The organism is Arenimonas sp., from assembly GCF_044353605.1.
Classification (GTDB): Bacteria; Pseudomonadota; Gammaproteobacteria; order Xanthomonadales; family Xanthomonadaceae; genus Arenimonas.
The window spans coordinates 1-54051 of the sequence record NZ_JBILBO010000012.1 but is presented as its reverse complement, the minus strand read 5'-3'; the positions used below and the strand labels follow the sequence as shown (position 1 = coordinate 54051).

The window sequence follows — 54051 nt, the reverse complement described above, 5'->3', positions numbered from 1 at the left end:
ATTTCCACGGCTGGCTGGCCGCCGATCGGCTGGGTGCCGACTACACGTTCTGCCCGCTCGAGCAGCGCATGCCGGCCAAGGATCGGGCGGCGCTGCACGCCGGCCATCCCGGTCTGGAGCGTTCGCTCTGGCTCTGGCAGCTGGGCGAAGCCAATTACGCCATCTGGGAATGGAATGCCGCGTTTAAACAGCTCAACGCCGAGCAGCAACGTGAAGCCGTGGCGATGGCGCAGGCGATCGGCTGGTATGACCGCGCCGTTTTCTCGCTGGAAGCCAACGATCTCAACCAGCGTTATTACGGACTGCGTTTCGCCACACCCTATTCGGCCGAGTTCAGCGCCGCCAGCGCCCGCTTTCGACTCGACCGGGCCTGGCTGACCGCGCATGCGCGCGCCGAAAGCATCTTCATGCCGGATGTCACCTCCAGCGCCAATGCCCGCGGCCTGCTGCAGTTGCTGCCTTCGACGGCGGAAGCCATCGCCGCGCGTAATGGCATGGCCTGGCAGGGTGCTGAATCGCTTTACCGGCCCGAGGTCAACATCGTGCTGGGGGCCGGCGCATTGCGTGATGTCATCGACACCTACAACGGCAAAGCCTATCAGGCCATCGGCGCTTACAATGCCGGGTCGACGGCGGTGAACCGTTGGCTGGCTGCACGTGGCAGCCTGGATGCCGACTTCTGGATCGAAACCGTTCCCTTCAAGGAAACACGGGAATACATTCCACGCGTGCTGTCATTCAGCGTCATCTACGATTGGCGCCTGAAACAGCCGGTCATGCCGATCAGCCGTCGTTTGAGCGGCGATTTCAGCGCCGGCTTCAAACCGGTACCGCTGCGTTGCCCGGCACCGGCAACGCCCGCTGTCCCGGCACAGAAAAAAAAGAAGTCCCGGTGAAAACCTACCTGGTCGGCGGCGCGGTACGCGATGCTCTGCTCGGAATTGTTCCGGGCGACCGCGACTGGGTGGTGGTGGGTGAAAGTCCGGAATCGATGGCGGCGGCAGGTTTCCGTCCGGTCGGTGCCGATTTTCCGGTATTCCTGCATCCGCGCACCGGCGAGGAATATGCCTTGGCGCGGACCGAACGCAAAAACGCGCCGGGCTACAAGGGCTTTGTTTTTCATGCTGATCCGGGCGTGACCTTGGAACAGGATCTGGCCCGGCGGGATTTCACCGTCAATGCCATCGCCCGAGATGCCGACGGCACGCTCATCGATCCCTTCAACGGCCAAGCCGACCTGAAAGCGCGCGTGCTCCGGCATGTCTCGCCGGCCTTCGCCGAGGATCCGGTCCGCGTTCTGCGTGCTGCCCGCTTCATGGCGCGTTTCGCCCCTCTCGGCTTTTCGATGGCGGAGGAAACCCTGGTGCTGATGCGGAGCATGGTCGTCGCCGGCGAAGTCGACCATCTGGTTCCGGAGCGGATCTGGCAGGAAGTGCGTGCCGGCCTGGCAAGCCCAAGGCCTTCAGCATTCCTGCAGACGCTGCGCGCCTGCGGGGCGCTGGCCGTGCTGCTTCCGGAAGTGGACGTGCTGTACGGCATTCCGCAGCGTCCGGAATATCACCCCGAAATCGATACCGGCCGGCACATCGAAATGGTCTGCGACATGGCCGCACATCTGGCGCCGGGCGATGCATTGATCGGTTTCGCCGCGCTACTGCACGATCTGGGCAAAGGCCTGACACCGACCGACCAATGGCCGAAACACATCGCGCACGAACATCACGGGCTTGCGCCGGTGCAGGCGGTCTGCGCGCGCTGGAAAGTGCCCAGCGAATATGCCGCCATGGCCGCGCACACCTGCCGCGAACACCTGAATGTGCACCGGCTGCAGGAATTGCGCCCGGAAACCGTGCATGACCTGCTGGCACGGATCGATGCCTTCCGCCGTCCCGAGCGGGTTGCGCAGCTGGCCCTGATATGCGAGTCTGACAAAAGGGGTCGTCTAGGCATGACAGAAGACAGCTACACTCAGGGAAGTTTGCTGCAGCGCTGTTTCCAGGCCGCTTTGGCGGTGCGGGCGGCAGACCTACCCGGCAATCCCGCTGGGCCGGCCGTCGGTGAAGCCTTACGCAAAGCACGCATTGAAGCCATTGCCGCGGCCAAGGAGCTCTGAGTGGTCAAGCAGATACTGAACAATCCGGTCGTGCGCGGGCTCTGGATTGCCGCACTACTGATTCTGAGCTTGGCCACGATATTCGGTTTGTATTCCAATTCGGAACACGAGGTCGACAACGCCAATGACCGACTGATCAAATCCAACGAACTGGCTAACGAGCTACTGAATGCCTCGGAAACCACCACACGGCTGGCACGCACCTATGCCATCACCGGTAACAAGAGTTTTCTTTCCGCTTACCATCAGGTGTCTGATTCGGAAAACGGACGGTTGGCAGTACCGCTTGAGGCCAGCCTGTATTACTGGAACCCCAGTCTGGGATTACGGGCCCGCCTTGCCACTAAAAAGGTGCCGCTGAAACAGCGTATGCAGATGCTTGCGTTGAGGCCGGAAGACCTTGATTTCCTGGGCCGCGCGAAAACTCTGGGGGATGGACTTGCGGAAAAGGAAAAAGAGGTCTTTGCCCTGATTGAAAAGATTCCGCATGATTTCAACATATCCCACCATCCCTCCATTGACCTGCTTTTTGATGCCGAATACCGCAGGTAAAAGTCCTTGGTGCTGTGGAATATCCAAGAGTTCAATCAGCGCATCAAGGCCCATGAACTTGATAATGTAAGGGAGGCAAAGCTAAGAGCGGACCGGCTTCGCGCGATCTTCATTTTCATCGCGATTATTTTTCTGTTGAATATCTGGCGCATCAACCGCAGCCTGCACAACATCATGGGTGGCTCGATTGTTCAGGTGTTCGATGCCATCGCCCACCTGACCGATGAAAAAGTCGATCCCGGGCTTTACCGCCATACCCAAGGCAGTGATGGCATCCTGCCGAAACTGGCGAAGGCGCACCAGCAACTGGTTGACGGGCGACAAGCGCGCATACACCTCAACGATGAACTCCAAGCGACCTTGGATGATTTCCGTCGGGCCCAGAGCGTGGGCCGGATCGGCAACTGGTCGATAGATATTGCCAACAGCAAAATTCGGTGGAGCGAAGAAATCTATCATATCTTCGGGATCGACCCGACGACTGAATTGACGATACCAATTTTCTTTAAGGCCGTTCACCCGGACGACCGGGCGGCCTTGGAAAATACCTGGAAGGCCGGGCTCAAGGGCGGCGATGCCTACGACATCAAGTACCGTCTGCTTATATCAGATGAAGTACGCTGGGTCCGGGCACGCACGGAATTCGAACGCGATGCCACGGGTACCGTGATCCGTGCGTTCGGCACCTGTCAGTTGATTGCCCGCCAGGTCATCGCCGAGCAGCAGCTGCAGCTGTTCGCCAGCGTATTCACCAGCGCACACGAAGGCATCATCATCACCGATCTGAATGCCCGCATCATCGAAACCAATGCCGCCTTCAGCAAAATCACCGGCTACAGCCGCGAGGAAGTGCTCGGCAAAACCCCGGGGTATTTCAGCTCCGGCCGGCATGGCCGTGAGTTTTACGAGGCGATGTGGGTAAAACTCAAAACCGAACATTACTGGACCGGTGAAATCTGGAACCGGAAGAAGTCCGGCGAAGTCTATCCGGAAATGCTGGCCATCAGCACGGTGTTCGATGCCCAGGGAACCCCGAGCAACTTCATCGGTTTGTTCACCGACATCAGCTTACAGAAAGAACAGCAGCGGCAACTGGAATACAACGCCTATTACGACAGCCTGACCGGACTGCCCAACCGTGTGCTGCTGGCCGATCGCCTGCAGCTGGAACTGTCAAAGAGCCAGCGCGACAGCAAGAAACTGGCCATCGCCTTCATCGATCTCGACGGCTTCAAGGAAGTGAACGATGACTACGGTCACGAAGCCGGCGACCACGTATTGATCACCATCGCCGAACGCATCACCAGCTGTATGCGTGCCCACGAAACCGTGGCCCGGCTCGGCGGCGATGAATTCGTGGCCGTCATCACCGGGTTGAGCGCCGAACAGGAATCACTCTCGGTGATCAACCGCATCCTGGTCAGCATCGCCAGCCCCATACCCTACGGTGATTTTTCGCTCTCGGTCAGCGCCAGTATCGGCATCACCTTCTATCCGCAAATGCTGGAATACAACGCCGAGCAATTGATGCGGCAGGCCGACCAGGCCATGTATCACGCCAAGCAGGCCGGCCGTAACCGCTTCCAGATTTTCGATGAGGCCTATGACCATGATCTGCGCATGCACAATGAAAATCTGGAGCGCGCCAAATCGGGCTTGGCGGCTGGCGAATTCGAGCTGTACTACCAGCCCAAGGTCAACATGGCCACCGGCCAGGTCATCGGCATAGAGGCCCTGGCGCGCTGGAACCACCCCGAGCGCGGCCTGTTGCCGCCAGGCGCTTTCCTGCCGGACATCCAGGATACGGTTCTTGAAATTCCCTTCGGCGAATGGGTCATCGCTCAGGCCTTGGTCGACTGCGGGCGTCTGCGCCTGCATGATCTGGCACTGACCATCAGTGTCAATATTTCGGCGCGGCATCTTGAAAATACGGATTTCGTCGAACATATGCGCGCACGCTTGGGCAGCTGCAGCTGCAAGCAACCTTGCCAGCTTGAACTTGAAATTCTGGAAACCAGCGCACTGGATGATCTTGACCGCGTATTCGAAATCATCCGTGAGTGTACGGAATTCGGCGTCAGCTTCTCGCTGGACGATTTCGGAACGGGATACTCCTCACTGACCTATTTACGCAAGTTGCCGGTGCAGAGCCTGAAGATCGATCAGAGCTTTGTGCGTGGCATTACCGAGCGTCCCGAAGACATCATCCTGCTCAAGGGCATTCTGGATATGGCCCGTGGCCTCGACCGAAAAGTCATCGCCGAGGGCGTGGAAACGCTCGAACATGGCCGCATCCTGCTGGAAATCGGGTGCATGCATGGCCAAGGTTACGCCATCGCCCGTCCAATGCCATTTCCGGCATTGCTGGAATGGATGGGAACCTGGCATCCCGATCCGTCCTGGGAAAACCGTTCGGCCTGGCGCTGAAGGCTATTTCCGTAGCCGCTTTTCGATGTATTGCAGGACATTCCTGCGCCGGAACAGCAAGACCGCCGCCATGATTCCGCAGGTATTCGCCAGAAGATCCCACGGATCGGCCAGCCGGTTGATGGCCCAAGCCCCCTGCGCCAGTTCGATCAGGCCGCCGAACACCAGTAACCAGAGCACTGCCGCAGTGCGCATGAGTCCGGGCGCGAACAAGCCACAGGCCAGCACGGCCAGAACCCCGTAGCTCAGGGCATGAATGAGTTTATCGACGTGCGGAATGACGGGTTCACGCAGAACGCCGGCGCGCAGCGACAGGTAGGCGCCGATTGCCATGCCGGCAAGCCAGAGCGCCAACCACAGGCGCGGCCAGCGTAAGGAGTTCACAGACGGTAACTCAGATCGCCCTGGGTGAATGCCATGCTGAAATCGACACCTCTGGCGAAACCCATGAACTGGAAGCGCTCGCCCATTTCGCCGGGCAGAACCAACTTCTTGACCATCTGGCTTTCGCGATAACGCGCGATTTCATCCATGCCGTTTTCATACCCGGCGATGTATTCGGCCAGTCCGTTGGCCAACAGGAAACTGGCTTGGGAGCAGTAACCGGCAAGCTGGAATCCGGCGCTGGTGCCGGCCTCGGCCAAGGCGGTGAAATCCACCGAGGCGGTCAGATCCTGCAGCCCCGGCCAGACGAAATAATCGCTATGCGCGCGGTGCCGGTAATGGCAGATCAGGGTGCCGTCGTCGCGCTCGGGCAGATAAAATTCCGAGCGCGGGTAACCGTAGTCGATGAACAGCATGCCACCGCGGCGCATGGTGCCGGCCACGGCCTGGATCCAATACGGCAGTTGCGGCAGCACTTCCGAACAATAACCTTCCTCGAATTCCCGCTGCAGGTAACGCTCGAGATGGCGCACCGCGCCACTGACCAGTGCATCGGCCGGGCGCATCACCCGCGCGAACTGCTGCTTGGCATCCAGCGCCACGCATTCTTCGTAGACCTCGCCCTCTTCCTTGATGAAGCGGGTGGCCGGCAGTGCGTCAATGACTTCGTTGGCCACCAGCACACCCTGCCAGGGCTGTTCCGGCGGTGCGTCCAGCCAGACGCAGTGGGCGAACAATTCGGGCGGCAGACTGGCCTGCAAATGGCTGTGTTGCCGCTCACGAAGATCCGCGCTCGGCTCGAGGATCCAATAGTGGGCGGGGAGGCGGTCCAATTGCTGCAGACATTTCAGGGTCTTTTCGGCAAGAGCGCCGGTGCCGGCACCGATTTCGAACCAGATCCCGTCACCCTCAAGCTGGGCCAGAATGCCGGCGCCAGCCTGGGCCACGGCATAGGCAAAACCGCCACCGAGTTCGGGGGCGGTCACGAAATCGCCATCAGCGCCGAATTTACGGGCACCCGCGCTGTAATAGCCCAGGCCCGGCGCGTACAAGGCCAGCTCCATGAAGCGCGCGAATGGAATCGCGCCCTTCTCGAGCGCGATGGCCTGGTGGATGATGTCGGTCAGGCGTGCGCTGTGGGCGAGCGCCTCCTCGGAGGGGCGGGGCAATTCCATGCGGGCTTTCACTGGTCATTGATGCCCGTTCAGGATACCTTGTCTATGTCCTGATTTGAACCGAGATCCGATGATGCCGAATGATTCCGCCGTGGTCCTGATTACCGGTGCCGGCCGCCGCATCGGCGCGGCACTGGCTATCGACCTGCATCGCCGCGGCTACCGCATCGCCCTGCACTATCAGAACTCCGCCCTTGAGGCCACGGCACTGTGCGCGGACTTCAACCAATCCCGACCGGACAGCGCCATCGCCCTGCAGGCCGATCTGGGCAATCCGGTGCAGCGTGACACGCTGATACCGGCTGTCGTAGCGCATTTTGGCCGGTTGGATGTGCTGATCAATAACGCCAGCAGTTTTTTTCCCACACCGATCGGCAGCAGCAGCGATGCCGACTGGGATGCCCTGTTCGATGCCAATGCACGCGCCCCTTTTTTCCTGAGCCAGGCGGCGACTCCATATCTAGCTCAGCAATCCGGCTGTATCGTCAACCTGCTGGATATCTTTGCCGAGCGCCCGAAACCCGGACATACCATGTATGGCATGGCCAAGGCGGCGCAACGCATGCTGACCCAATCCCTGGCACTGGAACTGGCCCCGACGGTGCGCGTGAATGCCATCGCGCCGGGCGCCATTCTCTGGCCGGAATCCGGAAAATCCGACGCCCAGAAGCAGGCTATCCTCGATGCCACACCGCTGGCCCGCATCGGCGATGTCGCCGACATCTGCAAAGCGGTCCGGTTCCTGATCGAAGATGCGACCTACTGCACCGGGCAGATTTTGGCCGTGGATGGCGGGCGTTTGTTGCGTTGAATCAAATCGGTCAGCCTGAGATGCCTTAAAATGACTCATCCAACTGATGGGGTTCCGCCATGCCTTTTCGTTTCCTGAGTTCATCACTGCTCGTACTGGGTCTGATTGCCGGCGCGCAGGCTGCCGATTCCCTGACTTTCAGCAATGCCTGGGTCCGAGCCACTCCGCCGAATGCAAAAGTCGCCGGCGGTTTCGTGGAGATCCGCAATGCCGGAAAAAGTGTCGATCGCCTGGTTTCGGCAAGCAGCGATGTCGCCGATCGCGTTGAAATCCACGAAATGAAGATGGCCGGCGAGGTCATGCAGATGCGCCATCTGACGGAAGGCCTGGTGATTTCCGCCGGCCAGAGCGTACAACTCAAACCGGGCAGCTATCACCTGATGTTGATGGCACCGAAAAAGCCGATTGCCGAGGGCCAGAAAGTCACTATTACTCTGGTTTTCGAAAAAGCCGGCAAGCGGGCTGTTGAATTCACCGCCGCCAAGCAGCCCCCCATGGCAGCCCCCGATTCCGCGCATAAGCACTAAAACACGCAGCATTCCCCGCCGGTATTCACACCGGGTTAACCCGGGCTATCCGACACTGAGGACAACTCAACGACGGATGCATGACCATGACCTCACAGGAACAACACGCCCTGCTCGTCATCAGCCTGCATGCCGCCTTCGCCGACGGCAGCAAGGATGCGCGGGAACGCGAACAGATCAAACAGATCGCAGAAAGTCTGGTGCCAGACGGCAATATCAACATGGCCGGGCTCTACCAAGACGTGCTGCTGAAGCGGCGCACCTTGGAACACAGCGCTGCCCTTCTGGAAAGCCATGAAAGCCGTCAGCTGGCCTATGAAATGGCGGTGTGCGTCTGTGATGCCGACGGTGTGCGCAGTGCGGCCGAGAACGATTTTCTTGAAACGCTGCGCGTTCTGCTGAAAATTGATGCCGCGCAGGCACAATCCTTCGCCAACGAGGCTGACGCCCTGGCCGAGGCCCCCTTGGTTGCCGTGCCCCTGGAATCCGGTCCGTCCGTTGATAACGCAGTCCTGGATAAGTCGGTGCTGAATTATTCCATTCTCAACGGCGCCTTGGAATTACTGCCACAATCCCTGGCCTCAATGGCCATTCTGCCCTTGCAGATGAAGATGGTGTATAGCATCGGCAAGGCCCACGGTTATGAACTCGACCGTGAGCACATCAAGGATTTCGCCGCCACGCTCGGCGTCGGCATGACCGGCCAGTATGTCGAGCAGATGGGACGAAAACTGCTCGGCGGCCTGCTCGGCAAAGTCGGCGGCGGAATGCTCGGCAGTCTGGGCAGTGCGGCCACCGGCGCAGCGTTTTCCTTCGCCACCACCTACGCCCTGGGCAAGGTCGCCCAGCAGTATTACGGCAACGGCCGCAGCATCGATGCCGCCCAGCTGAAACAGGTGTTCGCGCAGATGTTCTCGCAGGGCAAACAGATGCAGGGCCAATACCGCGCACAGATCGAACAGAAGGCCCAGACCATCGATGTCACGCAATTGCTGGCGATGGTCAGACGCGGCTGATTCAGGCGCCGCCGGCTTGGCAACACTCAGCGCTTGGCTGCCGCCAAGGTCGCCGACAGCGTGAGTCCGGTTTCCGGATTGACGAAACCCGGCGCGATCTGCGCCAGCGGTTCCAGCACGAAGGCATGTTTGAGTTCGGGTCGCGGAATCTGCAGATTGCCCGGACCGGTGAGAATCAGATCATCGAAAAAAATGATGTCGATGTCGAGCGTGCGGCTGGAAAAGCGCGGCACATCCCGCCGACGGCCGTGCGCGTCCTCCAGCGCATGCAGCCATTGATCCAGCGCGTAGACATCCCAGTCGGTTTCGATGATGGCGGCGCCGTTGATGAAATCCGGGCCGACGAAGCCGACGGCTTTGGTTCGCATCCAATCCGAGAGTACGATCGTGCCGAAAGTTTCCCGCAGGGCCTGCACGGCAGCGGCCAAATGCGTTTCCGGCTCCTGGTTGGAGCCCAGACTTAAATACGCTTTAGGCATCCGCGCGCGAACGCTCGATTTTCACACCGACGGCTTTGGCGCCACGCACCGCACCGATTTTGCTGAGCTTGAGTGAGACCTGACTGACCTTGAATTCGGTCAGAATAATCTCGCAACAACGCTCGGCCAGGGTTTCCACCAGTCCGAAACTGGATTCCGAGACGAACTGAATGAGGCGTTTGCTGACCGCCTTGTAATCGAGGGTATGGGTGATGTCATCGCTGGCGGCCGGAATGCGGTTGTCGAACGCCATCTCGATGTCGAGCACGATCGGCTGCTTGATGGTGCGCTCCCAATCATAAATGCCGATCACGCATTCGATTTCGAGGGCTGCGATGAAGACTTTATCCATGCCCGCAGTTTATCCGAGTGCAGGTGAAAGCGGCGGCAAGCCGGCCAGATCCCAACGCGGTGCGCAGGCCACCACCGGCGGCTCGCTCTGCCCGGCCTGCAAACGCAGGCAGCCGGCATAGGCGATCATGGCGCCATTGTCTGTGCACAAATCGGGCCGCGGGAAAAATACCCGGGCACCGCGCTGCGCGGTGCGTTCCTGCAACTGCGCGCGCAGGTAGCGGTTGGCACCGACCCCGCCGGCCACCACCAGACGCGTGCATCCGGTGCGCTCGAGGGCGCGTTCGCATTTGGTGGCCAAGGTATCGACCACCGCCTGTTCGAAGGCCAGCGCGATATCGGCCATGTCCTGCCCGGTCTTCGTGCTGGCCTGCCAGGCCAACAACACTTGGGTTTTCAGGCCGGAAAAGCTGAAATCCAGATCCGGCCGGTTGACCATGGGCCGGGAAAACCGGAACACCCCGGAGCGGCCCTTGAGTGCCGCAGCCGCCAGTTGTGGACCGCCCGGGTAGGGCAGCCCCATCAATTTGGCGGTTTTATCAAAGGCCTCGCCAGCGGCATCGTCCAAGGTTTCGCCCAGCAGCTGGTAGTCGCCCAAGGCTTTCACCCACATCAGCTGGGTATGCCCGCCGGAAACCAGCAAGGCCACGAACGGCGGCTCGGGCGGGTCCGCCTCCATCAGCGGGGCGAGCAGATGGCCTTCCATATGGTGCACGGCAATGGCCGGGACCCCAAGCGCCCAGGCCAAGGCCCGGCCGGTGGCGGCCCCCACCATCAGCGCCCCGACCAGTCCCGGGCCGGCGGTATAGGCCACGCCATCCAGATCGGCCGGAGTCAGGCCGGAGTCGGCCAAGGTCCGGCGGATCAGTGGCAGCAGCTTACGCACATGGTCGCGGCTGGCCAGCTCCGGGACCACCCCGCCATAGGCCGCATGCAGGTCGATCTGGCTATACAGCGCCTGCGCCAGAAGCCCGCGGTCACTGTCATACAGCGCCACGCCGGTCTCGTCACAGCTCGATTCGATGCCCAATACCCGCATGCTCTATCCTGAATGGCCCGCCTGGCGGGTTGCCAAAAAGCGGCAATCCTTGTATGATAACCGGCTCTCTGGCAGGAAAACATGTCCGCCGGGAAATCCCCTTTTTGGAGTTACCATGCCTTCTGTAAAAGTCCGCGAAAACGAACCGTTTGAATTTGCCTTGCGCCGTTTCAAGCGCACCTGCGAAAAAGCCGGTGTCTTGGCCGATACCCGCAAGAAAGAGTTCTACGAAAAGCCGACGCAGGAACGCAAGCGCAAAGCCGCCGCCGCCGTGAAGCGTCAGGCCCGCCGCAGCTCGCGCGACATCACCAAGCGTCAGCGTTTGTATTGATTCCCCGCTGAGCCGCCCGGCTCGCGCCCCAAAGCCGGTTACGCAACGCGTATCCGGCTTTTTGTGTTTATGCCCACCGATTACGGAGCCCGCCATGACCTTGAAAGCACAACTGACCGAAGACATGAAAACCGCCATGAAGGCCGGTGAAAAAGACCGTCTCGGCGTCATCCGGCTGATCAATGCCGCCATCAAGCAGAAAGAAGTCGATGAGCGCATCGAAATGACCGATGAGCTGGTTCTGGCCGTGCTCGAGAAAATGCTGAAACAACGCAAAGACTCCATCAGCCAGTACGAGGCCGCCGGCCGTACCGATCTGGCCGACATCGAAAAATTCGAATCCGGCATCATCCAGGCCTACCTGCCGCAACCGCTGAGCCAGGCCGAGGTCGAGGCGCTGGTCGCCAAGGCCATTGCCGACACCGGCGCCGATGGCCCGCAAGCCATGGGCAAGGTCATTGCCGCCCTGAAGCCGCAACTGGCCGGCCGTGCCGACATGGGCGCGGTGTCCGGAATGGTCAAGGCCGCACTGTCAAAATAAGCGCACGGTTTCCGGCGAATAATGGCATCCTAATCTGATGGCGAAGCTCCCGGAATCCTTCATCGACAACCTGCTGTCGCGCATCGATCTGGTCGAAATCATCGGTACGCGCGTGCCGCTGAAAAAACAGGGCAAGGATTACTCGGCACGCTGTCCCTTCCACGACGAGCGCTCGCCCTCGTTCACGGTTTCACCGAGCAAGCAGTTCTATTACTGTTTCGGCTGCGGCGCCAAAGGCACCGCCATCAGCTTCCTGATGAACTACGACCGCTTGACCTTCATGGATGCGGTCGAGGATCTGGCCAAGCGCGCCGGCATCGAGATTCCGAAAGACGCACGTCCGGCCGATACCGACGGCAGCCGCGACATGTATGCGGCCTTGGAAGCCAGCAGCCAATTCTTCCAGAAACAGTTGGCGGCCTCGGACAAGGCCAAAACCTATCTCGAGCGACGCGGCGTGGATGCCAAAAGCATCACCGCTTTCGGCATCGGCTATGCGCCCGAGGGCTTCAACGGCCTGATCGATGCGCTCGGCAGCGACGAGCGCCGACGCGGCCTTTTGGAAAAAACGGGCATGCTGTCGAAATCCGACAACGGCCGGCTGTACGACAAATTCCGCGCGCGCATCATGTTTCCGATCGCCGACCGGCGCGGCCGGGTCATCGCTTTCGGCGGCCGCGTGCTGGAAAAGGACGACGGTCCGAAATACCTGAACTCGCCGGAAACCCCCTTGTTCCACAAAGGCCGCGAACTCTACGGCCTATGGCAGGTCAAACAGGCGCACAACAAAATCCCGCGCCTGATCGTGGTCGAAGGTTATATGGATGTGGTCAGCCTGTTCCAGCACGGTATCACCCAGGCGGTGGCCACGCTCGGCACCGCCACCACACCCGATCATGCCGAACTGCTGTTCCGCAACAGCGCCGATGTGGTGTTCTGCTTCGACGGCGACAAAGCCGGACGCGCGGCCGCCTGGAAAGCGGTGGAATCGATCATTCCGCGCATGCGTGACGGCCGTCAGGCCTTCTTCCTGTTCCTGCCGGAAGGCGAGGATCCGGACACCATCGTCAAAACCGAAGGCGCTGACGGCTTCGAGCAGCGGGTGAATGGCGCGATGACGCTGTCGGATTATTTCTTCGAGGAGCTGTCCAAGGATGTCCGCCTGAACACGCTGGAGGGCAAAGCGCGTCTGGCCGAAAAGGTCAAACCGTATCTGCAGAAAATACCGGATGGTGCGTTCCGCGACCTGATGACCGAGCGCCTGCAGTCGGTGACCGGTGTCCTCGGTGCTGCGGTAACGGAAGCCCCGAAGACGGTACCGGTCGGCGGTATTTCTCCCAAACGCAGCCTGGTTAGGGCGGTCATCACCCTGCTCCTTCAGCAACCCGTTCTGGGTCGTGAGGTCGAACCGCCGTTTGCCTTCGCCGATCTTGAAGTGCCCGGAATCGGACTGATGGTGGCCTTGCTGGAAACCATCCATGCCCGGCCCGACATCAGCACCGCCCTGCTGCTGGAAACCTACGAAGCGCATGCCGACTATCCTGCCCTGCAGAAGCTGGCCTTGACCGACTTGCCCGGCGATGAAGCCATCTGGCGCCAGGAGTTTCTGGATGCGATTGCGCAGCTGAACCGGCAAGCCCGCCAGCAGCGTTTGTCGGTGCTTCGCCAGCGCATGGCGCAGAGCGGGCTGAGCATGCAGGAAACCGAAGAATTGCGGGATCTGTTGAAGCCGAATTGACAGGGATTGCGGTATGCTTGGGCTTCCGAACGACCTCAGGAACCTCCATGCGAACCACCCTGTACTCCCTGACCCTTCTGGCTGCCTTTGTACCCGGCACCCATGCCGCCGAACGTGTTGATGTCGGCAATCGCATCAGCGAAAACCTGCCGGAAATTCCGGCCGAGTTGATCGACAGCCTGAACCAGTACCAGAACACCCGCGGTGCCGGCTTTGCCGGCTGGACAACCGACGGCTGCCTGCTGATCAGCACCCGATTTGCCGAAACCGGCCAAGCGCACCGGGTTTGCCAACCCATGGGCATGCGTGAACAGCTGACCTTCTACAAGGAGCCGGTTGGCGGCATCACCCCTTCACCGGCGAAAGCCTGGCGATCCGGCTTTGTGTTTTCCAAAGACAAAGGCGGCGATGAATTCAGCCAGCTGTACTGGTTTGATTACGCCTCGCGAACCACAACCTTGCTGACCGATGGCAAACGCAGCCAGAACGGTGGCACGGTATTGAATGAAGACGGCAGCATGATGGCGTTTGCCAGTACGGCACGGAATGGCAAAGACCGGGATATCTGGTTGCGCGATACCAAGACCGGACAGAGCCGCCCCCTGTTAACCGCGGGTGGCAGCTGGAGTGCGCAGGATTTCTCGCCTGATGGCAAAACCCTGCTGGTCAGCCAATACCGGTCGATTACCGACTCGCAACCGGGCGAAGTCGATATCGCCACCGGCAAACTGACCCTGTTCCCGATTGATGGCGGTACCGCCGCTTTCGGCGGTTTCGAATATGCCCGCAACGGCAAGGGCATTTATTTCGTGTCGGATGAAAAATCCGAGTTCATGCAATTGCGCCATCACGATCCGGCCACCGGCAAAAGCCACATCATCAGCAAAGGCATTGCCTGGGATGTCGGCGCTTTCGCACAAAGCCCGGACGGCTCGCGCCTTGGTTTCATCAGCAATGAAGACGGCATCTCCACCCTGCGCGTGTTCGACACCGCCACCTGGAAAGCGGTTTCGCTGCCGGCACTGCCGATCGGCGTGACCGGAGGCCTGCAATTCTCCCCCGATGGCAAACGCATCGCACTCAGCATCAACACCGCCACATCACCGAGTGACGTTTATGTCATCGATCTGGCAAAAACCGAACTCACCCGTTGGACCCAGAGTGAAGTGGGCGGTTTGGATACCGCCAGCTTCCAGGCGCCGAGTCTGGTCCGTTTCAAAAGTTTTGACGGTCGCAGCATCCCGGCGTTTTACTACCAGCCAGCCGGCCTGAAGCCCGGCGAAAAAGTACCGGTGCTGATCAATATCCACGGCGGCCCGGAAGCACAGGCGTTCCCGACCTTCAGCCCGCAAATTCAATACCTGCTGAAAACGCTGCGCGTAGCGGTGCTGGTGCCGAACGTGCGCGGCTCATCGGGTTATGGCAAAACCTATGTACAGCTCGACAACGGCTTCAAGCGCAAGGACTCCGTGAAGGATATCGGCGCGCTGCTTGACTGGATCGGCAAACAGCCGGAACTCGACAGCGGCCGCGTCGGCGTTTATGGCGGCAGCTATGGCGGTTATATGGTGCTGGCCAGCATGGTCGATTACAACGACCGTATCCGGGCCGGCATCGATGTGGTCGGCATTTCGCATTTCAGTACCTTCCTGACCAACACCGAAAGCTACCGACGCGACCTGCGCCGTGCGGAGTACGGCGATGAACGCGAACCGAAGATGCGCGCTTTCCATGAAAAAATCGCACCACTGAACAATGCCAAAGCCATCAACAAACCGCTGTTCGTGGCTCAGGGCTTCAATGATCCGCGCGTTCCTTATACCGAGGCCGAGCAGATCGTGAAAGCCGTGCGCAACAACGGAGGCGATGTCTGGTATCTGATGTTCAAGGACGAAGGCCACGGTTTTGCCAAAAAACCGAACAGCGATTATTTCGGCGCCGCGCAGATCCTGTTCTGGCAGAAATACCTGCTCGGCAAATAAATGGCGTTATTGAAAAGATTTACGCTACCGCTGCCCGTCGTCAATACACAGACAGGAACTTAGCATGGACAACACTTACGATTACATCATTGTCGGCGGCGGATCGGCCGGTTGCGTGCTCGCCGGCCGTCTCAGCGAAGACCGGAACGTATCGGTTTGTCTTTTGGAAGCCGGCGGCAGTGACACGAGCCCGCTGGTGCATTGCCCAGCCGGGCTGGTGTCGATGGTGGCTACGCGCATCAACAATTGGGCATTCAAGCCCGTCCCGCAGTCGGGACTGAATGGACGGACAGGCTATCAGCCACGTGGCAAGGTTCTTGGTGGCTCAAGCTCAATCAATGCCATGCTTTATGTGCGCGGCCACCGATGGGATTACGATCATTGGTCGGAACTCGGCAATGCAGGATGGTCCTATGACGATGTCCTGCCGTATTTCCGTAAAGCCGAGAACAACGAAACCTACTGTGATCGTTTCCACGGCCAAGGCGGCCCGCTCAATGTTGCTGAAGTCATGCAGCCGAGCCCGATGAATGCACTGTTCTTGAGGTCAGCCCAGGAAGAAGGCCTGCCGATCATCGGTGATTACAACACCCCCGAGCCGTATGGTGCTTTCATGTACCAGGTTACCCAGAAAGGCGGAGAGCGTTGCAGTGCGGCCAAGGCGTACCTTACGCCCAATCTGAATCGGCCGAATCTGCATGTACTGACCAACGCGCTGACCCACAAAGTGCTTCTTGAGGGCCGCAGAGCGACGGGAGTCAGTACCCGCGTTAACGGCCAAGACGTCATGCTTAAGGCCAGACAGGAGGTCGTGCTTTGTGCGGGCGCATTCGGGTCGCCACAAATTCTTCAGCTGTCGGGCATCGGCTCCGGCAAACAGCTTCAACCTCTGGGCATCGATACGGTTCATGATTTACCGGGCGTCGGGGAGAATCTTCAGGATCATATCGATTATGTCTACACCTACCGTACCGGAAGCGATACCGGCACCTTCGGCTTTTCCGTGCCCGGCGCCTATCGCATACTGAAAGGCATGCAGCAATGGCGATCTGAGCGAAGCGGCCTGCTCACCACGCCATATGCCGAATCCGGCGCGTTCTTCCGGAGCCATCCGGATCTTGCCATACCGGATTTGCAGCTGGTGTTCGTACAGGCGATTGTGGATGATCACGGCCGCAAGCTGCGTTACGGGCATGGCTTCAGCTGCCATATCACCCTATTAAGACCGAAAAGCAAAGGCAGCGTGGCCATACGAACAGCAAATGCTCTTGATGCGCCGCGAATTGATACCGCGTTCTTTTCCGACCCGGAAGACATGCCCGCGATGATCAAGGGTGCGGCATTCCAGAGACGCATCCTCGAGGGCCGCGCATTTGATGGTGTCAGGGGCAAGCCCCTGTATCCTCTCGACCAGGCGAACACCGAAGCTGTGGAGCGCGATATCCGCAACCGCGCCGACACCCAATACCACCCTGTCGGAACCTGCAAAATGGGTCATGACCCGATGGCTGTCGTCGACATCCGCCTGCGTGTTCATGGCATTCAGAACCTGAGGGTGGTAGATGCTTCCATCATGCCGAGCATCGTGGGTGGCAACACCAATGCCCCGACCATCATGATTGCGGAAAAAGCGGCGGACATGATCAATGCCGATCGCCGCGCTTGATTGCAACTGATGAACCGCGACTCCTGAAGTTCAGCCGGCGGTAAACGTCGGCGGCATGATCCAATGATCAATCAGCAGGAACGCGAACAGTGCCATCAGGTACCAGATTGAATACTTGAACACTTCCATGGCGAACAGCTCATCCGGCGGATCCAGCAGGCGAATCGCGTAATACAGAAAAACGCCGCCGAGCACGATGGCACCGCCGAGATAGAACAGACCGCTCATGCCGGTGATCCAGGGCAACAAGGTCACGATGAACAGCAGGATGGTATAGAACAGGATCTGCCAGCGCGTGTAGGTCACGCCGTAGATGACCGGCAGCATCGGTATCAGCGCGCGGGCGTAATCCTCGCGACGGAAGATGGCCAGCGCCCAGAAATGCGGCGGCGTCCAGATGAAAATGATCAGGAACAGCAACAGGGCGTGCGGATCGACCGTATTGCTGATGGCAGCCCAACCCAGCACCGGCGGTGCGGCACCGGCGGCGCCGCCGATGACGATGTTCTGCGGCGTCGCCCGCTTCAGGTAACCGGTGTACACGATGGCATAGCCGATCAACGAAGCGAACGTCAGCCAGGCGGTCAGCACATTCACCTGCCACACCAGCAGAATCATCGACAGCACACCGAGTACGATGGCGAACACCAGCACCTGCCTGGAATTCAGGCCGCCGGTCGGCAACGGCCGGTGCGCGGTACGTGCCATCAACGCATCGATGCGTTGATCAAGCAGATGGTTGATGGCTGCGGCACTGGAGGCCGCCAGCCAGATGCCGAGCGAACCGAACAGCACCGGCCGCCACGGCGGCAATCCGGGCACGGCCAGAAACATGCCGATGACCGCGGTGAATACGATCAGCGCGACCACGCGCGGCTTGGTCAGTTCGAAATAACGGGCATACGCGATCATGCCGTCGGCGCCGGTTCCGGCGTCTGCTCCGGTTCGCGCAGACGCGCAAGCACGCCGACGATGGTGAACAACAGCAAGGCGGCGCCGGCGTTGTGGGCAACCGCGACCCATAGCGGCAGCCCGAAATGCACGTTGCTGATACCGAGCGCAACCTGGGCCGTGGTCAGCACCGCGAGCACGCTGCCCCAGTACACCAGACCGGGCGTGCGGATCATCTTCACCGCCAGCGCAATCAGATAGAGTGTGACCACCACGGCCATGCCGCGATGCATCAACTGAATGGCAACGCGGGCCGGGCCATCAAGCACACCGCCTTCATAGTCGACGCCGATACCACGCCAGAGCACGAGCGCCTCGGCGAAATCATGCTCCGGCAACCACTGGCCGAGACACTTCGGAAAATCGGTTCCGCAGGCCAAGGCCGCGTAATTGGCACTGGTCCAACCACCGAGGGCAATCTGCACGACCAGCAATACTAATCCTATCCAGAGCAGACGTTTGAACAGGCGGGCATGGCCCTGAATCAGCTCGGTGTTGGGCGTGGCGCGCCAAGCCAACCAGGTCAACAGGGCGAAGGTAGTCAGGCCCCCCAGCAGATGCGCCATCACCACCACAGGCTTCAACAGCCAGGTCACCGTCCACATACCGAGCATGGCCTGCATGATGATGACCGCCAGCAATACGGCGGTATAGCCGATGAACGGTTCGCGTCCGGCACGCCAGGCGTAAGCAAACAGGCCAAGAATTCCTGCGGCGGCCAAGGCAAATGCCGGATCATGGTGCCAATACATATAAACCGGAATGGACGCCGCCACGGAGGTGGAACAGGCCACAGGCACCCAGATGCCATGGCGGCGGCGCTTGGCTTCCAATAGACACAGCGTCAATACCAGAAGGCCGAGAATGGCCGCGAGGTGGCGATGGAATTGCTCCCGCCAGGCTTTATGGATTTCCACGGCACGCTCGAACACCGCGTTGGCCGCGGCGACTTCATGGTCCTGCACCGGCCACGTAGCACGGCCGTAACAGGTCGGCCAGTCCGGACAGCTCAGCCCGGCATTGGACAGGCGCACGAAGCCGCCGAACACAATGACGCAGAGGGTGAGCAGAACGCCGGCCCAGGCGATGCGATGAAAATGCTTATAGGTATTGGTCATGGGCTTATTTTACGAGTTTTGCCAGATCTTTTCTCAAACCGCTGGGATCGAATCCGGCCGGGTAATGCAAGGCGACAAATCCATCCGGATCGATCAAATACACGGGGTATCCGGCCCGGCTCTCTTTCTCGGGCAGGGCGGCACTTAATTCCGCATTGGCTTGCATGGCGATGAAGCCTTTGAAATCAGGCCGCGTTGCCGGAACTTCGGCAAACCAGAGCATATCGATGCGTTCGGTATGGCGACCGCGGCTGAGCCAGACACGATGCAGTACATCCAGTTGTTTCTGGCACTCGAGCATACAGGGGCCGTCGGAGACGAGAACGATCCGCCATGCATTGCGCTCGGGCTGCCAGTCATAGGGACGGCCATCGGCGCGCAGGAAAGTCCTGGTGCTGAAGTCCAGTGGCGGGCTCAATAACTGACCGAAGTTTTTATGGCTCTCCGGTTGCCATCCGGCAAAACGCAATAGCGCGGCAATGCCGAATGAGCTGAAAAACATCGCCACAATCAACAACAGCACCAGGCGTGAACGCCATTGGCTTTTCTTTTCATCTGTTTGCATGGGTCTTCCTCATCATTACTCCGATACATAGCACCGCGAAAGCCGCAGCCAGTCCAAACCACTGCAGGGCATACGCCCGGTGTTTTTCCGGTGGCAGCGTATTGGCCTGCACCGCCAAGTCGCGGGCAAAACCGATGCGCTGCGCCGGATCGACACGCAGAATGCGTCCCGATAAAGGCCGATTCAAGGCCTTAGATAGCGCTTCTTGATCCAAGCGCATCAGCAACAAACTGCCATCAGCCTGTGCGGTGTAGGCCGGCCCAATGGCCAAGCCCGGTGATGGCGGCGGCAATAGCAATCCTTCAAGTAGCATACTGCCGCTGAGTGTGGCCGGTTTCGGCAACTGACGGTCGCCTTGAACCGGTAACCAGCCAAGGTCAACCAAAAGGGTGCGGCCATCATCGGCATCCGCAGCCTGAAAAACCGAAACGCCGACTTGATTTCCACGCCGCTGGTTATCCAGCAGAAGCAAGGGCGCTTCACGGAAAACCGCATGCCCCCGGACCCAGGTAAAGCCCGACAACTGCGTCAGCGCGTCAGCCAAAGGCTGTGCCTGTTTTTCCTGCAGCACGGCAGCGGCCGCCTGCAAAGCCTGCTGTTTTTCCTCACCCCGCGCCAATTGCCAGAAGCCAAGCCGCAAAAGCAACAGCTCGACCAGCATGGCCGCAAGCAGCAAGATAATCCGTAACTTCACCCGAACACTCCGGTTTTCGCCGATAATGGCCAGAATACGCGAGCACCGGTGAACGCCATGGAAAAACTGCTGATCATCGCCTTTATCCTCCTGATACTCTGGAACCTGGGTGCGGGCCTGTATTACATGATGGTGGATAAGGGCAAAACCGACCGTACCGTGAAATCACTGAGCTGGCGCATCGGCCTGTCGGTGCTGCTGATACTTTTGGTCATTGCCGGTATTCTCACCGGCGTCATCAAACCGCACGGGATTCATGGCTGATCTTCCATTTCCCGTTAAAGAAAGGCCGGCTTGCGCCGGCCTTTTGCATTACAGCACGTAGACGAACAGGAACAGCAGCAGCCAGACCACGTCGACGAAGTGCCAGTACCAGGCCACGGCCTCGAAAGCGAAGTGGTGATCCTTGCTGAAGTGCCCTTTGGCGCAACGTAGCCACATCACGGCCAACATGATGGTGCCGAGCATCACGTGCATGCCGTGGAAGCCGGTCAGCATGAAGAAGGTGGATCCGTAGATGCCCGAACCGAGGGTCAGGTTCAGTTCTTGATAGGCATGGATGTATTCTTCGGCCTGCAAGCCAAGGAAGATCACGCCCAGAAGCACGGTAGCGCCGAGCCACCAGAGTAATCCGGTACGGGCATTGGCTTTAAGCGCATGGTGCGCCATGGTGATGGTGACGCCGGAAGTCAGCAGGATCAGGGTGTTGATCAGCGGCAGACCCCAGGCCGGAATGGTTTCGAAGACACCGCCGATTTCAGCCGGGCCATTGCTCGGCCAACCGGCTACGAAACCCTGCCACAGATAGGTGTTGGTCAATGCGCCGTCACCCTCGCCCGACAGCCACGGCAGTATGAACATGCGCGCATAGAACAGAGCCCCGAAGAAGGCAGCAAAGAACATCACTTCCGAGAAAATGAACCACATCATGCCCATGCGGAAAGACGTATCAACCCGGGCGTTGTAGCGGCCCTGCAGCGATTCGGAAATGACATCGCCGAACCACCAGCCCAGCACCAACAACACTGCCAGCAAGCCGGCAAAAAACACTGGTTCGCCCCAGGTGCTGCCGTTGAACCAGTTGGCCACGCCGATCATCATGATAAACAGCGCGATTGAGCCGAGGAACGGCCAGCGGCTGTGGTGCGGAATGAAGTAGGCGTCGGCGTCGTGTGAGTGGGTGTTGGCCATAAAAATCCCCGGTACTGAGTTAAGGCGCCGCCAGAGCGGTGCCGGTTGCCGTTCCCGCATTCAATTTCGCGGTGGCGGCATCATTGATGAAAAAAGTATAGGACAGCGTCAGCGTGGTGATCTCTTTCGGGAGATCGGGGCTGACGATGAAACGCACCGGCATGTCGCGGCTTTCGCCGGCAGCCAGCGCCTGTTCGGTAAAGCAGAAACATTCGGTCTTGTTGAAAAATCCGGAAAACTGATTCGGTGCAACCGACGGTGCGGCGTTGCCGACCGTGGCAAACGCTGCGGTGCTGCGGGCGGTGTAGGACGTTGAATACAGCTTGCCCGGAACGACCGTCATGCTGGTCTGCACCGGCGAGAACGCCCACGGCAGCTTCGAATTGACGGTGCCGTCGAAATAGACCTGCACCGTACGCGTTTCGTCGATGGCTGTGCCGGCAAGTTTTGGTTCGCTGCTTGCACTGTTATCGAGCTTGATGCCGAAAATCTTCTCGCAGGCGATGTTGTAGAGGGGAACCATGGCAAACGCGAAGCCGAACGAAGCCGCCGCAAGAATGATCATCTTGCGGGTGCTGTGCTGGGTCTGCGTATTCATGGTCGGATTCCCTTCAGTCTCAGTGGCTGACGTCGCCGTGGGCCAAATCGCCTTCCTTGATCACCGGCGGCTTTTCAAAGGTGTGATGCGGTGCCGGCGACGGTACGGTCCATTCCAGACCGCGTGCAGACGGCCAGGATCGGGCTTCAGCCTTCACGCCACCACGCACGGCCTGCCAGACGATGTAGACGAACAGCAGCTGGGCCAGACCGAAGCCGAAGCCTCCGATCGAGGACCACATGTTGAAATCGGCGAAGGCCGGGTTGTAATCCGGAACGCGGCGCTGCATGCCGGCCAGTCCCAGGAAGTGCTGCGGGAAGAACAGTAGATTGACAAAAAAGGTCGACAGCCAGAAGTGCCATTTGCCGAGGGTTTCGTTGTACATGTAGCCGGTCCACTTCGGCAGCCAGTAGTAGGCAGCGGCCATGATGGAAAAGATGGATCCGGTGACCAGCACGTAATGGAAGTGCGCGACCACAAAGTAGGTGTCATGGTACTGGAAGTCGGCCGGAACGATGGCCAGCATCAGGCCGGAAAAACCGCCGATGGTGAACATCACCACGAAACCGAGCGCGAACAGCATCGGAGTTTCGAAGCTGATCGAACCGCGCCACAAGGTGGTGACCCAGTTGAATACCTTCACCCCGGTCGGGATGGCGATGAGCATGGTGGCGTACATGAAGTACAACTCGCCACCCAAGGGCATGCCGACGGTGAACATGTGGTGGGCCCACACGATGAAGGACAGGAAGGCGATCGACGCGGTGGCGTACACCATCGCCTGATAGCCGAACAGCGGCTTGCGGGCGAAGGTCGGGATGATTTCCGACACGATGCCGAAGGCCGGCAGGATCATGATGTAGACCTCGGGGTGACCGAAGAACCAGAAGATGTGCTGGTACATCACCGGATCACCGCCGCCGGCGGCATTGAAGAAGCTGGTGCCGAAGAACTTATCGGTCAGCAGCATGGTGACCGAGCCGGCCAACACCGGCATCACGGCGATCAGCAGGAAGGCGGTAATCAGCCAGGTCCAGACGAAGATCGGCATTTTCAGCAGATCCATGCCCGGCGCGCGCATGTTGAGCACAGTGGCGATGATGTTGATGGCGCCCATGATCGAGCTGACGCCCATCAGGTGGATGGCGAAAATGGTAAACGCGGTGCTGGTGCCGCCCTGCAGCGACAGCGGCGGGTAGAGGGTCCAACCACCGGCAGGACCGCCCGAGCCGATGCCGAACAGCACCTGCAGGATCAGCGGCATCAGCAGCAGGGTGAATGCGAACGGCATGATCCAGAACGACCAGTTGTTCATGCGCGGCAGCGCCATGTCGGGCGCACCGATCATCAGCGGAATCATCCAGTTGGCCAGACCGACGAAGGCCGGCATGACCGCGCCGAAAATCATCACCAAGGCATGCGTGGTGGTCATCTGGTTGAAGAATTCCGGACTGACCAACTGCAGACCCGGCTGGAACAGCTCGGCGCGGATGACCATGGCCATGGCACCGCCGATGAAGAACATCACCAGGGCGAACACGAGGTACAGGGTACCGATGTCCTTGTGGTTGGTGGAATAGAACCACCGCTCGATGAAACCTTGTTTATGGTCGGCCATGATTGCCTCTGTTTTCTTGAATTCGGAAATGCGTTATGCGGCGGGAGCCGCGGCGGTTTCGGCGGTGGCGACAGGCGCGGCCTTAGCAGCCGGAGCCGGCGCAGCTTCTGCAGCGGGCGCGACCTCGGCGGCAGGGGCCGGTGCTTCAACAGCCGGAGCCGGCTTCTGAGCAGCCAACCAGGCGGCGTATTCGGCCTTCGGCAGCACGGTCACCACGATCGGCATGAAGCCGTGATCTTTTCCGCACAGTTCGGCGCAGACACCACGGTAGGTTCCCGGGGTTGCGACCTTGGTCCAGGCATCGTTGATGATGCCGGGAATGGCGTCCTGCTTCCAACCCAGCGCCGGGACCCACCAGCTGTGGATGACGTCGTCGGCGGTGATCACGAAACGGATGCGGGTATCGGCAGGAATGACCAGCGGCCGGTCGACATCACGCAGATAGCTGCCATGCGCGGCGATTTCAGCCTGGCTGGTGGCTTTGTTCTGGCGCAGACCATCGGAGGTGCGGTCGAGGCGGGACATGAAATCGACGCCTTCGCCGACGTACTCATAACGCCACATCCACTGGTAACCGGTGACTTTGATCACCATTTCATCTTTTTCGGCACCATGGTCGGCGCCGTATTGGGCCATGACCTTCTGGGTGGCCGGATAGGCCGAGACCACCAGTATCAGAATCGGGATGATGGTCCAGATCAGCTCGAGCTTGGTGCTGTGGGTCAGCGTGGTATCCGGCACAGCGCCTTTCGAGTGACGAAATTTAATCATGGCGTAAGCCATGGCACCGAACACGATAATCCCGATGACCACACAGATCCAAAGCATCATCATGTGCGCATCATAGGCATTGGCCGCAGTGCTGGTGACACCCGGGGTCATGTTCAGCTGCCAGCGTGTCGGCTCGGTCGGCTCGACCTGGGCGAACGCCAGTCCGGTCATCAACACGCCCATCAGCACGGCAGCGCCCTGTTTAATACGGGGAAATTTCATGATGCAGCCTCAGTTTTTCTCAACGGACAATTTTACCGCCTTCCCCGTGACTTGGGCAAGCCTTCCCTTCCGCGGCCTTCACACGCTCAGGGGGTTACGCTTTTGGCAAAAGCCCCCTAAAATTGGACCTCCCTGCTCGCCGGACCCCGCTGTGAATCCCATCATCAGCCCTGAACTGCCATCACATCGCCCGGAATTGATGCAGCGCATCACCGCCGCCTATCTGCGTGACGAAGGCGAACACATCGCCGAGTTATTGGCAGTAGCCCCGGCCTCCGGCCCGGCGGTACAGGCCGAAGCAGTCACCTTGGTCGAACGTACCCGCCTGCGTGCGGCCGATCCGGCCATGGTCGAGGCCTTCATGCGCGAATACGACCTCAGCTCCGAAGAGGGCGTGCTGCTGATGTGCGTCGCTGAAGCCCTATTGCGCATCCCCGACCAGGGCACCGCCGACAAGCTGATCCGCGACAAGCTCGGCGATGCCGACTGGGACGCCCACGTCGGCCAGTCCACCTCCCTGCTAGTCAATGCCTCGACCTGGGGTCTCATGCTGACCGGCCGCTTGGTCAACCTTGCCGGCGAAACCCAGCGTAACGCCGTGGGTTCATTCAAGCGCCTGATCGGCCGCATGGGCAAGCCCGCCATCCGCCTGGCCGTGCGCCAAGCCATGCGCATCATGGGCCATCAGTTCGTCATGGGCCGCAGCATCGACGAGGCTCTGCAGCGTTCGCGCTCTGGCGACAATGCCGCCTACCGTTACAGCTTCGACATGTTGGGCGAGGGCGCGCTGACCCGCAAGGACGCCGCCCGCTATCTGCAGGCCTACCGCGATGCCATCCGTGCCATCGGCGCCGGCGGCCCCTACCCGGAGGTGTTCTCGGCGCCGTCCATTTCGGTCAAACTGTCGGCCCTGCATCCGCGTTATGAATTCAACAAGCGCGCACGGGTAATGGCCGAGCTGGCCCCGGCCGTGCTGGAACTGGCCCAGCTGGCCAAGTCACAGGGCATCGGCTTCACTATCGATGCCGAAGAATCCGAGCGTCTGGAGCTGTCGCTGGACGTCATCGTCGGGGTCTTCTCCGACCCGTCATTGGACGGATGGGAAGGCTATGGACTGGCCGTACAGGCCTACCAGAAGCGTGCGCCCTTCGTCATCGACTATCTGGTCGATGCCGCCCGCCGCACCGGCCGGCGCATGCCGATGCGTCTGGTGAAAGGCGCTTACTGGGATTCTGAAATCAAGAAGTCCCAGGTTGACGGCTTGGCCGGCTATCCGGTGTTCACCCGCAAAGCCAATACCGATGTCAGTTATCTGGCCTGCGCGCGTCGCATGTTTGCCGCGCACGATGCCCTGTACCCGATGTTCGCCACCCACAACGCGCAGACCATCGCCGCCATCCACGCCATGGCCGAAGGCCGCGCCTTCGAATTCCAGCGCCTGCACGGCATGGGTGATCATCTGTATGCGGAAGTGATCGGCAAAGACCGTCTCGATGCACCCTGCCGCGTGTACGCACCGGTCGGCTCGCACGAAGATCTGCTGCCCTATCTGGTCCGCCGTCTGCTGGAAAACGGGGCCAACTCCAGCTTCGTCAACCGCATCACCGATGCCAGCCTGCCACCGGTGGAGCTGGTTGCCGACCCTATTGCCACCGTGGCCGGCTTCGCCAGCAAACCGCATCCGCACATTCCCACTCCGAACGCCATTTTCGGCGAAGAAAGGAAAAACTCCATGGGCGTCCTGCTCGCAAATGATGAAACCCTGAGCCGTTTGGCCGCCGATATCGCCGCCGCAATCAAACCTTGGCAGGCCACGCCCCTGGTCCCGGGCAGCACCTCCAGCGCGGTATTCACTGATGTCAGCAACCCGGCCGACCGCCGTCAGATCGTCGGCCGCTGGCAGGCCGCCGATAGCGCACAGGTCTCGAAAGCGCTCGACATCGCCCACGCCGCCTATCCAAACTGGGACCACACCCCGGCCACTGCACGCGCCAAAATTCTCGAACACGCTGCCAACCTGATGGAACAGCGGATGCCGGAAATCATCGCGCTGTGCATCAAGGAAGCGGGCAAGTCGGTGGCCGCCTCGGTGTCGGAAGTGCGCGAAGCGGTCGATTTCGCCCGCTACTACGCCGTGCAGGCGCGCCGGCATTTCTGTGCGCCGGAAGCCCTACCGGGTCCGACCGGAGAATCCAATGAACTGCAGCTGCACGGTCGCGGCGTGTTCGTGTGCATCAGCCCCTGGAATTTCCCGTTGGCCATTTTCCTCGGCCAAGTCGCCGCCGCGCTCGCCGCCGGCAACACCGTCATTGCCAAGCCGGCCGAACAGACCACGTTGACCGCTTATCTGGCAGTGCAAATCTTGCATGAAGCCGGTGTGCCGGCCGAAGTGCTGCAGTTCCTGCCTGGCGACGGCGCCACTGTCGGTGCGGCCCTGACCCGCGATCCGCGCGTCACCGGTGTGGTGTTTACCGGCTCGACCGAAACCGCCTGGGCCATCAACCGCTCACTGGCGGCGCGCAATGCGCCATTGGCTACGCTGATCGCCGAAACCGGCGGCCAGAACGCGCTGATTGCCGACTCCTCGGCCCTGCCGGAACAATTGGTGAACGATGCCGTGATGGCGGCCTTCGATTCGGCCGGACAACGCTGCTCGGCTGCGCGCATTCTGTTCGTGCAAAGCGACATCGCCGATCGCGTGATCGAACTGCTGGCCGGAAAAATGGATGAACTCAGCGTCGGCGATCCGGGTCTGCTCAGCACCGACGTCGGTCCGGTCATCGATGAAGACGCCAAAGCCATTCTGGTGGCGCATGCCGAGCGTATGGATAAGGAAGCCAAGTTGATCAAAGTCGTGGCGCTTTCCGACGACTGTGCACACGGCAGTTTCTTCGCGCCGCGCGCCTATGAAATCAGCGGCCTGTCGCAGCTCAGTCGTGAAATTTTCGGACCGGTTCTGCACGTGATCCGCTATGACGCCGACAAACTCGATGACATCCTGGCGCAGATCAATGCCACCGGCTACGGTCTCACCCTCGGCATCCACTCGCGCATTGATGAAACCGTCAACAAAATCGCACGCACCGTGCGCGTCGGCAACTGCTACGTCAACCGCAACCAGATTGGCGCGGTAGTCGGCGTGCAGCCGTTCGGCGGCGAAGGCCTGAGCGGCACCGGCCCGAAAGCCGGCGGTCCGCACTACCTGTTGAAGTTCGCTTCCGAGCGCACGCTGACCATCAACACCACGGCGGCCGGCGGCAACGCCAGTCTACTCACTTTGTCGGAATGACTTTTCCGACACGGTTATCTCGTGAAAAACACCTAGAGGAAATCATAATGGATACGCAAAGCAGTGAGTTTGTTGTCGGCTGGGGTACGCTTATGCTCATCAATGCGGGATTGGCGCAGAGCAAAGGCCGTAGCGGGCTCAATTGGTTTCTCCTCTCCATCTTCCTAGGCCCCGTCGCAACCTTCTTCATTGTCCTATCCGAGCCTCTTGTTTCTTCGCAATCGGACCAGGACAATGGGGGGAGCTGACTGTTTGCTCTAACGGACTGTCCGTGAGAAAACCGGTGTCCTTGCTTCTGCGTCACCAGAGCCCGCATGCAAGCATCGCGAAAAGCGGCCGCTTATGACTTCACCAATCCGGCCAAGTGCAAATAGGACCTATTGCGGTAAGCGGAGGGCGAGTCCTTATATTCACGTATTCACGCAAATTGTCTTCATGCAGACTTACCCTATCCTGATTGCCAGAGTTTCTGTTACGGCATCGGGGATACATACGTATTCACGTACCGGTTACCGCCGGAAATTGGCAGGTCCGGCTTTCTCGTTTAGCATGACCTGACCCCGACTCCAGGACCGTCCAATGCTTCTGCGCCGCACCCTCTCCTGCCTTCTTACCATACTGCTTCTGGCGGCGCCCGCCCGGGCCGCCGCACCGCCGCCGGTCGCCGATGATTCACCGCAGAACGGCAAGGTCGTCATCTATCAAGTGTTCACCCGTCTGTTCGGCAACCGGCAGACTGCCAACTTTCCCTGGGGCGCCCGTGAACAGAATGGTGTCGGGAAATTCGAAGACTTCAACGACAAGGCGATGGAAGGAATCAAACAGCTCGGCGTGACCCACATTTGGTACACCGGCGTACCGCATCATGCGTTGGTTGCCGACTACAGTGCGTATGGCATCAGCGGGGACGATCCGGACGTGATCAAAGGCCGCGCGGGCTCGCCGTATGCGGTCAAGGATTATTACAATGTCAATCCCGATCTGGCCCGCGATCCGGCCAAGCGTCTGGATGAATTCAAAGCATTGGTGGCGCGCTCGCACAAGCACGGTCTGAAAGTGATGATCGACATCGTGCCGAACCATGTGGCGCGCGCTTACCGCTCCAGCGGCGCTCCGGCCGGCGTGCGCGATTTCGGCGCCGATGACGACACCTCGGTGGAATACGCCCGCAACAACGATTTTTATTACGTGCCGGGCCAGCCCTTCCGGGTGCCGGCCTGGCCGGTGGATTATCGTGTTCTCAATGGCGAAGCCCATCCGCAGATTGACGGTAAATTTGCCGAGAACCCGGCGAAATGGACCGGTAACGGTTCGCGCGCGGCGCAGCCGAAATTCGATGACTGGTACGAAACGGTCAAAATCAATTACGGTGTAAAGCCGGACGGAAGCACGGACTTCCCGCGCCTGCCGGCCGATTTCGCCGGCAAGGATTGGCGGGCGCATTATGCCTTCTGGCAAGGCAAGGACGTACCGGCGTCCTGGAAAAAATTCCGCGACATCACCCAGTTCTGGCTGGCGCAGGGCGTGGACGGCTTCCGCTACGACATGGCGGAAATGGTGCCGGTCGAGTTCTGGAGCTATCTCAATAGCGCCATCAAACACACGAATCCTGAGGCAACCCTGCTGGCGGAAGTCTATAACCCGAAGCAATACCGTGATTACCTGCATCTGGGCAAGATGGATTACCTGTACGACAAGGTCGATTTCTACGATCATCTGAAACTGGTGATGCAGGGCAAGGCCAGCACCGACCGGCTGGTGGACATCCAGACGCAGTACGCCGACATCGAACCGCATCTGCTGCATTTCCTGGAAAACCACGACGAACAACGCATCGCCAGTGCGCCGTTTGCCGGCGATGCCCGCAAAGGTCTGCCGGCCATGGTGGTCTCGGCCACCATCGGCACTGCACCGACCATGCTGTATTTCGGCCAGGATGTGGGCGAGAAGGGCGATGGCGATGCCGGCTTCGGCAAAGCCAGTCGCACTTCGATTTTCGATTACTGGGGCGTCCCGGCCCACCAGCGTTGGATGAATAAGGGCAAGTTCGATGGCGGCGCGCTGCATGCCGATGAAAAGGCCCTGCGCGCTGATTACGTCAAATTGATGCAATTCACCCGCAATGCCCCGGCGTTGATGGGCGATTACGACGATTTGCACAAAGCCAATACGGGCAACACGGGTTACGATGGCGAGCTGTTCTCCTATGCCCGTTACAATACCAAGCAAAAGTTGGTCATCGTCAGTAATTTCAGCGCAAGCAAGAGCAAGCGTTTCACCCTGCGTCTGCCGCCGACACTGATCGCCGAATGGCGGCTGCGTGACGGCGACTACCGCCTGAAAGACCGTCTGGGCGATGGCAACAGCCGTCTGCAGATCGCCAACATGATGGGGTTCCTCCCGCTGGAGCTGGCCCCGCTGCAATCCGTGATTCTTGAACTGCCGAATTAAGGGCCCACCATGACCGCATTCCGATTCCACCTGGGCTTCGCGCTCGTCTTTGCCATCAGCCTGCCGGCTGCTGCGCTGGAACAAACGGTCCAGCGCGTTTCCCGCAGCGATAACAGCCTGACGCTGAGCACGGACAAAGGCACGGTGCGCGTACGCTTTCTGAATCCGGAATCGGTTGAAGTGTTCTACCAGCCCACCGGCCTGGCACAACTTGATTCCTTCGCCCTCATCGGTGGCGGCTTTACCGGCACGACGGAACTGAAAGAGCGCGCAGGGAGCCTCGATTTCGGAACAACCGAGTTGAAGGTCCGCATCGACAAAGCGCCATTGCGTATCCGCTTCGAAAAAGACGGCAAAACCCTGTTGGCGGAAAACGGCGGCCTGGAGATGACCGGAACCTCGCGCGGATTCAACTTCGCGCTGCAGCCGCAGGAAAAACTGATGGGCACCGGCCAACGCGTGCTCGGCATGGACCGGCGCGGCCACAAGCTGCCGTTGTACAACAAAGCCAGCTATGGCTACACCACCAAGGCCGAACAGATGTACTACAGCCTGCCGGCGGTGGTTTCCAGCAACAAATACCTGCTGCTGTTCGACAACACCGCCAGCGGCGAAGTCGATCTGGGCAAAACCGATGCGAACACCTTAAGTTTTTCAGCAGTGGATGGTCGTACCGCCTATGTGGTCGTGGCCGGCGACACCTATCCCGAAATCCTGGAAAACTACACGGCTGTGACCGGACGGCAGCCGTTGCCGCCGCGCTGGGCCTTGGGAAATTTTGCCTCGCGCTTCGGCTACCGCAACGATGCTGAGGTCCGCGCTACCGCAGCCAAGTTCAAACAGACCGGATTTCCGGTTGATGCACTGATTCTCGACCTTTACTGGTTCGGCCCCGACATCAAGGGTCATATGGGCAATCTGGCTTGGGATAAAAAAGCGTTTCCCGATCCTGAAGGACTGATCGCCGATCTGAAGAAGGACGGCATCAACACCATTCTGATCACCGAACCGTTCATCCTGACCAGCTCCAAACGTTGGCAGGAAGCCGTGAATGCCGGTGCGATCACGCCCGGTCCCGATGGCCAACCGAAAACCTTCGATTTTTATTTCGGCAACACCGGCCTGGTCGACGTATTCAATCCGAAAGCCCAGGACTGGTTCTGGGGCATCTACCGCGGCCTGAAAAAACAGGGCGTAGCCGGCTGGTGGGGCGACCTGGGCGAGCCGGAAGTGCACCCAGGCGATGCCCGCCATCTGATCGGCAGCGGCGATGCCGTGCACAACGCCTACGGCCACCAGTGGGCGAAGATGGTTTACGAAAACGCCCTCAAGGATACGCCGGACGAACGCCCGTTCAACATGATGCGTTCCGGTTTCGCCGGCAGCCAACGTTACGGCATGATGCCCTGGACCGGCGATGTCTCGCGCGAGTGGGGCGGCCTGAAACCGCAGGTGGAACTGTCCCTGCAAATGAGCCTTCTGGGTCTGGCCTACATGCACTCGGATCTGGGTGGCTTCGCCGGCGGCGAGAAATTCGATGCAGAACTGTACATCCGCTGGCTGCAGTACGGGGTGTTCCAGCCGGTGTACCGGCCGCATGCGCAGGATCATATTGCGTCCGAACCGGTATTCCACGAGGCGGCAGTGCAGGATGTATTGCGTCCATATGTGAACTTGCGGTATCGGCTGTTGCCCTACAACTACACGCTGGCCTATCAAAACAGCATGACCGGCATGCCGCTGATGCGGCCGCTGTTTTTCAGCGACGAAACCGATCTGAAGCTGATCGATAACGCGCAGACTTATTTCTGGGGCGATGCGTTTCTGGTCACGCCGGTCACCGAGCCGGGCACCACGGCGGTCAATGTCAGCCTTCCCAAAGGCATCTGGTTCGATTACTGGAACGATGCCCGCATCGCCGGCGGCAGAACTATTGCAGCACCGGTGTCGCTGAATACCATTCCGGTGTTCGTCAAAGCCGGCGCGTTCATTCCAATGGCAGCCGGCGACATGCGCAATACCACGCAGTATGACAGCGGCAAGCTGCAGCTGCATTACTACGCCGACAGCTCGGTAAAGTCGGCCAGCGGTGTCATGTATGACGATGACGGAAAAAATCCGAATGCCCTGCGCGATAAACAATTCGAGCGCTTGGATTTTTCAGCCAAGCAGCGCGGCAAGTCCCTTGGTATTACCCTGCAACGCCAAGGTGACTTCGCCGGTGAGCCGAAAACCCGCCAGATTGAATTGGTGGTACACAATTGGCCGGCCACACCTGCCGAAATCCGTGTCGATGGCATTGCCCACAACGGCAGCCGATATGATGCCGCCAGCCGCACCCTGCACATTCCCCTGCGTTGGTCCACGCCTTCCCTGACACTCCAGATTCGTTGAGGCCGAGGAGGTTCCGTTTAGGGTGGACGCATGATCACGTATGCCCGACAGTGTGCCGGGCATACGTTACAAGGCTGGGGTCAGAACCCTATCACTTTATAACCCACTTCCAAACCCCAGCTTCCCGGCCTGTCGCTGCCGGCATACACCGATGGTTTGGCGAACAGAATGCCATTACCGCCCAGTTGTGGACCGAGTACGCGCCCGAAGGTGACCGCTAGGCTGGCGAACTGTTTGTCGTTTTCCCAATCGAAATTCAGGGCCGGATCGTAGGTAATCAGATTCTTCGGATTGGCCAACTTGGGCACATAATAGAAATCGATGGTGGTGGTGTTCACATCGGGGCGGTTGCCGTCGCCCCAGAGACTGTTGCTCTGCACCAAGGCCGGCGCGAAGATGTTGCCGCCCTGCAGGAATTTAGCGTAGATGAAGGTGCCCTTGAACACGTTCTGCCCGGTGCCCAGTTCGGGCCGGCCAGCGGTATCGAAGATCAGTTCGCCCTTGGCCACGAAGGCATGCTGTTTAGTTAGCCCGAACACATGGGAAATTTCCAGCGAGGCATCGCCGATATCATAGCCATCGTTGCCGAGCACATCGACATAGGTCACCGGTACGCGTACGCGCAAGGCATAGCTCTGGGCATCGTCCAGCGGCGTGGTATAGCTCAGCCGGAGTGCGCCACTGCTGAACCCGTTTTGCAGGTCGAGGTACTCGTATTTGGCCTCGGCGACGGTCTGCAGTTTCGACGGGTCAGTGCCGTTATTGACCGGTTTCGGAGCATTGGCCTCCTGGGCCAATGCTCCGGATACAGCCAGATTCAAGAGAACAAAAGCAATACTATTCCGCATGGACACACTACTCCCCTGACGATATTTGTTGACTATATTACAACGGATATGCATGCGCTCGTCATCGTCCAGCAAGCGTGTACGAGCCACTCAATTCAAGTGCTCAATATCATTGAGCTGCCAGGACTTGTCAAAATAGGACTCAGTCGCAGCATAGAATCGGAAGTATGGAAACCAGCCCTTGCCAGCCGTGGTTTTGATCCAGTTGGTGGCGCCGGCCGGGCGCTCCGGACCAAAATAGACGTCGACCGAGCCATCGGCATTGGTGACCAGATCCGGTTTTCGTGAGCTCAGGTCGGCTGCACCCTGGTCGGTGATCAGCGGTCCGCGGGTCAAGTTGTCATACAGGGTGATGGACCAGAACTGCCGGACTGGTGGGTTCGGCTCCACACGCATCTTGTAGGTTTTTCCACCATCCAGCCAGTTGCCATCCTTGTCCTTCGAGGTTTCCAGGTAGACCTGGCCGAACCCGACGATGCGGCCCTGCATGCCGGTCGACATGCCGATGGCTTCGTAAAACCAGGAGGCGCGCTCGTCGAACTGCACCCGGGTCTGTTCCGGATCTTCCTGATTGAGATCGAACTTGACTGCGTATTCCCATTGTTTTCCGGGATACACGGTCGCGCCTTCGAAGCGTTTTTCATAGGCGATGGTGCGGGCCATAAGCTCGCCGGTCTTGGCGGCCTCGGTGAGGATGCGGGCCTGGCGCGCATCCGGCTTGAATGCCTGACCGGGCGAAATGCCAAGCGCCTTCAGCATGCCGAACATCATGCGGTCGCGCGGGGCCACTGGCTCGTTGGCATACAGCTCGGCCAGCAGACGCCAGTACTCGAGGGTATTCGGCTGCGCCGACTGCCAGTCCTTGCCGCCGACTTCAAGGTATTTGGTTTCCGGGGCATTGGCGCGCTGGCTCCAGGAATAAATGCGGTGCTTGCGCACGGTCGCGTCAGCCACTGCCTTGTCCGGGTCAAGGCCACGGGTGCCGAACCAGACTTGATTGCTCGGGGATTGCACCACATAGTAGCCGTCAGCCGTCACCGGTTCGCTGCCGGGCGGAAGAATGAGGTACTTGCCGCCGGCGCCTTTATCCGGCCCGGTCTGACCCATATCGGTAATCGGCTGCTGCCAGATGTCCAGGACGCCACCGGCGGTCAGGCCGGCAGGCACATCGACCACCATCGGGCCCTGCTTGGCCAGATCCCAGAAACTGAAGGCATACAGGGTGGTGATGTTGGGGGTCAGCATCCCTGCCTTGTCTTTCAGGTCACGGTAGAACACGACATCGCCGTTGGCGGCGCCGAAGGTTTTGCTCTGGGCATCGTAGAGGGCCTTGTAGCCGACCGCCGGCAAGGCCCAGAGATAAGCCTGCGTTGCCCGCTGGTAATCCATCTCGTCGTACAGCTTCTCGGCCGTTTCGCGGCTGGGGTAGCCGTTTTCGAACTGATAGCCGGACGTGGCAGCAACGGTGGACGATCCTCCATCAACCGCGGGCTGTTTTTTGCAGCCGGAAACGGCGGCCACGCCTGCAAAAAATACTGCCGAAACAAGCCATTGATATGTCTTCATAATTTTCTCCTGAAAAATAGATTTATAGGTATTTTTATAGCTTGATGGTAGTCGAGTCTTGCCGTATGGTATTTGCCTTAACGGTCAATTTATTGCCCTTGGCCGCGCCTCCGTAAAGGTAACCCATGTCCAGTGCTCAAACGCTCAAGCCGATGACGTCCACCATGTGGCTACGCTACATGGTGGAAGCCATCAACAGCTCGGGACAGGATGGATTAGATCTGGCCCAGAAGGTCGGCATCGATCTGGATATGCTGCACGTGCCGGAAGGCGCACTTGCCGACCAGCTCTGCTACGATCTTCTCAATGCGGCGGCACTGGAATCCGGAAACCGCGATTTCGGTCTGGCTGCTGCCAACACCTTCAAACCCACCGCGATCGGGGCCCTCGGTTATTCGATGATGACTGCCGAGAACCTGGATGCCGCGTTGAGTCGCTGTACGAATTACATCGGATCGCTCACCAGCGCGACCAGTGCCCGCCTGATCGCTGCGGAAGACGGAAAATGCTTCGAAATCCACTTCCAACATGCCCGACTTCCGGAAGTCCGTCAGGTTCATGAATTCTGTTCTTTGTTTACATTGAACTTCCTGCGCTGGATTACCGGACAGGAACTGCATCCCCTGCGAATTGCATTCACGCACCGCAGCCCGAACCGGCCGGCCATCTACCGACGTTTATTCCGATGTCCGATTTTTTTCGATGCCGAATGCGTCTCGATGCAATTCAGCAAGGCGCAACTGGCGATTCCGCTGCTCACCGCTAACGATTCCCTGGCCTCCATCCATGACCGGTTTGCCGAACAACGCATGCAGCAGTTTGGCGTATCCCCTTATACCCAGCAAGCCCGACGATTGATTGCCAAACTTCTTCCGGATGGAGAGCCGAGCCGGAATGATATCGCGACTCGGCTTAATCTGACCGATCGCACTCTTCAGCGCAGACTTGAAGAGGAAGGCACGCAGTTTTCGGATATCCTCGATGATGTGCGTCAGAACATGGCGCACATCTACCTCGCCAACGAAAATATTTCTCTTCATGAGTCGGCTTGTCTACTGGGCTTTTCTGGTCAAAGCAGTTTTACACGAGCCATCAACCGCTGGTTCAACTGCACGCCGCGCGAGTTGCGTCTTCAGATCAACAAGCGAGGCGGCGATAGAGCTCCAAAAAAAACGGCGCCGAAGCGCCGTTTGTGAAGCAACCGTCTAAAGTAATCAAAAGTTGAAGGTATAGCCGATAACCGGGCCGTGCAGTTGCAGGGAAATCGAGGTGGTTTTTACGGCCAGCTCGGTATCCATGTAGCGATAGCCGAAATTCCAGGCGCCGCCACTCTCGGTTCTGTAGGCAAAAACGATGCTGGTGCTGTAGGTGCCCTCGGTATCACCCCAGGACCCATCAGCACGCAGTGAATAACCCCACTTGTCGCTGATGGTGCCTTTGTAGCGGGCGCCCAGCATGGCATCGCTGAAGGACTGGTCAACGCCGACATTCCAGGTGTTGAGCAGTGCAGCGTTCGGATCGATGTCCACATTAAAATCGACCACGATATGGCGCAGACCGCCGAACACTTCGAGTCCCTGGTTGCGCACTTCGCCCGGCGCCCAGACACCCGCGAGTTCATACACCAGTGCATCGAGATCAGCATCGGACTGAGCGAAACGACCGGTACGATCATCGGCCATCGAAAGATACAGGACATCACCGAACGCACCGAAGTCATCACCCTGGCCTTCCACATGGCCCATGAAAGCCATATCGATTTTGCTGATGATGTTGCTGAAGTCGGTTTCATTGCCGACCGGCGGCGCATCCTCGCGCAAATCGGAGGAAATGGATGCTGCCCAGACATACGGGGTCAGCCCCCAGTCCCAGCCTTCATCGGCGTGTGCATTGGCCAGCGGGGTGCCAGCGAGGACGATGGCGGCAGAGAGCAGATTACGCAGTTTCATAATGGATCCTTGTCAGTTTTTCTAGAGTAGATAGTCGCGCTCAGTATACCCATTGAATGCGGCTGAGCACCGCATCGGTCACGCCGGTCACGCCGTTTTTATCCAACCAGGTACGTCCCCAGCCAATGCCGAATTTCCAGCGCTTAGTGGCCCACCAGTTCAGACCCAGATAGGTTTTCTCAAAAGATCCACCCGCTACCGCGTTGTCATCGAGATCAAGATTGGAGTAGCGCGCGACCAGTTCGGGTGCACCCCATCGGCCGATCGGAATCACGCGCCGGGCATAGCCGACATTGCGGTCGTATGGACGGGTTTCACCCGTAATCACCCAGCTTCCGGTGATGTAATAGCCCTTGAATTCGGGATCATTGCGCGTGGGCGAATCGACGGCGGCATGGTTGTATTCGGCCAGCACCGAGAGCGGGCCGCTGTTCCAGAGGGCTTCGAGACCGTATTGGAAAGCGCCATCGGCCGGCATGTTGCCAGTATCCACATAATAGTCGGTGACATTGGATTCCGGACGACCGCGGTAGCGTAAGGTGCCATCGGCACCCACTTCGCGCAAAGCCAGCCCCAGATGCAGGAACTGCTGCTTTTCGGGCACATCCCAGACCAACCCGGTCACGCGCGCGCTGTAATCCATGCCACGACTGCTGGTCGAATTGATATCCCAGGTGTCATTGAATGCGCCGTAGGACAGCGTCATGGTTTTCTTTTCACCAAACACATGCAGCATCTTCACGCCCATATTGCGCGACACAAAGAACGGACTGAGTACGCGTTCGGAATGTGGCAGATTGGCGGCATCACCGACCATCTCGTAGTTGAAAGGCTCCTTGGTTTTGCCGATGGTCAGTTTGTTGCTCGGTCCGCCGATCGGAAAAGTGAACGACAAATCGGTCAGTTGCCAGGTCTGCTCCGGATTGCTGGCAAAGCCTTTGTATTCACCACCTAACTGGTAACTCACCTTGTAGTCCTTGCCAATCGAGCCGAGGAAAGTCAGGCGTGCACTGCGCACCTGCCACTGGCTGGCCTGATTCCCAACCTGGGCGATGCTGTCATCATCCTGATCGATGTAGGTGAAATCCTCCAGAAGCGCGAGGCTTGGCTTGATGCTGAAGTACTCATTGACCTGATGCATGCCACCATTCGGCTTGGTCTTCAAATCAGGCACCACGTAATCGACCTCAGCCGGTGCCGCCGGTTTGTCGCCTTGGGCGGTACCCACCGGCTCGCTCAGAGATTCGGTGGATTGGGCCACAACGGCGCCCGAGGCCAGCAGCAAGGCGATGGCCAGAGCGGTGCGTTTCGGGAATCGGGATATGGCGATAGGGGTCATGGGCTTTTCCGCATTTTTTCGATTACAGCATTTAATGGAATTGGTGTCTTTACCGGATAGGCCGAATCTTTATCCCTGCATTCGGGTAAAAGTGAAGCCCCTCCGGGAGATTGGAGGGGCTCCAGCCAGCGCAGCATCGTCTCAGGGGGTGACGATGTTGAACCAGAACTTGAAGTTATCCATCGAGCCGATGAAGTCATTGACGACGGCGGTATTGCCCTCGATCTTGGCACTGCCATCGGCGACAGCTTTATCCAGCGTGATATTGCCAAGCTGGATTTCGTTCAATACCGTCTTGCTCATGGTGATAGTGGCATCGGCCCCAGCCACGGCTTTCGGACCATGGTTCAGCACGGAGTTTTCCACACGCAGACCATGGGTTTCACCGACATCAGTGAACACGGCATTGATGGCGTATTTCTTGCCTTCCACTTTTTCCGGGTTCAGACGGACCGCAAAGTAATCGAACAGCATGCTCGGGGTCATGGCGCGGATGGTGTCCGGCGTTGCGGAAGCCGCGGCCTGGACATTCGGAACACCGTTACGCAGTTCGAATGCGCCTTGCAGATAGACCGAGCGCCACGGACCGGATTCGGCCTGATAGCCCAGTTGCTCCAGCGCATCGGCCAGCAGGTTTTTGGCTTCCTGGTTGGCTGGATTGGCGAACACGACATGCTTCATCATTTCGGCGACCCAGCGGTAATCGCTTTCGTTGAAGGATTCACGGCCCTTGCGGATGGCTTCGGCTTCGCCGCCCATGGCTTTTACATAGCGTGGCGCAACCATTTCCGGCGGCAGATTATTCAGATCGGACGGATTGCCGGTGTACCAGCCCATGTAACGCTGATAGACCGCGCGCGAATTGTGACGCAGCGTGCCGTAATAACCGCGCGTGCTCCACTCGTTCTCCAGCGAAGCCGGCAGCTTGATGATTTCCGAGATTTCCTCTCCGGTGTAGCCCATGTTCATCAGGCGCACGGATTGGTCATGAGTGAACTTGTAGATATCGCGCTGCTTGCCGAAGTACGTGATGATGCCATCACGGCCCCACTGCGGCCAGTGGTGACTCTGGAATTTGACCTCAACCTCTTTACCGTATAGGTCGATGGTTTCATCGATATACGACGCCCACTTCAGTGGATCACGGACCAGGGCACCTCGCAAAGTCAGCACATTGTGCATGGTGTTGGTGGTGTTCTCGGCCATCCACAGCGCCTTGAACTGCGGGAACCAGGTATTCATTTCCGCCGGGGCTTCGGTGCCCGGCGTCATCTGGAACACCATTTTCACACCGTCGATCTCGACCACCTGACCGGTCTTAGTAACATCAAGGGTCGGCAGAATCAAACCCACGCTGCCGCTCGACGTGGTCATGCCAAGCCCTCCGTTGACACCACCGCGGGCATTGCGCGGCAACACGGCGCCGTACATGTACACGGCACGGCGACCCATGGCATTGCCGGCGATGACGTTCTCGCTGACGGCATGCTCGGTGAAACCCTCCGGTGCAATGATCTTCACTTTGCCGCTTTTGACGTCGGCCTCGTCGACGATGCCACGGACGCCGCCGTAATGGTCGGCATGGCTGTGACTGTAGACCACGGCATGGACCGGACGCTTGCCCAGATGTTCGCTGACCAGATCGAAGGCGGCCTTGGCGGTCTCCGGTGAAATCAGCGGGTCGAACACGATCCAGCCGGATTTGGTCTTGATGAAAGTGATGTTCGACAAATCGTAACCGCGGACCTGATAGATGCCATCGGTGACCTTGAACAGGCCATTGAGCATGCCCAGCTGGGCGTTGCGCCATAGGCTCGGATTGACGGTGTCCGGTGCTGGCTTGTCGAGGCCGATGAAGGCCTTGTAGGCCTCCATATCCCAAATGACATTGCCTTTGGCATCACGGATGGTCAGGGTTTTCGGGGTGGCGATGAAGCCCTTTTGGGCATTTTCAAAGTCCTGGCGGTCACTGAAGGGCAAGGACTTCAGGACCTGTGCATTGGCCGCCTGAGTCGCAGCGGTGGCGCCTTTGGTCGGGGCCAATCCGGCCTGTCCGAAGGCCGACGAGGTCGCCAGTATGCCTATTACCAATCCAAACAAGGTGTTACGGCGGAATTTAAGTGCGCTCATGAAACCTCCGAAACGGGAATATAAATGTCAGCCTGTCATGCTAACGCTGCCTTTTTCGGTTATCTTTACGTTAATGGACAGGTTTTTGACTTCTGCGACAGGGGTGCCAGTGTCATGACCGTTATGGAATTGAAAGTGACAGAAAACTTAGAGAGTGCCGTCCGACCTACACCGATGACATCGGTAATTTGGGTCCGGAATATTGTGGATGCATTGGATGGTCTGGGTTTGGATGGCATGGGCTTGGCCCGCAAAGCCGGTATCGACCCGGCATTGTTCGGGGTTGTCGAATCCGGCATTCTGGTCAAAGAGATCATCCAGCTCTGGGAGTTGGCGGTGGCCGAATCCGGCGATGGGGCCATCGGCCTGAAGGCCGCTCAGAGCTTCCGTCCATCCTCGATGGATGCCACCGGCTTTGCAATGATGAGCAGCCCCACTCTGTTGTCGGCTCTCGAGCGTGCCGTACGCCATATCGGTGCGTTGACCTCGGCATCCAATGCCAGCCTGCACCGAACGGATTACGGTTACTGCCTGGCCATCAACTTGATGCCGGGTATCATTGATGTTCAAAGACAGAACCATGAGTTCGTGGTGTTAAGTACCCTCAAATTCCTGCGATGGATTGCCGGTCCGGACTTGGTTCCAAGCCGGGTCGAGTTCATGCATCCCAAACCCACCGAATCCACCCTATATGCCGAGGCCTTCGGTAAGCTCCCGGATTTCAACGCGCCGCATCTGGCCCTAAGCTTCTCTGAGGCAGACATAGCCCGACCCTTGGTTTGCGCCAATGCTCAGATGGCAATTCTGCACGACCAAGCAGCCGAGCAACGCATGGCGCAGCTCGGGTCTGCCTACAATACCTTGATGGTCCGCCAGTTCATCGTTCAAGGGCTTCTCGATGGCGAGCCGACACGCGATGCCATCGCAGGCAAGATGGGCATCAGCTCACGAACTCTGCAACGCCGCCTGCAGGATGAAGGACAGACCTTTCATGAAATTCTCGATGATGTCCGGCACAACCTGGCCAACCGTTATCTCGGCAACGATAAGTTTTCACTGTCTGATGTCGCGCATCTGCTCGGCTTCTCCGATCAAAGCAGTTTCACACGCGCTGCCCACCGCTGGTTCGATGAATCCCCGAGTCGGATCCGCGCCAAATTGACCGGGCGCGACAGTTTGACGAAGTAAGCCCGCCATCACGGGCAGGATCTGTGCTTCCGCTTGTTGTTCTCTAATGCCCGAGAATCAGGCTCATAAAAGGATATTGACCAGTTTTCTCAAAAACTCATCCAGTGGCATTAATGTGAAAACTAAAGGCAACAAAGGCAGCAATGTCCAGCCCATCAATTGCAATAGTGAATCCTTTCCAATGGGGATGAATCGCATGGTGTCGACCACTTCATAGCCATTACCTAGGTCCGCGAGCGACTGTATATCGGCACTGCCTATAAATGGCTCATCGGCTGGCGCACCCCCACGCAACCATTTGCTGTCGTATTGACGGGCATATTTGTGCGCCAAATCGCCGTACTCAAGCCTGCCGATTCGTTTTGCAGCGGAGAGCTGACACGAAAACAGAAAAAGAGGTGCAACGAATAGCATGAGTACGAATCCAAGCATAATTGCAATTTCAAGTTTGAAATCTGTCAAAGATGCGCCGCTGAAAAATATGCGATTTGATATCACCGCTGACAATAATGCACCATGAGCTGCCGCCAGGAACGTAAAGGCATATACGCTGTGAGTCACAAATCCAAGTCCGCCGAAACGATCCGGATGGGCAGGAACCAGCCGCAATTTAATGCGTGAAACTTGCCATAGAAAACGTATCCATATGAATAAGCGGTAATACCAACGAATCAACAGGAACTGGAAGAAAGGCAGGCTGAATAGAACAAACCAATAACCGGCAATATTGAGTGTCCGTTCGCCATGTTGAAACGTTGCGTACCAAGCATCGCCCTCCAATCCAATGAAATGCTTCCAAACCACTAGAATTCCGACCAGATATACCAAAACAATCAAGCATAATTCGGCACTGATTGAATTACGCATTTTGAGCGCCGAAGTGACGGCTGTTCTGAATTTTTCCATATCCTGTTCAGGAATCAGATCCCTTCCCAGGAAACTGCTCAGGATTAAGCGCAGCCGTTCATGCACATACAGCTCCGCCAAAATAAGTAATGGCATGGCAATCAGAAACCGGATATGCACTTCAATATCCAATAGAAACGGCAATGCCGTGCCGCTTTGAAACTTTCCTTCAAATGCAGACAATATCAGCAATGGCAACCAAGCCAATAATGGCAGAACAATCAGCCGTCTTGTTAACAAGCGCATATCATCATCGGCAAGACGTGAACGCCTCAGCAGCTGAAACAATGGGCCTCCCAGAACCAAAGAGAAGTCACTGGCAGAGTCTTTGCGCTCTATAGCACCCTTCGCATTTGCTTCATTCATAGATACCTCATCTGCTGTGTGCTCAACTTGCTGAAGAAAATTATTCCCACGAATATTTCTGTCGTCATATCGAAATTTTTTTGATGTTTGAAGCATGGCTCTTTTTAGAAACCTAACACCTTATAGCCCACTTCCATTCCCCATGCGCTGGGTTTATCATCGCCGGCGAATACTGACGGTTTAAAGAACAAGATACCATTACCGCCGAATTGTGGGCCAAGCACTCGACCAAAGGTGATTGCTAAGCTAGCGAATTGCTTATCGTTTTCCCAATCAAAATTCAGTGCCGGATCGTAGGTAATTAAATTTTTCGGATTCCTGAGTTTAGGCACATAGTAAAAATCAACTGTGGTGGAATTCACATCGGCCCGATTATCGTCGCCCCACAGACTATTGCTTTGTACTACAGCCGGCGCAAAAATATTTCCGCCTTTCAAGAATTTTGCATAGATAAAGGTGCCTTTGAATACATTCTGCCCGGTGCCCAGCTCTGGCCGTTGCGCGGTATCAAATACCATTTCGCCTTTGGCCACAAAAGCACCTTTTTCGCTCAAACCAAAGACATGCGCAACCTCTAAGGAAAAATCACCGATGTTATAGCTGTCATTCCCAAATATATCTACAGCTGCGACCGGGAGGCGTGCGCGTATATTCCACCTCTCGCCACCGAATGGCTGGGTATAGCTCAAGCGCAGCGTTGAGCTACCAAAACCGCCGTTCAAATCTAAATACTCGTATTTAGCTTCAGCAATGGTCAGGAATTTGGTAGGATCGGTACCGTTATCAACAGCGGCTGGAGCGGAATCCGCAGTCTCTTGCGCAGCGGTTACGGTACAAACAAACAAACTTGCGCTAATAATAAGAGCGGATATTTTTGCTTTGTTCATTGGCAATCCTTTGTAGTTTTTATTAACTCAATACACCCATTTTACGCGTGTAAACACGGCATCTGTGACGCCAGCTTCGCCATCGCTATGATGCCAACAAGCACCCACACGCTTACTTATCCACCGCTGGATAAATTACTTTCCAATCTTTTTTCATGTCTACAACCGTCCAGCCATTTGCATTCGCCTCGTCTAAGCCTTGACCAAGCTGGCCGATATGCGATTTTCGATCATATGCCCACTCTCTCTCAGCATCGGTGTGGTGCACATACAGGGCGAAACGCCGGCCTTTACCGGCAGCCGTCCATTGCAGCATCTGCAGATCGCCATCGGAATTGCCGAAGGCAGCCACCGGCCGGCGACCGATATGCTGATTGATTCCGACCGGCTTGCCTTCCTTGTCATCGATGAAGTTCAATTCAGGCAGGCGCATCAGCACAGGAACGCCATCGCGCATCTCGAACTTGGTTTTGATGCTGCTGCCGACGACCTGTTCCGGAGGAATCCCATAAACAGCCTCTGTCCAGGGACGCATAAACTCGATGCCGCCGCCTGAGACGATATAGGTTTTGTACCCGTTGGCGCGCAGATAATCAAGCACCTCTAGCATCGGCTGGTAGACCATCTCGGTGAAAAGCCGGCCGGTTTCTGGATGTTTCGCCGTCCTCGTCCAGTCGCGAACGATGCCTTCGAATTCCTCGGCACTCATACCGGCATGGGTGGCCATGGCCATTTCCATCAAAGCATGTTCGCCACCGGCGAGCGCAGCTTTCGCGTCTCCGCGCAGAACCGATGCAAACGGTTCCTTGGTTTTCCACTCCGGGTGCTCTGATGCCAGCTCCTTGATGCGGTCGAAAATGAAGAAAGCCTGGAAGTACATCGGCTGTTCCGACCAGAGTGTGCCATCGTTGTCGAACACGGCAACCCGCTCGGCAACTGGCACGAAATCCGGACTTCCCTTACGGGTGGTGTCCTTCACGAAATCTACGATGGACTGCTTGGCGGCACCATCGCGCCAGGATGGCAATGGATCCGAAGCACTGACTAATATTGGCGATATACATAATCCGATAAATAGTATTGGCTTGCTAAAATATTTAGATAAATAATTTTTCATTGCCATCCTTAAACTTAATCGAAAGATCAATACTGTTTATTCTTGCTTACTTCAAACGCTTTCACTGCGTCACTGAACGTTGTAAACATCGAAGCTTTACCGATTTGCTCTTGAGCCCCGCTTCGCTCAAGCATGTCGATGACACGCTTATGAGCTCCCGCGAATATGAGTCTTACCCCTTTTGCATCTAATTCTTCAGCAAGTGCTGCAATGGTATCCGCCCCTGTGCTGTCGAGATACGCAATTGGCGCGCCATCAATCACCAACCAGAGAGCGTCAGGATTGGCCACAACGGTTTCAAGAGCACGCCGCCGAAAGTAGGCAGCGTTAAAAAAGATGATGGATGCATTGAAGCGGTACAACAATAGTCCGGGAATACTAGTAGCATTTTCATGACTGCTTATATTCTGATAGCCCGACATTCCAGGAACAATACCCAGCAATCCATCGGGCGGGCGTGAGGAGCGGGCAAGCAATACAAGTAACGATAGCGCAACCGCAATGATGATTCCTTGTAGTGCGCCAAATATAACCACACCGAGCATCGCCGAAAGGCATACTGCAAACTCACCATCACCAATTCGGTGGAAGCGAACAATTGCCTTCCAATCGAAAAGTCCCCACGCCGCAGATATTAGCACTGCGCCAAGTCCACACACTGGCAAGTATTGCAGTGGTTCGGTAAGAAACAACAAAATCAGCACTATCGAAAAAGCAGCAATGATTCCCGTTAACTGGCTCTTACCGCCAGCAAAATCGTTCATTGCCGTTCGTGAATCAGCCCCTGTAACTGCAAAGCCTTGCGAGAAGCCAGCAGAAATATTACATGCTCCAAGCGCTACGAACTCGCGATCAACATCAATCTCGTAATGGTTACGTGCGGCGAAGCTTCGCGCCGTAACCATGCCACTTGTGAAGCTGACCAGAGCCAGACCTACTGCACCCATCAATAAATCAGGAAGTAATTCTGTTGGAATCATTGGCCACTTCAGCGCTGGTAGCCCTGCGGGCACTTCACCGATTGTGACAACGCCTTGTAAATCGAGTCGCAAAACCGTTACTAATGCAACTGAGGCGACAAGTGCAATCAGTGGCGCCGGCAGCTTCGGCAAGTAGCGCCGCAGTAATATCAAAATAGCAAACGTTGCGGCGCCCAAAGCAAGCGTTGGCAAGTGCGTTTCCGGCAGTTTTTGGACAAATTCGATAAGCCGAGGAATGATGCGTCCCGTCTCGATGGAAAAACCGAATACATTGCCAACCTGACCGAGAAATATACTGATTGCAATACCATTGAGAAAGCCAACCAATACCGGCCTACCAAGAAAATCTGCCAGAAATCCGAACCGTAATAAACCAGCCACTATACATATAATGCCGGTAACTATAGCGAGCGCAGAAGCGAGTGCCACATACAAATCTTGGTTCATCCCGGCAAGCGGCGCAACAATGGCGGCTACCATTGCGCAAGTCGCTGCGTCTGGGTTAACAATTAGCTGACGTGATGTACCGAAGATGGCATACGCAAGCAGCGGCAGAATCGCGGCGTACAATCCTATTACTGGCGGGAACCCAGCCAGTTGTGCATAGGCAATGGCCGTTGGTAATGCAACGGCCGTTACCGAAAGCCCCGCAACAAAATCAGCTCCAAACCACTTCGGCTTGTAGTCCATGAGCATAGCAATGCCAGGAGCAAAACGCTGAAGTTTTCCTATCGTCACAGGCTGCCTTTTCTCAATTGGTTTTCATTGATTACAACGTCGCTTAACCTCAACAATAGGTCTAAATCACTCATGGTCACCTAAATGATAACAACAGTAATCCATACAGAAGGCCGCCCACCGCAAACCAAACGAATCGGCCATCTTTGTTTGCAGGCAACTCCATCATGCTATTGATCATTATCACGCCACCTGCAAGGAAGGCCGTCAGCATTGCCAGACTGGTTTCCGGAAGCGTTGTCATCACGCCAATGAACCACCCCAGGAAGACTCCAAATGCAAGTATCCAACGGCCATATCGCTGGTAAACCTCGGCATGTTCTTCAATTAAACCATGCGCCATCACGAGAAAATGTCCGCCAAAGGCGAAGGCAAACAAGGCGATGCTTGTGATTGAAGAATCCGTTGTGCGAACCAACAAATATGACATCAAGCCGATATAGAAAAAGAGGCCGGCCATATGCACGAGGAAGGATTTGCTGATCATCACTTCGCCGGCATTCTCAATTTTTCCATTATCGAAACCAGACAAATGCAACCGAAGTCTTTCGTTTCCTAAAAACGCTAAAAACCCGATTAATGCCAGGTAATAAATCAGCAAGCCGTCAAAAGGGGTTGCCATTGATTCAGATTCTGCAATTGTTTCGCGGGCTTCGTGCAGCTCGGGCATCATGTGCATGAAGACGTATGCGATTGACATGCCGGTAGTAAATGACTCGATGCTGCGATGATTGTTGGTAAACAATCGCAATACATGGACATGCTCGCCATATACAAAGATCAGAATAAATAGCAAAGCCGCCGGAGCAGTTATAAGGAGCAAGTTAAGATCTAGATTCATCTCAGAGGACCCTTGTGAGAATGCCGACAAATGCAGTGATACCCAGTGCCGACCAAATCAAAGCCATAACAAACGACGGGGATATCCGGCTAATCCGTTGACCACCACTCAGCCCGCCGATGCGTTGCCAATATTCAATGGTTCCCGTGATGATTGATAGCGAACCCAGTGCAATCAGTAATAATCCGGCATTTTTCGGGCTCAAGCCATCAGGATGGACTTTGCCGGCTTCCTGAAACCCCTCAAGGAGTTTATAAATGGTGAAGCCAAAGCTGATCATTGAAAGCCCTGTCCTCACCCAGGCCATTAATGAGCGATCAGCCGCCATAACGGTACGATCGGTAGCCAGGTCGGTACGGACTTCGGCCAGTTGATTGGCGCTTAAAGGCTCGCCGCTTTGGGCAGGGGGGGTGGTATTCGTTTGATTACTTTGCATCATGCTGCTCCTCTTGATGCCATTTTACCCCGCCATGTCATATACAACATGGCAATGACAATGAAACTGATTATGCAGGGCGCCATAACCGGCAAGGCCTGCTGCGGGCTGTAATTGCTAGCTGCAATGGTAAGGGCCAACACAGGATGCCGTACGCCGCATTCGACCGCAAGAATGGTTTTCTCACTTGCAATAGAAGGGCCGAAAAAATGACCGAGCGCCAAACCCGTCATGCTGACCAAGGCAATCACGACATAGGACCATGCGTCCATCTTCAGCAGCGTTGGATAAAGCGCCGCTATTGCAGCAACGGCTACTACGAGAATTCCGATTGCGCCGATTTTTCCGATGACCGGTGCCAACTTATCAGCAACTGCCGGAAAGAATACACGAAAAGCCAAACCCAACAGCACAGGAATGAGAATGGTTCGCGCAAGAATCCACGCCATTACGCCGATATCGACTTCGGATTTGAAGTCCAGCGCCAATGATAACAAATAAAGTGTTGCCGGCACTGTAACGAAAGCCAACAATGCCAAGCTCAGATGCAGGCTAGCCATGAATTCCGCACTTCCACCGCCTTTTTTGGTGGCAGATTTAAGCATTAGCGGCGCCGGCGGACAGGACACCAAAATCGCCAGTCCGATAGCAACGCCTTGCGATGGCTTGAGGAATAATATTAGCCCGATGGCAGCAAGCGGGACCAACACTAATATTGCAAAAAGCGATCGAAACATTAATCCCGGCCGATCCCGAAAATACGTCGCGACACGACTTGGGGAAATACCGAGCCCTTGAGTAAATACGATCAATGCCACCGATAACGGTGCGACAATTTTTAGAATTTCTAGAATAATCTCTTTCATTTAATGCTTCCTGTCTGAGCTATTGTTTGAACTTCTGCATCAAATCAAGCAGTCGCTTTGGATTGATAAAATACGATCTGATCCCAGTGCCAAAGCCGCTCGAAGAATCGGCATGAAGAATCTGTTGGCAATGGTGAATCTGAATTTTTACTGATGATATTGCCAACACTCGCATTGCCATCGATGCCATCAAAGAGCTTTTTTTCTGCAGCATTCAAAATCAGCACTAGATCCTTAAATGTATGGCTTTGGTTAATCAACACCGCAGCCGCGCCATGCGGCAGGTTCTCCTGAATGCATATTGTGTCAGCACGCCGAACAGGTATGTAGCGGTAACAGTCTTCACCGCTAAAATCGGGCCGCTGCAAACCTCCGGGCCCGTCGTTACGATAAGCAACTACACTGTGGGTTAGCATGGTACCGCGGAAAAGCTCGGCTGCAGCATATTGTCCGGCTTTTGAAAGCGCTGCCAGCCTGGATGCCTGTGGAATTTTTTCCATTACACCGCAACACGATTCATAAGCGGCTTGATTGATCCAGCGCCCGAATGTCATGCCGCCGTTTTCGAGGAATTCGAATAATTGTGGTACCGAATAGGCGCGGTCCTGCGGATGCAACAATGCATCGGCTAACGCAGCTGGATTACGGAAATCCGGCGCTTCGCGCAGCAAGTTTTGCAAAGGGTGTGTGAGCGGCAACAATTGCAGCGCCGCAACGAGATCACGAATGCCTTCATCGTTTGCCTCAATGCCCAGTCGTCGGCAGAACTCCTGCAACATATAAATGCCGGTGCGGCCATATGGCGCATACAGCATCAGATGCATAGCACCATCAATCTTGAGTACGTTGCGAAGCGCTTTCAGCCCAGCATCAGGGTCGGCAAGATGATGCAGCACTCCGGTGCAAACGATTTGGTCGAATTGCATGCCCAGTTCACCGACACGCTCAATAGGCAACTGGTGCAACTCAAGATTGTCCAATTGGTATTTACGCTTCAGTTGGGAGGATTTATCAATACTGTTGGCACTGAAATCGATTCCGACAATTTTGGCATCAGGCCAACGTATGGCATGCTTTGCCGCCTGCGAGGTGCCGCAGCCTGCAATTAAAATGCTCCGGTTTTCGCGATAAGGTTCCGAAGGCCAGAACAGATGGTAATCCGCACGTTTCTTCTGCGGGTGCTGCCAGCTCGCACGATATCTATCAAGATTCTCAACTGGTGGCGGATACGGATAACGCTCGTAAAAATCCTTTACGACAGGTGCCATATCCGACATGGGTAAGCATGAATCTTTTTGATGGCTCATGGAATTCAGTCGTCTGCCGGAATCTTATTCATCGATGGCGTCACATTTGATGGCTGTTTAAAACTTCCAGCACTTTAAAAAAATCCCCCGGCAAACGTTCGGCCTACCGGGGGACATTTTCTACACTTTCACGCTAAACAACGGCGCTACAAAAGGCCTGCTCGAACTCAGCCTTTCTGCCCCGACGCAAGCGATTCGAGCACCATATCCAGAGAGAAACTACCGACCTTCTGGCTCGGCGGAAACTCTTTGAAGGTGGCGATGTATTTCGCGATATAGTCCTGCGCCGGAACGAACATGAACACGCGGTCAAGACGCCAGTGATCGTAGTCCATAGCAACTTTATCGGCAATCTCGAACGGATCGGTGCGCAGGTTGAACAGCTTGGGCACGCGAAGCTGCACGAAGGGTTCGGCCCAGACCGCAAAGCCGTGCTCGCGTTGCTCCTGGAATACAATTTTCCATTGGTTGTAACGCAAGGCAACCAGCGAACCGTCGTCGTTCCAATAGAAGAATTCCTTTCGTGGGTTTTCGACCTTGCCTGCCAACGCATCAAGCTGGTTATAACCATCAATATGAACCTTGAAGGTCTTGTCTCCAACTTTCATTCCCTTCAACAACTGCTCTTTCACGTCAGGCACACCAGCCGCCGCCAAGATGGTCGGCAGCATGTCTTCATGCGAGAAGATGTCGTTATTGATGGTGCCGGGCTTGATCACACCAGGCCAACGCAGGAAGCAGGGAACCCGATAACCGCCTTCCCAGTTTTCGTTCTTCTCGCCGCGGAACGGCGTGGTGCCGCCATCAGGCCAAGTGAAGCATTCGGCGCCGTTGTCGGTCGAATACATCACGATGGTGTTGTCGTCCAAGCCCAATTCTTTCAGCTTATTGAGAATCTGGCCTACATGACCATCATGCTCAACCATGCCGTCCGGGTAGGTACCTAGGCCGGTAACGCCTCTGGACTCTTCCTTCAGGTGGGTAAAGATATGCATGCGGGTGGAGTTCCACCACAGGAAGAACGGCTTGTCGGATTTTGCTGCTTTTTCCAGGTAGTCGAGCGTGAAGGCGGTGACTTCCTCATCAATCGTCTCCATGCGCTTCTTGTTAAGCGGCCCGGTACTTTCGATGCGCTGCGTGCCGTCTGGATTGGCCCAGCAATGGATAACGCCACGCGTGGCATACTTCTTGATCATTTCCGGATCTTTGAAGTAGTCCTCGCACTCGGGTTCCTGCTCGGCGTTCAGGTGGTAGAGTGAGCCGAAGAATTCGTCAAAACCGTGCGCGGTTGGCAGCGTTTCATCGGCATCACCAAGATGGTTTTTGCCGAACTGGGCGGTCATGTAGCCTTGCGCCTTGAGCAATTCAGCAATGGTGACATCACGCGCCTGCAGGCCTTCTTTGGCGCCAGGCAAACCAACTTTCAGCATGCCGGTGCGGAAGCCGGATTGACCGGTCAGGAAACATGCGCGGCCAGCGGTGCAGCTTTGCTGTCCGTACCAGTCGGTAAACATTGCGCCGTCTTTCGCGATGCTGTCGATGTTGGGTGTTTTGTATCCCATCATGCCGTGGTTGTTGGCGCTGATGTTGAACCAACCGATGTCGTCGCCCCAAAGGATTAGAAAATTGGGTTTCTTCTGTGCTGCCATAGTGAATCTCCTTATTGATTGAACTAAGTGGAATCGCTTACCCATGAGAGGACTGGATTAGCAACGGGGTGAAAATAGGTGTAGCGGTGTTAACTACTGTCTGTGACGGTGAGACTGGGTATTGCACGTGGAACACTATCGGCTTGGACGGATGACAGTTGTGGCGACGTCGCCGCTGCGCCGACAGGGCCCACACCGCTAAATAGCATACTTGCCGACTTATCTCCATGACAGAAACGGAACTTTCTGCCGCTACCACACGCACAAAGCGCATAAGGACCTCGGCGTTCGTCTTGAACGGCAATGGTTTCCATAATATCGGCGGGGGCATGGCCTTGCTTCAGCAATTGCACCATCACATTAAACGTTGGGCCGACATGCATGAAAAACTTTTCAAGGCCGGCGCACAAATAATTATGCCCTTCTTCACCATCTTTGGATAACGCAAACCGATCCTTCGGACAGCCGCCATTGCACCAATTGCGAACCTTGCAATTCTGGCATTGCTTGGTGAGTGTGTCTCGCTTGTCCATACCAAATTTACGCTGCTCGGGCGACGCCACCAGCGCCGCCATATGCGTTTTATGGATATTACCCAAAAGGTATTTTGGCTCGACGAAATGATCACAGGAATACAGGTCGCCGTTGTGCTCGAGCGCAGGCCCATAACCGCAGGTTGGCGCATGAATGCATAGCAAATGACGACCAAAAAAGGCCTCCAGCGTCACATCAAACAACTGGACGAATACCTGCCCAACATCACGGCGCAACCATTCCTCGAAGATATCGATCAGAAAGTTGCCGTATTGCTCGCTGCCAACCGTACGCTCGGTAACCAGATTTCCGGTTTGCGTATAAAGTACGCGCTTCTTTCCTGGCCCTTCACTCCAACCCTTGTTGGCGATATCCAGCGTATCCTGGCTGGCTCGTTCAATGATCGGAATAAATTGAATCCACTTGGCGCCCAGCTCGTCGCGAAAGAACCGATATACATCACGGCCATGTTTCTCGTTGGCGGCATTGACCGTGCACAGAATATTGAAATCAACATCGTGTTTCTTCAGATAGCTCCAGCCGCGCATCACCAGATCAAAGGTGCCTTTGCCGCGCCGGTCCAGCCGGTAGGTATCGTGCAGTTCGCGCGGTCCATCAACGCTCAGACCGACCAGAAAATTATGTTCTTTGAAAAACAAGCACCATTCATCGTCAATCAACAGACCATTGGTCTGGAACGTATGCTGCACAACCTGATCCGGACGGCGGTATTTCTCAACCAATTCAATGGATTTCCTGAAGAACTCCAGTTTCATTAAGGTCGGCTCTCCGCCCTGCCAAGCAACCGTGACATTTGGCGTGCGGTGTGATTCCAATAATTGACGTATGTAGGCTTCAAGCGTTGAGACCGGCATCCGGCTTTTGTCGTTCGGATACAAGGCCTCTTTGGATAGGAAGAAACAATAGGTGCAATCGATATTGCAGGTGGACCCGCTCGGTTTGGCCAGCAAATGAAAGCCCGGGGGCGAGTCCGAGTCAGTCAACAAAGGCATTTCAGGAAGTTGTTGCGATGGACTTGTATTCATTTTCACTAACTTCACGAAGTAATTAGGCTGACATTTACACTTATCTTTCAATAAATCAAATGCAAGCGCCGCTTAGGCAGGACACCGAGCCGGGCGCAGAACTGGCATTAACCAACCACACCACGATAGGCAATTCATGCCTGCAGGTCTTTGCCTTGGTGGACAGCCAATTGACTTTGGCTACCACCTCCATTAGCTAGCGCTTATTTCATCTGCAATTCCATCCGGACTTTGCCATCCTGGGCTTTCAATTGGGCATTGGTGGACAGAAACACCCGCGTTGGATCGAGCGTGCCGTCCTTCAGCAGCGCATCCTGCACCGCTTCGCCGCGGGCGGCACCCAAGACGACCAGTTCGGCGGCAG

General features: G+C 57.1%; 47 protein-coding genes. 19 read left to right on the top strand and 28 right to left on the bottom strand.

Annotation, left to right across the window (positions count from 1 at the left end; translation table 11 throughout):
• From ACIQ1A_RS07875 to ACIQ1A_RS07860, 4 genes are all read left to right on the top strand, one after another.
• Positions 1 to 896, top strand: an 896-nt coding sequence (locus ACIQ1A_RS07875; protein ID WP_395770514.1) for a transglycosylase SLT domain-containing protein, incomplete at its 5' end; no start/stop codon positions are given.
• Entirely contained in the window at positions 893 to 2113 is a 1221-nt protein-coding gene (locus ACIQ1A_RS07870; RefSeq protein WP_395770513.1) for a multifunctional CCA addition/repair protein, read from the top strand. The genes ACIQ1A_RS07875 and ACIQ1A_RS07870, both read left to right, overlap by 4 nt.
• Complete coding sequence (locus ACIQ1A_RS07865) at positions 2114 to 2665, top strand: hypothetical protein (RefSeq protein ID WP_395770512.1); 552 nt, start codon at positions 2114 to 2116, stop codon at positions 2663 to 2665. It abuts the gene before it with no gap.
• A gap of 9 nt (positions 2666 to 2674) precedes the next feature.
• Positions 2675 to 5092: a putative bifunctional diguanylate cyclase/phosphodiesterase gene (locus tag ACIQ1A_RS07860; RefSeq protein ID WP_395770511.1), complete on the top strand. Its 2418-nt coding sequence runs from the start codon at positions 2675 to 2677 to the stop codon at positions 5090 to 5092.
• A 3-nt stretch (positions 5093 to 5095) separates the two neighbouring features.
• On the opposite strand, the gene ACIQ1A_RS07855 is transcribed toward ACIQ1A_RS07860, so the two are convergent.
• Both ACIQ1A_RS07855 and ACIQ1A_RS07850 read right to left on the bottom strand, forming a co-directional pair.
• The gene (locus ACIQ1A_RS07855; RefSeq protein ID WP_395770510.1) at positions 5096 to 5476 is read right to left on the bottom strand and encodes a VanZ family protein; all 381 of its coding nucleotides are present in this window, start codon (positions 5474 to 5476) and stop codon (positions 5096 to 5098) included.
• The gene (locus tag ACIQ1A_RS07850; RefSeq protein ID WP_395770509.1) at positions 5473 to 6651 is read right to left on the bottom strand and encodes a class I SAM-dependent methyltransferase; all 1179 of its coding nucleotides are present in this window, start codon (positions 6649 to 6651) and stop codon (positions 5473 to 5475) included. Before ACIQ1A_RS07850 ends, ACIQ1A_RS07855 begins: the two co-directional genes overlap by 4 nt.
• 73 nt (positions 6652 to 6724) lie before the next feature.
• Between ACIQ1A_RS07850 and ACIQ1A_RS07845 the strand changes: the two genes are divergently transcribed.
• The 3 genes from ACIQ1A_RS07845 to ACIQ1A_RS07835 all read left to right on the top strand — a co-directional run bounded on the left by ACIQ1A_RS07845 (position 6725) and on the right by ACIQ1A_RS07835 (position 9005).
• Complete coding sequence (locus ACIQ1A_RS07845) at positions 6725 to 7462, top strand: pteridine reductase (RefSeq protein ID WP_395770517.1); 738 nt, start codon at positions 6725 to 6727, stop codon at positions 7460 to 7462.
• 59 nt (positions 7463 to 7521) lie between these two features.
• Complete coding sequence (locus ACIQ1A_RS07840; protein ID WP_395770508.1) at positions 7522 to 7989, top strand: copper chaperone PCu(A)C; 468 nt, start codon at positions 7522 to 7524, stop codon at positions 7987 to 7989.
• An 80-nt stretch (positions 7990 to 8069) separates the two neighbouring features.
• Complete coding sequence (locus tag ACIQ1A_RS07835) at positions 8070 to 9005, top strand: YcjF family protein (RefSeq protein ID WP_395770507.1); 936 nt, start codon at positions 8070 to 8072, stop codon at positions 9003 to 9005.
• Between the two features lie 26 nt (positions 9006 to 9031).
• Here the strand turns inward: ACIQ1A_RS07835 and folK are convergent, their stop codons facing one another.
• From folK to tsaD, 3 genes are read right to left on the bottom strand one after another with little or no spacing between them, the layout of a single operon-like run.
• The gene (folK, locus tag ACIQ1A_RS07830; protein ID WP_395770506.1) at positions 9032 to 9484 is read right to left on the bottom strand and encodes a 2-amino-4-hydroxy-6-hydroxymethyldihydropteridine diphosphokinase; all 453 of its coding nucleotides are present in this window, start codon (positions 9482 to 9484) and stop codon (positions 9032 to 9034) included.
• Positions 9477 to 9836 carry a dihydroneopterin aldolase gene (gene folB, locus ACIQ1A_RS07825; protein ID WP_395770505.1) on the bottom strand — a complete coding sequence of 120 codons (360 nt, stop codon included), beginning with the start codon at positions 9834 to 9836 and terminating at the stop codon, positions 9477 to 9479. The genes folK and folB overlap by 8 nt, the downstream gene beginning before the upstream one ends.
• A 9-nt stretch (positions 9837 to 9845) precedes the next feature.
• Complete coding sequence (gene tsaD / locus ACIQ1A_RS07820; protein WP_395770504.1) at positions 9846 to 10874, bottom strand: tRNA (adenosine(37)-N6)-threonylcarbamoyltransferase complex transferase subunit TsaD; 1029 nt, start codon at positions 10872 to 10874, stop codon at positions 9846 to 9848.
• Between the two features lie 115 nt (positions 10875 to 10989).
• On the opposite strand from tsaD, the gene rpsU reads away from it, so the two are divergent.
• From rpsU to ACIQ1A_RS07795, 5 genes are all read left to right on the top strand, one after another.
• Complete coding sequence (rpsU, locus tag ACIQ1A_RS07815; protein WP_297800327.1) at positions 10990 to 11205, top strand: 30S ribosomal protein S21; 216 nt, start codon at positions 10990 to 10992, stop codon at positions 11203 to 11205.
• Between the two features lie 94 nt (positions 11206 to 11299).
• The gene (locus ACIQ1A_RS07810; protein ID WP_395770503.1) at positions 11300 to 11746 is read left to right on the top strand and encodes a GatB/YqeY domain-containing protein; all 447 of its coding nucleotides are present in this window, start codon (positions 11300 to 11302) and stop codon (positions 11744 to 11746) included.
• A gap of 37 nt (positions 11747 to 11783) precedes the next feature.
• Complete coding sequence (gene dnaG, locus ACIQ1A_RS07805; RefSeq protein WP_395770502.1) at positions 11784 to 13484, top strand: DNA primase; 1701 nt, start codon at positions 11784 to 11786, stop codon at positions 13482 to 13484.
• 47 nt (positions 13485 to 13531) lie between these two features.
• Entirely contained in the window at positions 13532 to 15466 is a 1935-nt protein-coding gene (locus tag ACIQ1A_RS07800) for a S9 family peptidase (protein WP_395770501.1), read from the top strand.
• Between the two features lie 64 nt (positions 15467 to 15530).
• Positions 15531 to 17132, top strand: coding sequence for a GMC family oxidoreductase (locus ACIQ1A_RS07795; RefSeq protein WP_395770500.1), 1602 nt, complete (start codon positions 15531 to 15533; stop codon positions 17130 to 17132).
• A gap of 30 nt (positions 17133 to 17162) precedes the next feature.
• On the opposite strand, the gene cyoE is transcribed toward ACIQ1A_RS07795, so the two are convergent.
• The 4 genes from cyoE to ACIQ1A_RS07775 are packed head-to-tail and all read right to left on the bottom strand — an operon-like array spanning position 17163 to position 20460.
• Positions 17163 to 18044 (bottom strand): heme o synthase, encoded by an 882-nt coding sequence (gene cyoE / locus ACIQ1A_RS07790; RefSeq protein WP_395770499.1) that lies wholly within the window; start codon positions 18042 to 18044, stop codon positions 17163 to 17165.
• Positions 18041 to 19201, bottom strand: a complete 1161-nt coding sequence (locus ACIQ1A_RS07785) for a heme A synthase (protein WP_395770498.1) — start codon at positions 19199 to 19201, stop codon at positions 18041 to 18043. Before ACIQ1A_RS07785 ends, cyoE begins: the two co-directional genes overlap by 4 nt.
• A gap of 4 nt (positions 19202 to 19205) precedes the next feature.
• Positions 19206 to 19766: a hypothetical protein gene (locus ACIQ1A_RS07780; protein ID WP_395770497.1), complete on the bottom strand. Its 561-nt coding sequence runs from the start codon at positions 19764 to 19766 to the stop codon at positions 19206 to 19208.
• Positions 19753 to 20460, bottom strand: a complete 708-nt coding sequence (locus tag ACIQ1A_RS07775) for an SURF1 family protein (protein ID WP_395770496.1) — start codon at positions 20458 to 20460, stop codon at positions 19753 to 19755. Before ACIQ1A_RS07775 ends, ACIQ1A_RS07780 begins: the two co-directional genes overlap by 14 nt.
• Before the next feature lie 57 nt (positions 20461 to 20517).
• Between ACIQ1A_RS07775 and ACIQ1A_RS07770 the strand changes: the two genes are divergently transcribed.
• Positions 20518 to 20724: a twin transmembrane helix small protein gene (locus ACIQ1A_RS07770; protein WP_395770495.1), complete on the top strand. Its 207-nt coding sequence runs from the start codon at positions 20518 to 20520 to the stop codon at positions 20722 to 20724.
• A 48-nt stretch (positions 20725 to 20772) separates the two neighbouring features.
• On the opposite strand, the gene ACIQ1A_RS07765 is transcribed toward ACIQ1A_RS07770, so the two are convergent.
• Genes ACIQ1A_RS07765 through coxB form a run of 4 tightly spaced genes read right to left on the bottom strand, consistent with a single transcriptional unit; the run spans position 20773 to position 24860 of the window.
• On the bottom strand, positions 20773 to 21651 hold the full coding sequence (locus ACIQ1A_RS07765) for a cytochrome c oxidase subunit 3 (RefSeq protein WP_395770494.1): 879 nt from the start codon (positions 21649 to 21651) through the stop codon (positions 20773 to 20775).
• Between the two features lie 19 nt (positions 21652 to 21670).
• A complete protein-coding gene (locus ACIQ1A_RS07760; protein WP_395770493.1) occupies positions 21671 to 22249 on the bottom strand; it encodes a cytochrome c oxidase assembly protein in 579 nt (192 codons plus the stop codon).
• A 19-nt stretch (positions 22250 to 22268) separates the two neighbouring features.
• Positions 22269 to 23867, bottom strand: coding sequence for a cytochrome c oxidase subunit I (gene ctaD, locus ACIQ1A_RS07755; protein ID WP_395770492.1), 1599 nt, complete (start codon positions 23865 to 23867; stop codon positions 22269 to 22271).
• A 33-nt stretch (positions 23868 to 23900) separates the two neighbouring features.
• Entirely contained in the window at positions 23901 to 24860 is a 960-nt protein-coding gene (gene coxB, locus ACIQ1A_RS07750) for a cytochrome c oxidase subunit II (protein WP_395770491.1), read from the bottom strand.
• A 121-nt stretch (positions 24861 to 24981) separates the two neighbouring features.
• On the opposite strand from coxB, the gene putA reads away from it, so the two are divergent.
• The 4 genes from putA (at position 24982) to ACIQ1A_RS07730 (ending at position 32994) form a co-directional block, all read left to right on the top strand.
• On the top strand, positions 24982 to 28149 hold the full coding sequence (gene putA / locus ACIQ1A_RS07745; RefSeq protein WP_395770516.1) for a bifunctional proline dehydrogenase/L-glutamate gamma-semialdehyde dehydrogenase PutA: 3168 nt from the start codon (positions 24982 to 24984) through the stop codon (positions 28147 to 28149).
• 47 nt (positions 28150 to 28196) lie between these two features.
• Positions 28197 to 28397: a hypothetical protein gene (locus tag ACIQ1A_RS07740; RefSeq protein ID WP_395770490.1), complete on the top strand. Its 201-nt coding sequence runs from the start codon at positions 28197 to 28199 to the stop codon at positions 28395 to 28397.
• A gap of 331 nt (positions 28398 to 28728) precedes the next feature.
• Positions 28729 to 30600, top strand: coding sequence for an alpha-amylase family protein (locus ACIQ1A_RS07735; protein ID WP_395770489.1), 1872 nt, complete (start codon positions 28729 to 28731; stop codon positions 30598 to 30600).
• Positions 30601 to 30609: 9 nt separating this feature from the next.
• The gene (locus ACIQ1A_RS07730) at positions 30610 to 32994 is read left to right on the top strand and encodes a TIM-barrel domain-containing protein (RefSeq protein ID WP_395770488.1); all 2385 of its coding nucleotides are present in this window, start codon (positions 30610 to 30612) and stop codon (positions 32992 to 32994) included.
• Between the two features lie 80 nt (positions 32995 to 33074).
• On the opposite strand, the gene ACIQ1A_RS07725 is transcribed toward ACIQ1A_RS07730, so the two are convergent.
• Both ACIQ1A_RS07725 and ACIQ1A_RS07720 read right to left on the bottom strand, forming a co-directional pair.
• Positions 33075 to 33842: a hypothetical protein gene (locus tag ACIQ1A_RS07725; protein WP_395770487.1), complete on the bottom strand. Its 768-nt coding sequence runs from the start codon at positions 33840 to 33842 to the stop codon at positions 33075 to 33077.
• Positions 33843 to 33932: 90 nt separating this feature from the next.
• The gene (locus tag ACIQ1A_RS07720) at positions 33933 to 35408 is read right to left on the bottom strand and encodes a DUF1254 domain-containing protein (RefSeq protein WP_395770486.1); all 1476 of its coding nucleotides are present in this window, start codon (positions 35406 to 35408) and stop codon (positions 33933 to 33935) included.
• A 125-nt stretch (positions 35409 to 35533) separates the two neighbouring features.
• Here ACIQ1A_RS07720 and ACIQ1A_RS07715 point away from each other — a divergent pair, with 125 nt between their 5' ends.
• Positions 35534 to 36604, top strand: coding sequence for an AraC family transcriptional regulator (locus ACIQ1A_RS07715; protein WP_395770485.1), 1071 nt, complete (start codon positions 35534 to 35536; stop codon positions 36602 to 36604).
• 18 nt (positions 36605 to 36622) lie between these two features.
• On the opposite strand, the gene ACIQ1A_RS07710 is transcribed toward ACIQ1A_RS07715, so the two are convergent.
• From ACIQ1A_RS07710 to ACIQ1A_RS07700, 3 genes are all read right to left on the bottom strand, one after another.
• The gene (locus tag ACIQ1A_RS07710; RefSeq protein ID WP_395770484.1) at positions 36623 to 37357 is read right to left on the bottom strand and encodes a hypothetical protein; all 735 of its coding nucleotides are present in this window, start codon (positions 37355 to 37357) and stop codon (positions 36623 to 36625) included.
• A 40-nt stretch (positions 37358 to 37397) separates the two neighbouring features.
• Entirely contained in the window at positions 37398 to 38696 is a 1299-nt protein-coding gene (locus ACIQ1A_RS07705; protein ID WP_395770483.1) for an OprO/OprP family phosphate-selective porin, read from the bottom strand.
• Positions 38697 to 38837: 141 nt separating this feature from the next.
• Positions 38838 to 40826 (bottom strand): alkyl/aryl-sulfatase, encoded by a 1989-nt coding sequence (locus ACIQ1A_RS07700; RefSeq protein WP_395770482.1) that lies wholly within the window; start codon positions 40824 to 40826, stop codon positions 38838 to 38840.
• Between the two features lie 204 nt (positions 40827 to 41030).
• Between ACIQ1A_RS07700 and ACIQ1A_RS07695 the strand changes: the two genes are divergently transcribed.
• Entirely contained in the window at positions 41031 to 42014 is a 984-nt protein-coding gene (locus ACIQ1A_RS07695; protein WP_395770481.1) for an AraC family transcriptional regulator, read from the top strand.
• 63 nt (positions 42015 to 42077) lie between these two features.
• On the opposite strand, the gene ACIQ1A_RS07690 is transcribed toward ACIQ1A_RS07695, so the two are convergent.
• The 10 genes from ACIQ1A_RS07690 to ACIQ1A_RS07645 form a co-directional block, all read right to left on the bottom strand.
• The gene (locus ACIQ1A_RS07690) at positions 42078 to 43286 is read right to left on the bottom strand and encodes a hypothetical protein (RefSeq protein WP_395770480.1); all 1209 of its coding nucleotides are present in this window, start codon (positions 43284 to 43286) and stop codon (positions 42078 to 42080) included.
• Between the two features lie 104 nt (positions 43287 to 43390).
• The gene (locus tag ACIQ1A_RS07685; RefSeq protein ID WP_395770479.1) at positions 43391 to 44173 is read right to left on the bottom strand and encodes a hypothetical protein; all 783 of its coding nucleotides are present in this window, start codon (positions 44171 to 44173) and stop codon (positions 43391 to 43393) included.
• Between the two features lie 112 nt (positions 44174 to 44285).
• Positions 44286 to 45290: an HAD family hydrolase gene (locus ACIQ1A_RS07680; protein WP_395770478.1), complete on the bottom strand. Its 1005-nt coding sequence runs from the start codon at positions 45288 to 45290 to the stop codon at positions 44286 to 44288.
• A gap of 26 nt (positions 45291 to 45316) precedes the next feature.
• On the bottom strand, positions 45317 to 46966 hold the full coding sequence (locus ACIQ1A_RS07675; protein WP_395770515.1) for a SulP family inorganic anion transporter: 1650 nt from the start codon (positions 46964 to 46966) through the stop codon (positions 45317 to 45319).
• Between the two features lie 118 nt (positions 46967 to 47084).
• A complete protein-coding gene (locus ACIQ1A_RS07670) occupies positions 47085 to 47849 on the bottom strand; it encodes a hypothetical protein (protein ID WP_395770477.1) in 765 nt (254 codons plus the stop codon).
• Between the two features lies 1 nt (position 47850).
• Positions 47851 to 48288 (bottom strand): YidH family protein, encoded by a 438-nt coding sequence (locus tag ACIQ1A_RS07665; protein ID WP_395770476.1) that lies wholly within the window; start codon positions 48286 to 48288, stop codon positions 47851 to 47853.
• Positions 48285 to 49151, bottom strand: a complete 867-nt coding sequence (locus ACIQ1A_RS07660; protein WP_395770475.1) for a bile acid:sodium symporter family protein — start codon at positions 49149 to 49151, stop codon at positions 48285 to 48287. Before ACIQ1A_RS07660 ends, ACIQ1A_RS07665 begins: the two co-directional genes overlap by 4 nt.
• Positions 49152 to 49195: 44 nt before the next feature.
• Positions 49196 to 50458, bottom strand: a complete 1263-nt coding sequence (locus ACIQ1A_RS07655) for a class I SAM-dependent methyltransferase (protein ID WP_395770474.1) — start codon at positions 50456 to 50458, stop codon at positions 49196 to 49198.
• Between the two features lie 167 nt (positions 50459 to 50625).
• Positions 50626 to 52107, bottom strand: coding sequence for an arylsulfatase (locus ACIQ1A_RS07650; protein WP_395770473.1), 1482 nt, complete (start codon positions 52105 to 52107; stop codon positions 50626 to 50628).
• An 89-nt stretch (positions 52108 to 52196) separates the two neighbouring features.
• Positions 52197 to 53687, bottom strand: coding sequence for an anaerobic sulfatase maturase (locus ACIQ1A_RS07645; protein WP_395770472.1), 1491 nt, complete (start codon positions 53685 to 53687; stop codon positions 52197 to 52199).
• Between the last annotated feature and the right edge of the window lie 364 nt (positions 53688 to 54051).

Bases quoted from the DNA above. Each gene is read 5' to 3' on its own strand.
- ACIQ1A_RS07840 (WP_395770508.1), top strand. From the start codon at position 7,522: ATGCCTTTTCGTTTCCTGAGTTCATCACTGCTCGTACTGGGTCTGATT.
- ACIQ1A_RS07760 (WP_395770493.1), bottom strand. From the start codon at position 22,249: ATGAATACGCAGACCCAGCACAGCACCCGCAAGATGATCATTCTTGCG.
- ACIQ1A_RS07675 (WP_395770515.1), bottom strand. From the start codon at position 46,966: ATGCTCATGGACTACAAGCCGAAGTGGTTTGGAGCTGATTTTGTTGCG.
- ACIQ1A_RS07845 (WP_395770517.1), top strand. From the start codon at position 6,725: ATGCCGAATGATTCCGCCGTGGTCCTGATTACCGGTGCCGGCCGCCGC.
- ACIQ1A_RS07720 (WP_395770486.1), bottom strand. From the start codon at position 35,408: ATGAAGACATATCAATGGCTTGTTTCGGCAGTATTTTTTGCAGGCGTG.
- ACIQ1A_RS07705 (WP_395770483.1), bottom strand. From the start codon at position 38,696: ATGACCCCTATCGCCATATCCCGATTCCCGAAACGCACCGCTCTGGCC.
- ACIQ1A_RS07680 (WP_395770478.1), bottom strand. From the start codon at position 45,290: ATGAAAAATTATTTATCTAAATATTTTAGCAAGCCAATACTATTTATC.
- ACIQ1A_RS07770 (WP_395770495.1), top strand. From the start codon at position 20,518: ATGGAAAAACTGCTGATCATCGCCTTTATCCTCCTGATACTCTGGAAC.
- ctaD (WP_395770492.1), bottom strand. From the start codon at position 23,867: ATGGCCGACCATAAACAAGGTTTCATCGAGCGGTGGTTCTATTCCACC.
- ACIQ1A_RS07645 (WP_395770472.1), bottom strand. From the start codon at position 53,687: ATGAATACAAGTCCATCGCAACAACTTCCTGAAATGCCTTTGTTGACT.
- ACIQ1A_RS07740 (WP_395770490.1), top strand. From the start codon at position 28,197: ATGGATACGCAAAGCAGTGAGTTTGTTGTCGGCTGGGGTACGCTTATG.
- ACIQ1A_RS07670 (WP_395770477.1), bottom strand. From the start codon at position 47,849: ATGAATCTAGATCTTAACTTGCTCCTTATAACTGCTCCGGCGGCTTTG.
- ACIQ1A_RS07710 (WP_395770484.1), bottom strand. From the start codon at position 37,357: ATGAAACTGCGTAATCTGCTCTCTGCCGCCATCGTCCTCGCTGGCACC.
- folB (WP_395770505.1), bottom strand. From the start codon at position 9,836: ATGGATAAAGTCTTCATCGCAGCCCTCGAAATCGAATGCGTGATCGGC.
- cyoE (WP_395770499.1), bottom strand. From the start codon at position 18,044: ATGATCGCGTATGCCCGTTATTTCGAACTGACCAAGCCGCGCGTGGTC.
- ACIQ1A_RS07785 (WP_395770498.1), bottom strand. From the start codon at position 19,201: ATGACCAATACCTATAAGCATTTTCATCGCATCGCCTGGGCCGGCGTT.
- ACIQ1A_RS07735 (WP_395770489.1), top strand. From the start codon at position 28,729: ATGCTTCTGCGCCGCACCCTCTCCTGCCTTCTTACCATACTGCTTCTG.
- dnaG (WP_395770502.1), top strand. From the start codon at position 11,784: ATGGCGAAGCTCCCGGAATCCTTCATCGACAACCTGCTGTCGCGCATC.
- ACIQ1A_RS07650 (WP_395770473.1), bottom strand. From the start codon at position 52,107: ATGGCAGCACAGAAGAAACCCAATTTTCTAATCCTTTGGGGCGACGAC.
- folK (WP_395770506.1), bottom strand. From the start codon at position 9,484: ATGCCTAAAGCGTATTTAAGTCTGGGCTCCAACCAGGAGCCGGAAACG.
- ACIQ1A_RS07835 (WP_395770507.1), top strand. From the start codon at position 8,070: ATGACCATGACCTCACAGGAACAACACGCCCTGCTCGTCATCAGCCTG.
- ACIQ1A_RS07765 (WP_395770494.1), bottom strand. From the start codon at position 21,651: ATGGCCAACACCCACTCACACGACGCCGACGCCTACTTCATTCCGCAC.
- ACIQ1A_RS07780 (WP_395770497.1), bottom strand. From the start codon at position 19,766: ATGCAAACAGATGAAAAGAAAAGCCAATGGCGTTCACGCCTGGTGCTG.
- ACIQ1A_RS07800 (WP_395770501.1), top strand. From the start codon at position 13,532: ATGCGAACCACCCTGTACTCCCTGACCCTTCTGGCTGCCTTTGTACCC.
- ACIQ1A_RS07795 (WP_395770500.1), top strand. From the start codon at position 15,531: ATGGACAACACTTACGATTACATCATTGTCGGCGGCGGATCGGCCGGT.
- ACIQ1A_RS07685 (WP_395770479.1), bottom strand. From the start codon at position 44,173: ATGAACAAAGCAAAAATATCCGCTCTTATTATTAGCGCAAGTTTGTTT.
- ACIQ1A_RS07725 (WP_395770487.1), bottom strand. From the start codon at position 33,842: ATGCGGAATAGTATTGCTTTTGTTCTCTTGAATCTGGCTGTATCCGGA.
- ACIQ1A_RS07715 (WP_395770485.1), top strand. From the start codon at position 35,534: ATGTCCAGTGCTCAAACGCTCAAGCCGATGACGTCCACCATGTGGCTA.
- ACIQ1A_RS07700 (WP_395770482.1), bottom strand. From the start codon at position 40,826: ATGAGCGCACTTAAATTCCGCCGTAACACCTTGTTTGGATTGGTAATA.
- ACIQ1A_RS07655 (WP_395770474.1), bottom strand. From the start codon at position 50,458: ATGAGCCATCAAAAAGATTCATGCTTACCCATGTCGGATATGGCACCT.
- ACIQ1A_RS07730 (WP_395770488.1), top strand. From the start codon at position 30,610: ATGACCGCATTCCGATTCCACCTGGGCTTCGCGCTCGTCTTTGCCATC.
- tsaD (WP_395770504.1), bottom strand. From the start codon at position 10,874: ATGCGGGTATTGGGCATCGAATCGAGCTGTGACGAGACCGGCGTGGCG.
- rpsU (WP_297800327.1), top strand. From the start codon at position 10,990: ATGCCTTCTGTAAAAGTCCGCGAAAACGAACCGTTTGAATTTGCCTTG.
- coxB (WP_395770491.1), bottom strand. From the start codon at position 24,860: ATGAAATTTCCCCGTATTAAACAGGGCGCTGCCGTGCTGATGGGCGTG.
- ACIQ1A_RS07850 (WP_395770509.1), bottom strand. From the start codon at position 6,651: ATGGAATTGCCCCGCCCCTCCGAGGAGGCGCTCGCCCACAGCGCACGC.
- ACIQ1A_RS07665 (WP_395770476.1), bottom strand. From the start codon at position 48,288: ATGATGCAAAGTAATCAAACGAATACCACCCCCCCTGCCCAAAGCGGC.
- ACIQ1A_RS07810 (WP_395770503.1), top strand. From the start codon at position 11,300: ATGACCTTGAAAGCACAACTGACCGAAGACATGAAAACCGCCATGAAG.
- ACIQ1A_RS07660 (WP_395770475.1), bottom strand. From the start codon at position 49,151: ATGAAAGAGATTATTCTAGAAATTCTAAAAATTGTCGCACCGTTATCG.
- ACIQ1A_RS07690 (WP_395770480.1), bottom strand. From the start codon at position 43,286: ATGAATGAAGCAAATGCGAAGGGTGCTATAGAGCGCAAAGACTCTGCC.